Consider the following 54,054-nt stretch of genomic DNA (forward strand, 5'->3'; position numbering starts at 1 on the left):
TCTCGTAGACCGAAGGGGAAACCTGCCCCCACGGCCTGAGCATGAGGCTCGAGACGAGGTCGCCCGCTTCCGTGGTGATGTCCGCTGCTTCGCCGATGCTCACGCCGCGAGATTCCGTTCGATCGGGTGTAGCTGGAGGAAGAGCTTCTCCTTGGGCCGCAAGGTGGCCGCCCCCAGCACGGGCGTCAGCTTCTGCGGGTAGGGCAGCGCCGGCCGGTACCTGGTGAACAGGTTGGCGATCAACAGGGATGCCTCGATGTAGAACAGATGTTGTCCGAGGCAGACGTGCGGGCCCGCGCCGAAGGGGATGAACGAGTAGCGGTGCCGGCTTCCGGTCTTCTCGTTGGCCCAGCGCTCGGGATCGAACTCCGTCGGCCGGGGCCAGAACTCCTCCAGCCGGTGGGTGGCGTATGGGCTGATCAGCACCTGCGAGCCGGCCTTGATCCGGACGCCGCCGATCTCCGTATCCGCCACGGTCTGGCGAGGGACGACCCAGGCGCTCGGGTAGATCCGCACGACCTCCTGCAGGACCATACGGATATACGGCATCTCGGCGACGTGCGACGGTCGCACCGGGCCCCCGCCCACCACACGGTCGACCTCCTCCTGCAGCCGGGCGTTCACCTCCGGGTGGTCGTGTAGCACGGTCCACAGCCACATCAGCGACATCGCCGTGTTCTCCGAAGCGGCGCCGTAGACGTTCACCAGGTCGTCGCGGATCTGCCGCACGTCGGCATCGCCCCCCTGCCCGAGCCTGGCCGTGAGCAGCGCCGAGACGACGTCCTTGCCCCCGGATTTCTCGCGCCGCGCCCGCTCGATGAGGGGGTCGACGATCTCGTGGATCTTCTTCGTGGATCGCAGGAAGGCGCGGTCGCCCGGGACCCTGATCGAGTACGGCGCGGAGGGGAAGAGCATGCGGAAGCCGATCGAGCTGGCGCACGTGGCGAACTCGGGCGCCAGCCGTTCGGCGGTGTCACGGGTGATCCGGCCGCCGAACAGCAGTTGGATGACGGCCTGGTTGACGATCGAGGTCATCTGGTGCTCGACGTCGATCGGGCGGCCCGTCCGCGCGAAGTCGTCGAGCTCGACGATGCGCTCGGCGATGATGTCGGCCATGTCCTCAGCGAGTGCGGCCGTGTAGCGAGCGGTGAAGAGCGGCTGGAGGATCTTCCGGGCGGATGCCCATGCCTCGCCCTCGCCCATGATGCTCTGACCGATCAGACGCTGCAGCGGCTGCCAGAACATGCCCGCGCGCACGAAGTTGGTCCAGTCCGTCTTGAGCACTTGCTGGACGTGGTCCGGATGCGAGATCAGGTAGGGGCGGAAGGGGCCGAGGTCGAGCCGGACGACCTGCCCGGCGGCGTCGGTGGCCATGCGGGCCAGCTCGGTGATCGGGTCTTTCACTAGCCGGGGGATGGCCCGGTAGAAGGGAACGACATGGGGTCTGATCACGGATGTCCCAGTGGCATGTGGCATGGTGGCGGTCCCCGATCGGGATGGCGATGGACGTAGAGTCAGGTGAAGATATCTAGCGACTTATGCTGTTCTCGGACAAAAGTCCGTTTGCGACGGCTATCGCTCATGGGCTTGAGGGTCCCTTCGCGGCAGGAGGAAGGCTCGCCCCGTTCTCTGTTGATCGCCCGCCGCGTCGAGAGCTGCGGGCTGAGGTCTGGGCCGAAGGGTGCCCGCGGTGGCGGCACGAGGACCGTCCGGCGCCGCGTGGTGCGATCCGGCGGTCTGCCCGGCCCGTGTGGACGAAGCCAGACAAGCCAGGAGCGTGGGAGGAACGGACGCGTTCTGATGGGGCGGCGTCGATCGCCACGGGTTATTCCTCCATCGCCTACGGTGTCCATCTCATGGCATGGACATTCCCTGACAAAAGTCAACCGATGAGTGGAGTATCACATGCTTATGCATGTAGGTTCAAGATCGTACCGGGGTAGGAGTACCTGTTGAATCTCAGCCATCCGTTGGGCGGCGGCGCCATGGGCCGCTGCCGGGACTTACTCGAGCCGGCTCTCAGGGAGGCCGTTTCGGTGCTGCATCCGTGGGGCGCCGGCATGGCCGGATTCGCTCTGGGCTGGTCAGACGCGGACGGCAGGCCCGGCAACGGTGAGCGTGGCAAGGCCGTGCGGCCGGCCGTCGCCATGCTCAGCGCCGAGGCCGTAGGAGGCACGGCGGAGTCGGCGCTGCCGGGCGCCGTGGCGGTGGAGCTGGTGCACGCGTTCTCGCTGGTGCACGACGACATCATCGACCACGACGAGCGGCGCAGGCACCGCGAGGCGCTCTGGAAGGCGTACGGCGTGGGGCCCGCCCTGCTCGCCGGCGACGCGCTCCTGGCGCTGGCCGTCGGCCAGCTCGCCGCGCAGTCCGAGGCGATCCCCTACCTGTCGAAGGCGCTGGTCGAGCTCGTCCAGGGGCAGACGGCCGACATGGCCTTCGAGGACCGTCCGTGGCGAGGGCCGGACGAGGTCACGGTCGCCGAGTACGCCGACATGGCCGCGGGCAAGACCGGCGGCCTGCTGGGCGCCGCCGCGGCCACGGGCGTGGCGCTGGGCGGCGCGCCCGAGCTCGCGGACCGCCTGTGGGACATGGGGCGCGACCTCGGGGTGGCGTTCCAGATCGTGGACGACATGCTCGGCATCTGGGGTGACCCTGACGTGACGGGCAAACCCGTGCACAGCGACCTGCGGCGTGCGAAGAAAACGTTTCCGGTGCTGGCCGCCCTGGCCGCCGACGTCCCGGCCGCCCGCGAGTTGTCCGCGCTCCTGTCGGCGGGAGGCATGGACGAAGACTCCCTGCGGCACGCCGCCGACCTCGTGGAGGAGGCGGGCGGCCGCGACGCCGCCCGCTCCCTGGCGGACCGCTACATGTCGTCCGCGCTGGAGGTGGTCGACCGGCACCTGCCGGACGCCGGGGAACTGCGCGCGGTGTGCGACTCCCTGGTCAACCGTGTCCACTGAAGGGCCAGGACCAGGGGTCGCGGCGAGCCGTCTCGGGCGAGTGCGGATAATGACGGGATGAGATCGCTCGGCACTACCGGACTGTCCGTTTTCCCGCTGTCGCTCGGCGCCAACGTGTTCGGCTGGACGGCCGACAAGGAGACCTCGTTCGCGATCCTGGACGCCTACGTCGCGGGCGGCGGGAACTTCATCGACACCGCCGACGTCTACCCGTCCTGGGAGACCGGCGAGTCCACCTCGGAAACGATCATCGGTGAGTGGCTGGCCGCCCGCGGCAACCGCGAGTCCATCGTGCTCGCCACCAAGGTCGGCATGCTGGAAGGCCTGCGCGGGCTCGCCCCCGCCACCATCCGCACGGCGGTCGAGGGCTCGCTGCGGCGGCTCCGTACCGACTACATCGACCTCTACTGGGCGCACGTGGACGACCAGGACACGCCGCTGGCGGAGTCGCTGGCGGCGTTCGACGCCCTGGTCCGGGAGGGCAAGGTGCGCCACGTCGGGGCGTCCAACTACGGGGCGGCCCGGCTCGCCGAGGCGCTCGCGATCTCCGACGCCGAAGGACTGGCCAGGTACGCGGCCCTCCAACAGCAGTACAACCTGGTCGAGCGCGCCTACGAGGGCGAGCTGAGGGACGTGGTGACCAGGGAAGGCCTGGCCACCACACCGTACTTCGGGCTGGCGCGCGGCTTCCTGACCGGCAAGTACGCGCCCGGGGTCCAGGTCGACAGCCCCAGGGCGGGCAAGGCCTCCGCGTACCTGGCGACGGCACACGGGCCGGGGACGCTGGAGGCGCTGGGCAAGGTGGCGGCCGACCGGGACGTCGCGCCGGCCACGGTGGCCCTGGCCTGGGTCGCCGCCCAGCCGACGATCACGGCGACGATCGCGAGCGCGCGCGACGTCGGGCAACTGGAGACGCTGATGGAGGCCGCGTCGCTCACGCTCAGCGCCGGCGAGCTGGCCCTCCTCGACGAGGCCTCCCGCCCCTGACCCCGCAACACGATCCGCACCGGACCGCCCGCTCCTCGCCCGCCCGCCGCCTGGCCGGCCCACGCCGTACGCGCCCGCCGCCTGGACGCTTCGCGTCTCACGCGCCCGCCGGGCGCCCCGCTGCCCGCCGCTCGTCTGGCGTACGGGCGGCGCCCGCGTTCAGGCCAGGCCGTGCCGGCGGCACCACTCCTCGACGCTCTCGCCCCCGCGCTCCACCGCGCGCACCCAGTGGGCGTCGGCCGCGATCGCGTCAAGGACGGTGTCGTGGATCGGGAACACGGCGGTGAGGCCGGTGATCGTGAAGATGCGGACGATCCGGTCAGTGCCCATCACAAGGGCGAGTGACCCCTCGTGGGAGCGCAGCCGCTTGAGCGCGCCCACGAGCACCCCCAGGCCGGTCGAGTCGAGGAACTCCACGCCGCCCAGATCGACCACGAGGTGGACGACCCCCTTGGCCACGAGGTCGAGCACCTGCTCGCGCAGCCGTGGCGCGGTGAAGACGTCGATCTCTCCGACGACCTTGACGGTGGCGCAGTCGCCGGTCGGCCCGAAGACCTCTAACTCGATCTCTCGCATCTGGAACCCCTCAGCTCACTCAGTCGCGTCATTCGTGGTGATGACGGGGGAAACTGTACGTTGACATTATGCGGTGAGCGGCGTCCGCGTCAATAAACAGCTTTCGGCGTCATTGTGCACGATGACAGGAGTGGGGGATGGGATGCGCGTCGAGGAGGCCATCGGGTTGCAGATCGCACACCTGCGGGCAGAGCGGCGGATGTCGCTGACCGAGCTGGGTGAGGCGCTGGGCCGCTACCTGGACAGGCCGTGGAGCCGGCAGGCCGTCCACCAGGCCGAGCGCGGGCAGCGGGCGTTCACGGCCGCCGAGCTGACCGCCCTCGCGCTGGCTCTCGACACTTCCGTCCCGGCGCTGTTCCGCGCCGACGGCGACCGGATCGAGCTGCCGGGTGGGGCGGTCTCTCCCGAGGAATACCGCGGCATCCTGCTGAACAGGGAGCGGAACACGCCCCTGGACGGGGTCGAGGAGCTGATCATCGCGCTGCACGACATCGGGGAGGTGCTCTCCCGTCCCGCCCTGGTCCGCCTGGCGCGCATCGGCGAGGTGGCCGACCAGGTAGCCGGCCCGGAGCCGCGCCGGCCCTGACCCCCACCCCGCCGGCCCGGCAGGCTGTCCGGGGCCGGCGGGGTGATGGCCGTCCGGCCTGCCCGGCAGTTGATCAGGGCCGGCGCGGCCACGTCTCCTCCACGGCGTCCCCGGCGCTGCCCGGGATGTCGTCGGCGAGGCTGAACAGCAGGTCGCGGTGGGCGGGGAAAGGGTCGCGGGTCATCGGGCGGCGTGGCCGGAGACGCGCAGCGCGCGCAGGGCGCCCTCGGCGGCCATGATCGCGCTGTTGATGGAGATCTCGCCGCGCATGCCGGGCGCGGCCACCATGTCGCCCGCCAGGAACACGCCGTGGCCCCGGTCGACCGCCGGACGGTCGCGCCAGGTCTGACCGGGCAGGTCGAGTGCTCCGGTACGGTGCCTGGCCGTCCCGGAGCGCTGCCAGGTGACGCGCTCGCGCCAGCCGGGCACCGCCAGGTCGGCCAGCGCCCGCACCCGCCGGGCCGCCTCGGCCCTGGTCTCCTCGTGCCGGACCGGCATGTCGATCTGGAACAGGGTCTCCCCTCTGGGAGCGGCGGTGGGATCTTGCATGGAATAGCTCTCGTGGAAGCCGCCGCCGTCGAGGTCGAAGCAGATGAAGCGGTCGCCGCGCGCCGAGCGTACGGCGAGGTCGAGCAGCACGACGTTGCCGCTCTGCCAGTGCAGGCCGTCGTCGCCGAGCAGTCTCCGGGCCGAGGACAGTTCCGTCGCCACGATGGTGGGCTCGCCCGGCAGGTCGTGCACGCGGGAGCCGAGCTCGACGTGTACGCCGAGGTCGCGGGCGCGGGCGGCGAGCCGGTCCATCACCGACTGCCAGCCGCCGACCACCCAGCGGACCGTCGGTACGCGGAAGGCGAACACCCGGCGCAGCAGCTCCCACACGAACGCGGCCGACAGACGTCCCGTGTCGGCGTCGTACGTCACCACGCCGATCGCGTTGGCGGCAGCCCTGGCCGTGTCCTCGCCGTACCGGGCGGAGGCCCACGTGTGGAAGTCCACGTCCACCGGCGCCGTGCGGGGGCCCGTCGCCAGCATCCGGAGGAACCCGGCCGGCGGCAGCGACCGCAGCCGGCCGTCGCGTACGAACCCCAACCTGGCATCACGCACCGCCGGCCGGCCCAGCGCCCCGACCAGGCCCCGCTCCCGCAACCACGTCCAGTGCGGGCCGTCGGCGTAGAAGACATGAGGACCCTCATGCGCCAGATAGGGCCCGCCGGTCGCCCGCCCCCGCCCGCCGAGCCGCTGGTGCGCCTCGTGCAGCGTCACCTCCGCGCCCGCCTCCGCGCAGACGATGGCCGCCACCAGGCCGGCCAGCCCGCCGCCGACCACCACGATCTTCTTCGTCACCACTTTCCCCTTCCTTCTCACCCCATAAGAAGGAACGAGGCGCCGCCGATGTGACATCACCCGCTCGGCGTGCTGTCATGCCTCCCCTCCTTCGTGCGCAGCGCGAGATCGTGCGCGGCGGGGGAGCCCACGGGGCGCAGGCGGCCCGGCGTGAACAGCCACACCGCGACGGTGCCGGCCAGCAGCAGAACCGCTCCCGCCCCGCCGGCCGGCACGAGCGACTCGGTGAACGCCGCCCGCGCCTGCTCCGCCAGCGGCCCGCCCTCCGCCCCGAGGCTCCGGGCCACGGCGAGCGCCGCACCCAGCGACTCGCGTACGCCCTCCCCGCCGGGCCCCTCGTACGCCAGCCCGCTCCGGTAGGCCGCGGCCGCGACGCTGCCCAGGACGGCCACGCCGAGCGCCCCGCCGACCTCGTAACTGGTCTCCTCGATGGCCGCCGCGCTGCCCGCCTTGGCCGCCGGCGTGCCCGACATGATGACCGAGGACGCGGTCGCGAGGGCGCCGTTGCCGACGCCGATGAGCACCAGGGCGCCCGCGATCGGCCAGTAGGTCAGCGGCCCGGGGGCGGCGAACAGCAGCAGGAAACCCAGCCCGGTGAGGCCCAGCCCGCCCGCCAGCACCGCCCGCGCGCCGACCAGGGCCGCCACCCGGGGAGCCAGCGGCGAGGCGACGATCGCGGCCAGCGCGGCGGGCAGCAGGCGCACGCCCGTCTCCAGCGGGGAATAACCCTGGACGAGCTGCATCCACTGCGCCAGCAGCAGCAACACCGCCGCCATCGCGATCGACGTGGTCAGCGCCGTCACCACTCCGGCCGAGAACGGGCCGCTGCGGAACAACCTGATCTCCAGCAGCGGATCCGGCCTGCGCAGGCACCGTGCCACGAACCAGCCCAGCGTCACCGCCGCCACCGCGGTCGCCGCCAGGGCGGCGGGGGAGCCCAGGCCGTACTTGCCGAAGTCCTTCACGGCGAACACCAGCGCCACCATGCCCGCCATCGACAGGACCGTGGCGAGCGCGTCCCACCGGCCGGGCGCCGGGTTCCTGGACTCCGGCAGCAGGAACAGCCCGGCCGCGATCGCGACCGCCATGACGGGCACGTTCACCAGGAACGCCGAATGCCAGCTGAAGTGCTCAAGCAACAACCCGGCCAGGATCGGCCCCAGCGCCGCCCCGACCGCGGCCATCGCCGCCCAGACGCCGAGCGCCCTGGCGCGCTCCGCGGGGTCGGTGAACATGCTGCGGATCATCGACAGCGTCGACGGCATGATCATCGCCCCGCCCACCCCGAGCAGCGCCCGTACGGCGATCACCTGCAGCGGGCTGCCCGCGGCCAGCACCGCCAGCGAGGCCAGCCCGAACACCGCGAACCCGGCAAGCAACATGCGCTTGCGCCCCCACCGGTCGCCGAGCGCGCTCACCGTGACCAGCAGCCCCGAGAGCACCAGCGCGTACGCGTCCACCATCCACAGCAGCTCGATCGAGCCCGGCCGCAGGTCCGCGGACATGGCCGGGAGCGCGACGTTGAGCACGGTCATGTCCATGACCACGAGCAGCACGCTGGCGGAGAGCACGGCCAGGCCCAGCCGGCGCCTCGTGGCGGAGACCGGCGACGCGGTCGCCGTCATGGCTCCTCCCGCCGGGCCGCGCCGTCCTCGAACGTGGTGAGCAGCAGCCGGGGCACGTCCCGGCGTGCGACGTCGCCGCGGCGCAGGCTCTCGCGCACGGCCACGAGCAGGCCGTACACCGTGCTGCTGATCCATCGGGCGGGCAGGTCGGCGCGGAGCAGCCCCGCACGCTGCGCCGCGGCGTAGAAGGCGATCTCGCGCTCCTCCAGCTCGTCGGAGCGGCGCTTCAGCTCGGGATCGACCAGCATGGCGTAGTCGGTCAGGCCGAACCCGTAGGCGTCGGCAACCGCGATCAGCCCGCCCAGCATGGCGTCGAGCGCCTTGCCGATCACCTCGCGATCCCCGGAGGCGGTCGCGTCGACCAGGCCGCTGCGCTCCTGCACCTGTTCCCACTGCTCGTGCGCGCGATGGCCGAGGGCGAGCATCAACTCCTCCCGGCTGCTGAACTGCCGGTGCAGCGTGGCCTTGCTGATCCCGGCCGCCTCGGCGAGCTGCGCCATGGAGGCGAGCGGGTTCTCGTTGAGGTGCCGGATCGCCGCACTCATGATCTGCGCCCGGCTCATCGCCATCGCGCACGGCTCCCGTATGAGACATTCATGTCTCATACGATACATCATCGCTTCATTCGGGTCGCTCGTGTCGCCCGCGAGCGGTGGACGAACCTCTTGACCGGACCGCTCGTCCCGGATGGGGAAGGCGCCGCCGTTCAAGGTCGCGGCCGCGGATCGCCTGGCCGCGGGAGGCGCGGGTGATCGGCTGCCCGGGCGGGGACTAGCATGCCCGTATGCGCCTCCATGTCCGAGAGTGTGACGGCCCTGCCGATCGCACGCTCCTGGTGGTTCATGGCGGGCCTGACTGGGACCACAGCTACCTGGTCGAGCCGCTGCGCGAGCTGGCGGGTGATCGGCGCCTGCTCTTTCCCGACCTCCGTGGATGCGGTCGCTCTCCTGCCGCTGAGCCGCTCACCCCTGATGCGATGGTGGCCGATCTCATCGAGCTGATCGGATCGCCGGCTGTGGACGTGCTCGGTTTCTCGTACGGCGGCCTCATCGCCCAGCGCCTGGCCATTCAGGCTCCGCATCTGGTCCGGCGTCTGATCGTCGCCTCAAGCAGTGTCCTGCCCGTGCCCGCCGGCGCCTTCGACGGATGGGAGGAATATGAGCGCCGCGCCGCTGCCCATCCCTCCCTTTGGGAGGATCCGGCCCTGGACGGCGTGGAGCTTGTCAGGGCTGAGGCGTTCCGGAGCGCGCCGCTCAACGTCTGGCGGGAGCAGTCGTTACCCGGCTATCGCAGGCGGCTGGAGCGGGTGATGTTCACCGCCACATATCTGCGGGCCTGGCGGGAGGGCCGCCTTCCTTCCGCTCGTCCTCCTGACGCGGTCGAGCGTCTTTCCGGAATCCCGCTGTTCTTGTTGCATGGACGATATGACATGACCTTTCCCGCCTCTTTGGTGGCACTTACGCCGTGCACGGATGCGATTGTCCTGGACGAGGCTGGCCATATGGCACATATAGACCAGCCGGAGGCATGGCTTGCGGCTGTTTCCCGATTTCTGGGGAATGACGAAAATCCACGCGATCGCGTGATCGGCCAGTAATAATAAATATCGGGCATGCCCGCCCTTTCAGGGGCGATTCGGCGCAGTTAATGCAGCACCTCTATCCGGTGACCACGTCAAGGGGATGGCGGACGACGGCGTCGAAGTGATATCCGAAAGGATGGTGGGGCGTGACGAAGGGCTGGGTGGCGCCGCTCGCGTCGGTGGCGCGCGCCATGAGCACATGAGCTCCCGTGCGCCGGGGAGCCCACGCGATGTGCCACGGCAGCCAGGTGCTGACCAGGTGCCGGCCGTGGTGCTGGGCCTCGCGCCAGCTCGCTCCGCCGTCGAAGCTGACCTCCACCCGGACGATCCGGCCTCGCCCCGACCATGACCGTCCGTGCAGGATGTGCGGCCCGCCGACGGGCAGGCGGGCATTCCAGGCGAGCTCGAAAGCGCTCTTGGCCGGATTTGTCGTGACATCGGCATAGAAGGCCGTGTTCCAGGGCGTCTGAAGCTCGCTCGTCGAAACCTCTATATCGCCGAGCCACTTGATGGACGCCACGCCCACCCATCCCGGCACCACCAGCCGCGCCGGGAATCCATGGTCGGCGGGCAGCGGCACACCGTTCATCTCGTAGGCGACGAGGACGTCGTCCATGGCTTTGTCGATCGGCAGCGGGCGGCGCACGTGCCCGTAGCGCTCGAAGGGGGCGTCGAGGCCGGTGGGCAGCACGTCCACCGCCCCGGGACGCACGCCCACCTCCTTGAGCAGGTCTTTCAGCAGCACGCCCCGCCAGCGCGCGACCCCGATCGCGCCCAACCCCCACTGGGTGCCGGGAGCGGCGTCGTGCTGCTGCGTGCCGTAGAACCGCCGGCCGTTGCCCGCGCACTCGATCGCCACGTCGAACGTCCGCGACCGCATGCCCCGCAGCTCGTCGTAGCCGAACTCGCGCGGACATCGAACCCCCGCGCCATGGACGCGCAGGCGCCAGGTCGCCGCGTCGATGAGCGGCGTGGAGGTGTGGTTGCGCACGAAGAACCGGTCGTTGGGGGTGTGGTAGCCCACCCCGGACATGGCTTCCCATCGCATCTCGGCGCTCTCACCGTGCACCCTGAACAGATGGTCGGGCAGCGGCTTGACGATCGTCGCCGTGGCCTGCTTCATGGACGTCACCTCCGGCACTCGGTATTTCCTACCTGGAAACCATTTAATCTCCTCTCGTGCCCTGACGGTGCTTCTCGCGGCAATCCGTGTCCGACCGGTTAGGAACGTGCTCCACTTGTGCAGCACCGTTACCCCTGCCCCCCACCTGCAGGAGCACATGCCCGGCCACGCTAGCCAGGGAACGGCTCGCCGGCGTTGAGACGCTCGATCAGGGTCGCTAACGCGGCCCGGCCGCCGTGGTCGCGCAACCAGCGGCTCACCTGGCAGGCGGACTTCGCGTACGTGCCGGCGTCGCGGCTCGCGGCGGCCAGCCACTCCTCCAGCGTGACAGGCAGAGCGCCGGTGGGCTCGATCAGGCAGCGGTCCCCGGCGGACGCGGGGGCCAGGTAGCGGGCGTCGTCGGAGACCACCACGGCCAGGCCCTCGTCGAACCACTGCGGCATGTCGGCCCCGGAGGAGAGCCGGGCGTGCAACTCGACGTGGGCCATCTCGTGGGAGGCGATCACCGGGTTCACCCCGCGGGGCGAGAGCATCACCGACCGGTTGAGCACCGCCACCCCGCGCTCCTTGCCCCCGCCGATGCGCGCATAGCAGTCTTCCGTCAGGCAGACGAGCAGGTCGGGGGCGCTGACCGGATCGCCGTAGAAGGCGGTGACCCGCCGGCGTGCCTGCTCGGCCACCTGCTTCACCCGGGCCCGCTCGGCGTCCTCAAGATCGGGCTCCGTGTAGATGCCCTCCTCCGCCTCGGTCAGGCCGTAACAGCCCGGGCACGTCGTCGCGGCCATGGAGGGATAGGCGAGCGCGACACCGGCGACGGCCGCGATGAGCAGCGCGGCGACAGCGGCGAGAACGCGTGCCCCCAGCTTGCGCGCCTTCCTTGTCGGGGAACCCATCGTGTCCTCCTCGGGGTGGCCGGCTCGGCGAGGACACTCTCCCGCACTCCCGGCCGCCGCACATCCACCCGGAGTCGGTCAACCCCTGGTCGGAGACCGGCCGCGGAGGAGGTCAGCGCCCCAGGAAGGACAGGAGGCGGTCGAGGGGCCAGGCGTTGATGACATCGTCGGTGGTCAGCCACGCCCGCTGCGCGATCCCCACCCCGAACCGCTGGTTGGCGAGGTGCGGGATCGCGTGCGAGTCGCTGTCGATCGAGAACTTGACCCCATGGTGCCTGGCCAGCCGCACCAGGTCGGCCGGCAGGTCGGACCGGTCGGGGTAGGAGTCGATCTCCATGGCGGTGCCGGTGCGGGCGGCCGCCCGGAAGACGGCGTCCCAGTCGGCGTCGACGGGCGGGCGCTTGCCGATCTTCCTGGTCGTCGGGTGGCCGATGATGTCGACGTACGGATTCTCGCAGGCGGTGATGAAGCGGCGTGTCATCTCCTCGCGCGGCATCCCGAAGTGGGAGTGCACCGAGGCGACGCACACGTCGAACCCGCGCAGGACCTCCGCCGGCCAGTCGACCGATCCGTCGGGGGCGATGTTGAGCTCGGTGCCGTGCAGCAGCCGCATGCCGGGATGCCGGCGCTGCAGCTCGGCCACCTGGCCCCGCTGCTCCAGCGCCTTGTCCAGGGTCATCCGCTGCATCGCCAGGTCGGGAGCGTGGTCGGTGACCGCGTAGTAGGAGTAGCCGCGGGCGCGGCCGGCCGCCACCATGTCGTCCAGCGAGGCGATGCCGTCGGTCAGGTCGGTGTGGGTGTGCAGGTCGCCCTTGAGGTCGGTGAGCTGGATCAGGGTGGGCAGCTCACCGCGGAGCGCCGCCTTGACCTCGCCGCCGTCCTCCCGCAGCGGCGGTGGCACGAACTGCATGCCGAGCGCGTCGTAGATGTCCTCCTCGGACGCGGCGGCGATCACCCGGTCGCCCTCGAACAGCCCGTATTCGGACAGCTTCCAGCCCTTCTTCACCGCCATCTCCCTGATGGCGACGTTGTGCTCCTTGGAGCCGGTGAAGTATTGCATCGCCGCGCCCCACGATCCGGCCGGCACCACCCGCAGGTCGACCTGGACCCCGGACGTGGTGCGGACCGAGGTCTTCTTGTCGCCCGCCGCGATCACCTCGGCGACGTAGGGCTGGGCGCGGAAGGCGGCCATGACGGACTCGGGCGCGACGGCGAGGATGTCGATGTCGCCGATCGTGTCCTTCATCCGCCGCAGCGAGCCCGCGTAGGCGATGCGCTCGGCCTCCAGCGAGGCCATCACCTGCTCGGCCAGCGACATGGCGACCCCGATGTGCACCCGGCGGCCCGACTGCTCGAGCTGCTCGACGCCCTTGCGGAGATTGGCCAGCGTCTTGGGGCCCAGCCCCTTGACCCCGTCGAGCCGGCCGGCGGTGATGGCCTCGCTCAGCGCCGTGGGCGAGTCGATGCCGAAGTCCTCGAACAGCATGATGGCGGTCTTCGGCCCCAGCGTCGGCACCCGGGTCAGCCTGCGCACGCCCTCGGGCACCCGGCCGCGCAGATCGTCGAGCTGCCGGAAGCTCCCGCGCCGCAGGAACTCCTCCATCTTCTTGGCGATCGCCTCGCCCACCCCGGGAACGGCGCGCACGTCGGTGACCGAGATGTCCTCGGGGAACCCGGCGATCGCCTTGGCCGCCTTCTGGTAACTCCGCACCCGGAAGGCGTCGCCGCCGCAGAGCGCGAACAGCTCCGCGTATTCCTGCAGCGCCGCCGCCGCATCCTCATTCGCCCGCATGGAACCACCCTAGGGTCCGGGGCCGACAATCTCGCCTCTCAGAAGCGCACCTCACGCGGCCGGTACGGGGCCGCGAGGAAGTCGAGCTCGTCGGCCGACAACGTCACCGACACGGCGGCCACCGCGTCGTCGACGTGCCGGTCCTTCGTGGCGCCCACGATCGGGGCGGTCACGGCAGGCTGGTGCAGCAGCCAGGCCAGGGCCACCTGGGCGGGCGGCAGGCCGCGGTCGCTCGCCACCTGCGCCACCCGGTCGATCACGACCTTGTCGTTCTCCGGGTCGTACAGGTGGTCGATGCGCGCGTCGGACCCCGTCCTGGCCGTCGTGGCGTGGGAGCCCGCCCTGGCGAGCACTCCGCGCGCGAGCGGGCTCCACGGGATCACGCCCACGCCCTGGTCGGCGCAGAGCGGCACCATCTCGCGCTCCTCCTCGGTAGAGGAGGTTGTAGTTCTGCATTTCATGCTAGATGTTGTCCATGAGCCCGACAGCATCCCCCATCCCCGTCGTCTCGTACGCTCGCATCTCCGCTGACTGCAAGGGCGACGAACACGGGGTACGCGACCAGCACAAGGTCAATGGCGACACGGCCACGCGGTACGGGTGGACGATCGTCCACGAGTTCACCGACAATGACAAGTCAGCCGCGAAGGCCGAGGTCGTGCGCGATGACTTCGAGGCCCTGCTGAAGGCTTTGAAGGCGGGCAGGCTTCCCGATGGAAGGGCGGTCGCCGGTGTCGTGGTCCTGGCCGATGACCGCCTGGCTCGCCGTCCTGGCGACTATGAGCGTTTCGTGGAGTCGTTCACGGTCCAGGACGGGCGCGTGTTCGCCGACGCGCAGGGCACCAAGGACCTGTACAGCGAGGACGTGGAGAGCATGGGCCTGTTCGGGGCCGTAATCTCCAAGATGGAGGTTCGCAAGATGCAACGCCGCATGCGCCGCTCCCACCGGGCACGTGCGGAGGAGGGCAGGCCGTCTGGCGGGCCGCGTCCCTTCGGCTGGAAGCCCGACCGGCTGACCCTCGACAAGGCGGAGGCTGATCTCCTGTGGCGGGCTGCTGTCGACTTCCTCGCCGGGCGTTCTCTGCACTCGATCGTCAAGGAGTGGCAGGACAAGGACATCAAGACCTCGCTCGGGAACACCTGGAGCGTGCGGTCTCTGAAGACTGCCTTGCTGAGTCCACGTATCTGCGGTTGGCGCGAACTGGACGGGGAACTGGTTCGAGACTCGACAGGCGAGCCTATTCAAGGGCAATGGGCTCCGATCATCTCAGGCGACGAGTGGAACGCGATCCGGGCGGTGTTCGGCGCTCGCAAGGGTCATTTCATCGGAAGGGACGGAAAGATCGGCAGGCGGCACCCCGCCGACTACCGGGACCCGGCTTACCTTCTGTCGGGCATCCTGCGCTGCGGCAACATGCTGCCGGACGGCAACCTCTGCAACACGCCGCTGAGGTCGAACCGGGCCAAGGACGCCGCTCACCACGTGTACACATGCCGGAGCAAGGCCCAGGGCGGCTGCGGGGGCGTCTCCAGGCGCGGTGACCTCGTGGATCTCTTCGTCTCGGAGGCGGTCTTGGCGAAGCTCGAAGAGGGGGAACTACTCGATGCGTCGGACGGTGATGAGTGGACGAAGGAAGAACTGCTCCAGGACTCTGTCAGCCGTCTGGAGGAGTTGACGAAGCGATGGCAGGCGAAGGCGATAGGCAACGAACTGTTCTTCTCGCTCGCGCCCGGCCTGGAGCAGGAAATCGCCGACTATCGCGCGGAGAAGAACAAGCACGAAGCGTTCGTAGAGCTCCAGCAGTCACGGAAGACGACGGACGTCGAGAAGATCCGGAAGCGGTGGTACCTGCCCGAGGACGAGGGAGGCCTGCCGATCTCGACGAAGCGCACGTACATCCGTGAGGCGCTGCACGCCGTGATCATGTATCCGGCTGGCAAGGGGAACAAGAAGTTCGATCCCGACACGCTTGACCCAATCTGGCGGGAAAACTGATCCAGGACGTCCAAGACGTCCTGCGGCTCCACGAGAGGGGCGCCCTTACTTCAAAGGGACGGTCCCCTTCGCGACCGCATCGCAACGGCCCAGCCGGATCGCACGTGAGAGGGCCGCTGATGGGTCTAGGTCTAGAGACGGTGCTCTCTAGACCTAGGTCTTTCTTGAGGCTTACAGAGCCATTGAGCAGGAACCTAGAGGCTAGAGGCTCCATCACATGGCGAGTGGGTATCCAGGAACCACGCTCAAGCGATGGCGGCAACGTGTGGATCTAGGAGGATGACGTTGATCGGAGGCAGAGTGATGGCCTCCGGTAATACACCTCTCTGAGCTGGGCAAACAGTTTATCGTGGAGAAGTTGCGCAACCGGAGAAGGGGAAGGCATATGGCCGGATTTGACTGGAATCCCGAACCGGCGACCACTCCTCACAGCGAACACACGGGCATCCGAATAGCGAGAGCGCGGAACCTCCGTGGATTCACGCAGGAGGGCCTGGCCATGCGGGCGAACGTGTCACGCAGCCTGCTCGCAAAAGTCGAGACAGGAGCGAAACCCGCCACCCCATCCTTGGTCGCCGCTGTCGCGCGAGCATGCGCCGTAGACCCGGCCGAGATCAATGGTCAGCCGTATCGGGGAAACGACAGGAAGAGCGATGCCGTACACGCCACAATTCCGGCAATTCGGATGGCTCTGGCGTATGTGGATATCGCTCCTGAACTCGACGCGCCTCCTCGGACCTTGGACGAGTTGCGCACCGAGATAACCGAACTGCGGAAGCTTCAGAAAGCCGCATCGCACGCCCGTCTCGGCGCTCGCCTGCCTGCGGTGCTGGAGGAACTGACCGTCCACGCCATGGAGACGGACGCCGCGCGGGCGTGGCGCATGCTCAACCGCGCCCAAGCTCTGGCCGGATCGCTGGCACGTCGGCTGGGCTACAACGATCTCGCTCAGGTCATCGTCGAGCGGACCTCCGTCTCCGCACAACGCGCCGAGGACGAGCATCTTCCCTGCCTGGTGTCGCTTGGCAGGGCGAGGTTGCTCATGACGCTCGGCGCGTGGGACGTCTCTCTCAAAATGATCAAGAAGGCGGCCGGCGAGATCGATCAAGCCAACCCGGTCTCCACAGAGGTTTTCGGCTCCCTCCATCTCAGCGCCTCCATCGCCGCCGCGAGAGCCGGTAGGGCACCGGAAGCCTGGGAGCATCATGGCACCGCTTCGGATGCTGCGGCTCGGATCAGCCCGCGAGACCGCCGCGATCCGTACGGACTCCAGATGAACCCCCAGAACGCCGCCATTCACGGTTGCGCGGTCGCCGTCGAGTTGGGGGACGCCGACGAAGCGATCAAGCTGGACCGGGAGCTGGATCTAGGACGGCGAAGCGTCGGCGGTGAACGGCGGGCGCATCACGACCTCGACATGTCCCGTGTCCATCTGTGGGCCAGCGACCACGACAAGTCCCTCAAACGCATCTTGCACGCCGAACGCATCGCTCCGCAGATGACCCGATTCCACCCATCCGCCAGAGAGACCGTCCGTCAGCTCCAGCGCACTTACCGGAAGCCCCCGGAGTCGCTGCGCCTGCTGGGGGAGCGCATGGGCATATAGACCTCTGCCTGTCAAGGGGGCCGGTGTGCACAGGTCGTGCACGCCGGCCCCCTTCCCCGTTTCTATGGTCGCCGTAATGCGAGGGCACGGCCACCTTGGAGGACGGGTGAGACGGAATACGGCGTCAACCAGCGGTGCGAATAGACGCGATCATCTGTTGCCAGGACGACAGGGCTGGGATCCCGACCAGCGGCGCGCCGCCTGGGAACTGGACTGCTCCGAACCCGGGTGGGTCGTGTTCTATGGGCCGTACACCCGGCGCTTCTACGCGATCGCTGCCTGGCCGTCTCCGGCCCCGCTCGTCTTGGACGCCGACGGCACCATGGAACTGCGCAGGCTCATGCGCGAGCGGATGCCACGCCTGGACTCGCTCAAGATCTGAGGACCGCGTGAGTGCCCGGAGCTTGTGGCGACTGTACGGATGTCGCGTCTTGATTTCCACCATGGAGCACAGCCCGATGACGACACGAGCGTTCGGATCGTTAATGACTGGTCACACGGGTGTAGTGATCGCTGTCGTGCGTGACGGCTGTCTCGCCTTCGTCCAACTCGATGGGCCAGAGCGTGATCTACCGAATGGGATACGACGCTGGATGTTCCATTGGGATGACCTTGCCGAGCTTCCCCAGAAAACGGTGGGCCAGGTTGAGGAACGCAGTCCTGAACTTGATCATGCACATCCAGGTGCGCGCTAATCGCAATAGAGGGTTTTCCTTAACGCCTCATACGCTCTCTGTAAAGTAACGTGCGTACCTCTACAGAGACGGCCTTTACTTACCCCCTGCGGTTCCGTCGAAAAAGTGTCGGAGACGCCGCTTAACCTCGCTCCATGGTTTCCGTCCGGCCCCACTTGCGGCGTCTCAGGAGCGGCAAGATCGTTCGGGTTAGAGCCCACGAGCGACGCGGCCCCGCCGCTGCCGCGCCTACGTCCAGCTCCGATACTGGTGGGCTTGGCCCTTTCTGGTTCGTGTTGGCTGCCCTGATCGTCATTGGGCTCCTGTCAGGCGGAGTCGCGACCTTTGCGAACTCTGCACCGGTCGCTTCCGAGACGAACAAGACGTCCCGGTCGGCAGCTCCTCATCCGTCCAGCCTCCCGCCGGGTCCTGAAGGAAGGCTGGCTGCGCAACTGCGTGACGGGCGAAAGAACGCAGGGCTGTCGCAGAAAGAGGTCAGCGTGCGGACCGGAATCGCCCAATCGACGATCAACGATTTTGAGCGCGCCCTGGCCGTTCCAAGCACTGAGAGCATGCCAGCGCTTTCTTCCGTCTATGATCTCTCGTTCGACGAGTGGACCGCGCTCGTTGTCACCCGATCCGAGATTCGCTAGCGGGTCGGCCGGTGGCGCGGCGGGCCAGGGCTGAGGAGGGGCTGAGGAACGAAGTCCTGGACCGTCGATCGCCCCCAGCCCGAAACCGGGATCAGCCTGGCTCTGGCGATCGTGAGACCGATCCGAAGTAGGGCGCTCCCGCCAGTACGCCTGACTGCGGGCGGCTTGGCCGCTCCCGCCTGGACCGGCCCTCAGGCCGCATAGACCTTGGTGGCCAGCACGTAGTCCTCGCGCCGAGGGAGCCCTGCGTCGGCGGCCCTGCGGATCATCGGCTCGGCCTCGGGCTGCGGCAGCGCCCACTTCTGCCGGGCCGGATCGCCGTAGCTCATCATGCCGAGGCAGATCCGCGACACGTTCAGGCCCGTGTTGCCAAGTCGTCTGTAGTCCATGGCCTGATTTTATGACTCCGGCCGGCGCTCAGGGCGCTCCGTGCGGAGCCCTGGGAACGATCATCGTGACGCCCGGCACCGAGCCGATCGAGACCAGCGCCTTGCCGGCGTCGGCCAGCCCGATCGTGCGGGTGATCAGCTGGTCGGGATGGAGGATGCCGGCCCTGATCATCTCCAGCATCGGCGGGTAGGCGTGCGCGGCCATGCCGTGGCTGCCGAGCAGCCGCAGCTCGTGGCCGATCACGCGGTCCATCGGCACCGGCGTCGGCCCTCCGGGCAGCAGCCCCACCTGGACGTGCCTGCCCCGCCTGCGCAGGCTCTCGACGGATGCCAGGCACGTCTGAGGGCTGCCCAGCGCGTCGACGGACAGGTGGGCGCCGCCTCTGGTCAGCTCCCTGACCTGGGCCGCCGCGTCGCCGGCCGAGCCGTTGACGAAGTGCGTCGCACCCGCCTGCTCGGCCAGGTGCAGCGCGTCGGTGCTGATGTCCACGGCCACCACGCGCGCCCCGGCCGCCGTCGCGATCATGACGGCCGACAACCCCACGCCGCCGCAGCCGTGCACCGCCACCCACTCGCCGGGACGCACCTCCCCGACCTGCGAGACGGCGCGGAAGGCGGTGGCGAAGCGGCAGCCCAGCCCCGCGGCGGTGACGTAGGCCATGTCCTCGGGCACCGCGACGAGGTTGACGTCGGCGTGCTCGACCGCCACGAACTCGGCGTACGAACCCCAGTGGGTGAAGCCCGGCTGCGTCTGCCGCTCGCACACCTGCTGGTCGCCGGTGACACAGGACGAGCACGAGCCGCAGGCGCAGACGAACGGCAGGGTCACCCGCGCGCCGGGCAGCCAGCCGCGCACGTCGGAGCCGACCGCCTCCACCACGCCCGCCAGCTCGTGGCCCGGCACGTGGGGAAGGGAGGTGATGTCGGGGTCGTGGCCCTGCCAGCCGTGCCAGTCGGAGCGGCACAACCCCGTCGCCTCGACCCTGATCACCGCCCCGTGCGGGGCGGGCGACGGGTCGGGCAGCTCGCGAACGTCGAGTTCGCCACCGAAGAGGTCAAAGGCAACCGCTCTCATCTCACGAGCTTAGGGTCAACTCCCGCAGCTCGCGCAAGGCCCGGTGTGCGGGCGAGCCCGGTGCGGTCGTGTAGGGGACCAGGCGGAGGTCGTCGCGGTCGGGCACCGGCATGACCTGGCAGATCGCGTCGCCGCCCTGCAACTCCTCGAAGAGCGCCCTCAACCTGATCACCCTCACCTGCGCCAAGGAGCTGATGGAGACGCCGACCAAGGTGAATCTCGCCAACCCGGGTTACTGCGCCACCGACCTCGACGAGCACACCGGTTACCGCACCCCGGCGCAGGGGGCGGTGATCGCCGTACGGCTCGCGACCCTCGGCGCCGACGGCCCTACCGGCTCCTACCAGCAGGACGACGGCTTCCTTCCCCGGTGAGGTGTCAACCATGACGAGGGGGACAGTTAGGGGTGATGGGACGAGATCTGGATAAGGAGCGCTTCACCGAAGCGGAGTACGTCCGTTTCGGCGAACGCCTCCAGGAGCAGGTGGGCGTGCTCCGTGAGCTGCTGGCCACCCCCGGCTTCGGTCAGGGCCCCGCCACGATCGGGGCGGAGCTCGAGCTGTTCCTCATCGACGAGCGGGGCAGGCCGCTGCCGCGCAACAGCCAGGTGCGGGAGGCGCTCGGCGACGAGCGCGTCGTGCTGGAGCTCGGCCGCTTCAACCTCGAGGTGAACCTCACCCCCACGCCGCTCGCGGGCACGCCGTTCGAGACGCTGAGCGCCGAGGTCCAGGAGACGATCAGCAAGGTGGACGGCGCCGTCGAGGGTGGTGGCGCCCTGCCCATCGGCATCCTCCCCACCCTCAGCGCCGACGACTTCACGGTGGGCGCGATGAGCGACCAGAACCGTTACCGCGCGATGAGCAGGGGCTTTCGCCGGCTGCGGCTCGAACCGTTCCTGGTCAAGATCGAGGATCTGGAGCTGTCGGTGGAGGACGTGATCCTCGAGGCCGCCAACACCTCGTGGCAGGTGCACATCCGTACGCCGCCGGAGCGGTTCGCCCGGCTGTTCAACGCCGCCCAGCTCGCCATCGGCCCGGTGCTGGCCGTCTGCGGCAACTCGCCGTTCTTCCTGGGGCGCGAGCTGTGGGAGGAGACCCGCATCGCGCTGATGGAGGAGGCCGCCGACGACCGGGACGTGGCGCGGCTCGGGCGCAGGGACGGGCGGGTCACGTTCGGCTCGGACTGGGTGCATGAGGGCGCGCACGAGCTGTTCGAGCGGTACGTACGCGACTACGAGCCGATCGTGCCCGACCTCACCGAGGATCCGCGCCCGCACGAGGTGCCCGAGCTGCGGCTGCACCAGGGCACGATCTGGCAGTGGAACCGGCCCGTCTACGACCCGGCCGACAGCGGCCACCTGCGGATCGAGATGCGCGCGCTGCCCGCGGGGCCGTCCTGCGCGGACATGGCCGCGAACACGGCCTTCCTCCTGGGGCTGACGTTGTCGCAGGCGGAGCGCGACCTGACCGGCTACCGCTTCGCGCAGGCGTACCAGAACTTCTACCGCGCGGCCATGCACGGGCTGGACGCGAAGCTCTCGTGGCCGGGCAGCGACGCCGAGTTCGAGGCGGGGGAGCTGGTGCTCTCGCTGCTGCCCGAGGCGCGGGAGGGGTTGCTCGCGGCCGGGGTGGCGGCGCACGACGCCGACCGGGCGCTGGGCGTCATCGCGCAGCGGACCCGGCTGCGGCGTACGGGCTCGGTGTGGCAGCGCGAGGCGCTCGCGCGATTCGGCGGTGACCGGGAGCGGCTCGTGCGCAGCTACCGTGAGCTGGCACTTTCGGGATTGCCCGTGCATTTGTGGGATTGAGCGCAACCTCTGCCCTGCCTGCTCCGTCAAATCCAGTCAAGGGACGGGAAAGTGAGGGAGATATGGCGGCAAAGGGGATGGTTCCCACCGATAAGGCCCCCTATGCCTTGTCGCGCGCGACCGGCGACCTGCCCGAGGGGGCGGCCAAGCTGGCGGGAGAGATCGGCGCCACCGCTGTGGAGGCGGTGCTGGCCCAGGCCAACAGGACCGCCGTGCGCAAGGGCGCGGCGGGCGCGCTGGGGTCGATGCAGCCGGAACCGGCCGAGTGGTACGCCTTCGACGACGGCGACCAGCGCACCCCCGACTGGTACCCGCAGGGCCTGACCGGCGGGGCGGACTCCGGCACCATCGGCGTGCCGGTGTTCATCGTGAGCTGGTACTTCCGGCCGGAGGCCGGCGAGCGGGGCATCAGGGTGAGCTTCCTGAGCCCGCAGACGCTGAAGTACCGGCACGCGCTGCTGGTCACGGCCGAGCCCGACGGCTCGTACGCGCCGATCGACATCCACGCGGGCGGCATCGCCTGCCACGGCGACCTGCTCTACGTGGCCGACACCGTCAGGGGCCTGCGGGTCTTCGACCTGCGCAACCTCCTCGACCTGCGCACCGCCCAGAACGACCTGGGCGACCCCGGGCGGGTGGGACGGCACGACGGCAAGTTCCACGCCTTCGGCTACCGCTACGTGATCCCGCAGACCGACCTGTGGCAGGTCGCCGCGGCGGGGCCGCGGTTCTCGTTCGTGTCGGTCGACCGCAGCGGGGCCACCCCACTGCTGATCACGGGCGAGTTCCGGGGGGACGACCCCGGCGGCTGGGTCGCGCGCTGGACCCTGGATCTGGCCGGCGGCGAGCCCCAGGACGCGTTCGTGCTGGGTCACCCCAAGATCCAGGGGGCGCTGTCGTCCGGCGGCACGTGGTACCTGAGCCAGTCGGCCGGCTCGACCGCGAACGGCAAGCTGCTCGTCCACGCCGGCGAGACGACGCGGACCAGACCCTTCCCGATCGGGCCCGAGGACCTGACCGTGCAGGACGGCAGGCTGTGGAGCGTCACCGAGTACACGAACAAGCGGGTGATCTTCGGGGTCGGCCTCTGACATGCCGGTCGGGCTCCCCTGTCAGAGCTCGTCCGCCGGGCGACTCCGGGCCGTCCCGGACCCGGAGTCCCTGGTCAGGGTGTAGCCGCGGGTGACCGCGGTGAGATCGCCGTCCTCCCTGGTGGCCGCGACCAGGTGAGGAGGCCTGGGGACGAAGCCCGGCACCGCGGTCAACCCGTCGGTCTCACCGATGACGGTGAGGCGGATCCGGTCCGCCTCCGGTGTGCGCACGGTGATCTGGACTCCCTGGGCAGGGATGCCGCGGAAGCGGATCTCCGAGGGCCAGGTTCCGGCTCGCGTACCGGTGACGGGCACGCTCGCCGACCCGTACCGGCCGGCTGACGCGGTGGCGTGGGTGATCGGCCGATCGAGCCGCAGCGTCACCGAGCGCGCGCCCTTCCCCGCTCTCACGTGCAGTTTGAGCGTGTCCTCGCTGTGGGCCAGGACGGCGGCTCGCGGGCCTGTGGCGGCGATCGCCGGCGCGCGCCCGGTCCACAGCGTGCCTCGTGCGTATCCGGGGGGCAGCTTGGAGGTGTCGTGGCCGGACACGTACCGCCTGGTCCACCGCGCCGGGTCCGCGTCGGCGCTGACCCAGTGGGCGGTGCGGGTGCCGGCGTCCATGACGTACGCCAGATGCGTGCGCTGGGGCTGGTCGGCGTCGAAATCGTCCACCACGAGCCCGGAGGCGACCAGCGCCGCCGTGAGGAGCAGCGCCGTCATGGGCACGAGGAGCAGGGCGGCCCGTTCGCGCCGGGTGGCGGGATCGGGCAGGAACAGTTCCGCGATCGGCACCAGGACCAGCCCGAACACCGTCAGCACCAGCGCGCTCGCCCCGCCGAGTGCCAGCCCCATCCCGTCGAAGACGTCCCCGGCCAGGGACGGCAGCAACATCGCGGCCGTGATCGGGCCCAGCATCGCCGCGACGGTCCGCGCCCAGGCGGGCGTGCGGAGCAGTACCGCGGCCAGCCAGCCGAGCGCGCCCGCCAGCGCCGGCAGGGCGAACAGGAAGGACGCCCCGGGAGCGACCCACGCGCACAGCACGCCCAGCCCGGCGAGCCAGAACAGCGCCCCGACCGCCGGCGCCGCCGGACCGAACCTGCGCCGCAGCACCAGGTACCAGCCGAGGACCGCCAGGGCGCACAGGACCGCGATCGCCGCCTGGTACGGCCCCGGACGGTGCAGCAGCCCGCCCATCAGGTCGTAGGCGGGCCGCCAGGCCACCAGCAGTTCCCACAGTCCCTGCGCCAAGGCGGCCGACAGCACCAGCGGCACCACGGCCGAGACCGTGGCCGCGATCAGCCGGGGCAGGCTCAGCAGCCGCCTGACGCGGGCCAGCAGCGCCAGGCCCGCCACCGCGGTGAAGGCCAGCGCCGCCAGCGGCCAGACGAGCTCACCTGGATAGGTGATCATGGTGCCGAGCGCGCGGAAATAGGTGACGTCATGGTCGGAGTCCAGCGTCCGCAGGTCCGCGTCGCCGAGGGCGCGCGCCAGCGCCAGCATGTTGGTGCCGTGATGTTGCAGGCTGCCCCGGTTGAGGTTGGCGATGGAGTCGCCCGCGGTGTGATAGAGCGAGGAACGCTGGATGTAGGCGAAGTTCATACCGGCGAAACCGGCCTTGGTCAGCGGGGTGAAGTCGGTGTTGTTGGGCAGCAGCCGATACAGCTCCACCATGGCGGAGTGACCGCGCGGCGCGGGGACCGCACGGACGAAGGTCTCGACCAGGCGGGCGTTGTTCGCCGAGGTCTCGAACATCAGCGAGGGGCCGCTGACACCGCGGGCCTCCCAGTTCAGCAGCACGCCGCCGGCCTTGCCCAGGGGGTGGCCGCGGACAAAGGCGTCGGCGCCGAGCACGCCGTCCTCCTCGCCGTCCGACATGAGCAGCACGATGTCGTTGCGCGGCCGGGGACCGTCGCGCAGCGCCCGGACGGTCTCGATCATCGCGGCCACCGCGGCGCCGTCGTCGGAGGCGCCCGGTCCCATGGCCGCCGAGTCGTAGTGCGCGGCGATGAGCACGGTTCCGGTCGAGCCCGTTCCCGGGAGCCGGCCCACGATGTTGTCGGCCTGGCCGAACGTCGCCAGCCCCGCGGCGGTCCGGGCGCCGACCGAACGCTGGATCTCGACCCGCAACCCTGCCGCGCGCAGTTGCCCGGCCAGGTAGTCCCGGGCGCGGCCGCTCGCCGGGCTGCCGATGGGGCGCGGTTCAGCGGCGAACTTCTTGAGGTGAACCAGCGCTCGCTCGGCGCTGAACCGCTCGCCCGGGGCGGTGGCCGGCAGGGGCTGCATGGTGCTGTCGGCCATGGCGGACACCATGACCACCACCATCAGGGCGAGCAGGGCCGCCGTCCCGGCCGGCAGCCGCCGCGGGATGTCGAACAACTTACTGATCATGGCCAGGAAGGCTAAGCCGGGTCACTCGCCCTGCGGAATGAGGTGCCTGCCCGCGCGCACCTGGGGTTTTCCACAGCTATGAGACGGCGATGCGCCTCATTCCAGGCCTGCCGCACCACTCGTACCCTCTGATGCATGACACGTCGGCCGGCTGAGAGCGCGCCGCGCGAGGAGCGGTCGGCGCGGTGTCCGTCGAACCATCGTGCACGGCGGTGGCCGGACGTCGCCGCCCCAGCGAGAGGCATGAGGAGAACCTAGGTGGAAGACCCTGTGAACAGCCCGGCGGCAGACCAGGCCGGCAGGCCGGGCGGGCCGTCGCTCGTAGGCGCCCTCCGTCTCCCGGACGGCTCCTGGATCCGCGGCCGTGGCCTGCGCCATCCGCTGCCGGAGGGGCCGGTGCCCGATTTCGGCCTCTACCTCGGCTCCGACCGGCTCCGCCGGCGCCACGAGGGCGGGCTGCGGTGGCCGCACGCGTGGGTCCTGTGGCCCGACTTCCTGCTGCCGCGCGACCGCGATCTGGCCGTACAGCAGATCCGCGCGCTGCACGAACGAGCGCGCACGGGCGCCGCGGTGGAGGTCGCCTGCGGAGGCGGCATCGGACGCACCGGTACGGTCATCGCCTGCCTCGCCGTCCTGGCCGGGCTGGACCCCTCCGACGCCGTCGCCTGGACGCGCGAGCACCACCACCACCGGGCCGTCGAAACCCCGTGGCAGCGCCGCTGGGTACTGCGCTTCCCGCCGGCCCGCGACAGCCGTTGACCTCCTTCGGCACACCGCGGATCAGGTCGCCCGCCGACGGCGAGAGGAGGGTGGAGCGATCCGGCCGCGTCGGCGCCCCTCGAGCGGGTCAGCCGCTGAGATGCCGGTTGAGCACCTCTCGGTAGCTGCGGTCGAAGGCGTCGTAACGGACCCGCAGCTCCGCGCCCGGCCAGCCGGGCGGCAGCAGCTCGTCCGGCAGCAGCGGATCGGCCATCAGGTGGCGCAGCACCGCGGCCGACACGACGAACCCCTCGGCCAGGCCGTCCGCGTGGTCCAGCGCGCGCTCCAGCCGGCGGGCCTCGGCCGCCCAGCCGTCCAGGTCCCACAGCAGGGGAGTGGGGTCGTCGTGCGGGCGGCCGTCGATCAGCGTGCACTGCGCGGTGACGATCTCCGGCCACGCCCCGCGCACCAGGTTGGCCGGCCGTAGCCAGGCGCCCTCGCGCAATTCGGCCAGTCGCAGCGCGGTCATCGTGTGCCGCAGGGCGGCCCGGTCGGCGGGCGCGCGCCGCTCGGCGGTGACGACGGCCACCTCCCACGTGCCGTCCCACGGCCTGGTGTGCGGATCGCGGCTCTCGTCCTGCCTGGCCTGGCGCTCGACCAGCCGCTCCGACAGCGTGTAGAAGCCGTCCTCCTGAACCAGGTCACCGGCCGCGACCATGCGCGACAGGGCCACCCGCACGGTGCCCTCGGCGATGCCGAACAGCCCGCCGATGCGCACCAGGTGACGGGCCGGCAGGCGCGGCGGGTGGCTGCCCAGCAGCGCGCTGAGCACGGCCGACCTGGCACTCAGGGTGTTACGCTCTTCCATCGCGTGTCGAGTATATGTAACACTCCGGATATGAGGCGCTATCTCAGCGAGCCGTTCGACGGCAGCGACCGCTACGCCACCGAGCGCTACCAGGGCGCCGCCGGGCGCAACTGGTGGGCCTGCGACCCCACGCTCCGCCTGCTCATGCGGCGGCACCTGGGCGACGGCTACACCTGGGCGGAGCCGCACCTCGACCGGCTCGGGGCGCTGATGGGCGGGCTCGTCGCCGAATGCGCCGAGGAGACCGACCGCAACCCGCCGCGGCTGGAGAAGTACGACAAGTGGGGCAGGGACGTCAGCGAGGTCGTCATGCCGCCGTCGTTCCTGACCGCCAGGCAGGCGCTCATGGAGAACAACTTCACCGCGCCGTCGTTCGCCGAGGAGGCGCGGGCGCATGGAGCCGATCCGTCCGCGCTCGCCGCCGCGTGGACGTACCTGCTCGACCAGGCCGACATCGGGATGGGCTGCGCACTCGGCACGGGCGGCGACATGGTGGTCTCCCTGGCCGAGAAGCACGCGCCCGAGGACGTACGCGAAAAGGTGCGGGAGATCTTCGCCAACGGCTTCTACTCCGGCGAGGCCGCTCAGATGTTCACCGAACGGACGGGCGGCTCCGACCTGGCCGCCCTGGAAACCGCCGCCCTCCCCGACGGCGACGCGTGGAGCCTGTCCGGGCTCAAATGGTTCGCATCCAACGCCAACGGCTCCGCGTTCGTCGTGCTCGCCCGGCTCCCCGACGGTGACGTGGCGCCCTTCCTGGTGTTGTGGGAGCGGCGCGACGGCACGCGCAACGGCGTGCGGATCCGGCGGCTCAAGGACAAGCTCGGCACCAGATCCGTCGCCTCGGCCGAGGTCGAGTTCACCGCGGCGGAGGCGTTCCTGCTGGCCGGATCGGATCCGGGCGCGGGCTCCGGGCTCGGCACCATGATGAAGCTCACCAACGCCTCCAGGCTCGGCGTGGCCATGATGGGCCTCGGCGTGGCCAGGCGGGCGCTGGTCGAGTCGATCTGCTACGCCAGGGCGCGCGAGGCGTTCGGGCGCCCTCTCATCGAGCAGCCGCTGATGCGCCGCAAGCTGGCCGAGCTGATCGTCGAGGTCGAGGCGGCGCAGGCGATGGTGTTCGACGCGCACGTCAGCCCCCGGCTGCGCCTCGCGCCCGCCCTGACCAAGCTGCGCGCCGCCCGGCTCGGCGTCACCGCCGCCGGCGACGCGATCGAGGTGCACGGCGGCAACGGCTACATCGAGCAGTGGCCGGTCGCCAGGCTGCTGCGCGACGCGCAGGTCAACCCGATCTGGGAGGGCGGGGACAACATCCTCTGCCTCGACGTGCGGCGGGCCATGCTCAAGGAGCAGGCGCACCTGCCCTTCCTCGACCGGCTGCGCTCCCTGGCCACCTCCGGCCTGGTCGGGGCCCGCATCGACGACCTGGCCAAGGCCATCGAGACGTGGCACACGCTGGACCGCGAGGTGGCGGAGGAGCGGCTCTACCCGCTCGCGCAGTTCATGGCCGACGTCTACGCCGCCGCGCTGCTGGAGGACCAGGCCCGCTGGGGGCTTGACGACGGCCGCAAGGCGCTCGTGGCCCGCTCGTACGCCGAGGCGCACCTCGTGGATCACGGCCCCCTGCGCGGACTCGACCGCCCCGCTGGGGACCCGCAGCGGTTCGACGACCTGCTGTCGGGGGTGTTCACCGGCTGACCATCCCGCCACCGCCCTCCGTCACGCGCGCAGTACGGTGATGTGGCGGCCGGAGGGTGTGGTCGCCTGCTCGAAGCCGCCTCGATCCTTCCAGGGCGGGGCTTCGGGGCGCCGGTCGAAGATGACCAGCACACCGATGGTGAGGGTGAGCCGGTCCAGATAGCGGTCGAGTTGTGCGAGGCCGTCGGGCTTCGGGTCGTTCTCTCCGGCGCGCCATACCTTGAGTTCCATGGCCTCGCGCTGCATGAGCCGTTCGCCGCCTGGGCCGGCGTAGGGCCAGCGGATCAGTACGTCGAGGCGTTTGGTGCCGGCGGCGTATTCGCGGTCGAGGTGGCCTCCGCCGTTGACCAGGCGGTGCAGGAAGGCCATGAGGATGATCTGGCAGGCGGCTTCGTGGTAGCCCTCCTGCTGGATGAGGACCTCGCCGTGCTCGCGCCAGAACAGGACGAACTCCTGCAACAGGCGCGGCAGGTCGAACCGGCCGTCCGGCAGGACGAAGCTGCGCGGATCGGCCATCACGTACTGTTCCGACGGGGCTCCCAGCACCCGAAGGACGACCTCCCGGTAGATCGGGTTCGCCACCTCCAGCGGAGGATTCTGCTTGATCAGGCCCAGGTCGCGGACGTAGGACAGATCGTCGGAGAAGGTGAAGTCGATGTCGGGCAGGACCCCGGCCACCATGGGCTCCATCACCCGCTTGACCCGTGGCTCGTGCAGCCGGGCCACCAGGGCGTCCAGGTGGGTGGCCCGCTTGCGGATCAGCCGCTCCTTGGCCTCTTCCACCTCCTCGGCGGTGACGGCGCCGGTCGTCCCTCTCTGGAGGATGATGTCGAAGGCGAGGGCGTTGACCAGCCATGGTTGTCCCTGGGTGAGCTCGAAGACCTGGTCGATCGCGTCCTTGGTGAACTCCTGGCCGGTGGCCTGGGTGTGCTGGCCGTAGAGCTCGGCGATTTCGTCGGGGGTGAAGTCGCTCAGGCGCAGAGACTCGGCGACGATGTTGAACGGGCTGGCCGGATTGCTCCTTTCGGGGTCGCCACCTGAGGCGACCTTGTAGTCGCGCAGGTCACGCAGGCCGCACAGTGCCACGGATGCGGGGAACGGGTGGCCCTCATGCCGGGCGTTGTGGCCGTGGCGGAGCTGGCTGAGGATGCTGACCAGGCTGTTGCCCTGCAGGGCGTCGATCTCGTCGAGGAAGAGCACCACCCGGCGTGGGCTGCGGCGGCACCACTCGCTCAGGGCCGAGCCGAACCGGGCGCCCGGCGTGACGTGCGGCCGGGGATCCGGCGGCAGCAGGTTCTCCGGCCATCCCGTCCGCTCGGCGGCCTCGCGGAGGGAATCCAGCAGCAGCGACTCCGCGGCGGCGTAGTCGTCGCCGGCCGCCTTGGCGCGCTCGCAGGAGAACAGCAGGGCCGCGGTGTCGCCCTCGGCGGTCAGCTCGGACGCCAGGGCGCCCAGTGTGGTGGTCTTGCCGGTCTGCCGGGGCGCGTGCAGCACGAAGTAGCGGTCCATGTCGATGAGCTCGCGCGCCTGAGGGAGCCGCTGAGCGGGGGACAGCATGTAGTGGTGCTGTGGGCCGCAGGGACCGGTGGTGTTGAAGTATCTCGCTCGGGGTGGGCGCATGCTCACATTCTGTCATCATGCGCCGTTCTGGTGTGAGGTTCCGCGTCGAGACCGTCGGCGCCTGCCCGGATCACGCCCGTTCGAGCTCAAGGAGCTGGTGTCCCTTTCGCCGGCGGTGTGAGCCTGGCCTGGCCGCACTCGTTCATCGCCGCCCGCGCCTGGGAGATCGACATCGGGGGAACGGGTAGCCCGTGGGCCGCGGTCGAGCGCAGGCCGTCGAGGGTGAGGGCGAGGTGCCGCCGCCAGGCCCCGGGCGCGGTCCCGAACGTGGCCCGCACGGTCGCCGCCACGCCCCAGATCACGAAGGCCATGTCGGCGAGCGTCACGTCACCGCGCAGAGCCCCGGATCCCTGGGCTCGTTCGATGATGCGCACCATCGGCTCGATTCCCTTGCCGTCTCGTGCGGCGAGGTCGTTGTAGCCGAGGTCGGCCGCCTGCAACTCGCAGACGCCGGTGAGGAACGCGGCGAAGCCCTCCCATGGGTCGTCCGCGGTCAGGGCCTGTTCGGCAATCGCGGCGACCGTGGCCGCCCGGTCCTCGAAGACCGCCTCCACGAGGTCCTCCCGGGTGGCGAAGCGGTTGTAGAGCGTTCCGATGCTCACCCCTGCCGTCCGGGCGATCTCTTCGAGCGGCACGTCTAGCCCTCGGTCGGCGAACAGCCGCCGGGCCGCCTCCAGGAGTCGCTCGCGGTTGTGTACGGCGTCCTTGCGCATGCCCGCCAGCCTAGCTAAGTTGAGGCTCTATTCAACTTGAGGAGAGTCTCAACTTATGTCCCGAACGATCCTGATCACGGGTGGAACCCATGGCATCGGCCGGGCCCTCGCCCGCCACTACGACGAGCGCGGCGACCGGGTGATCGCGGTGGGCAGCCGCGACGCCGACCTCAGCTCGCTCGAGCAGACCCGTGACCTGGCCGAACGGGTCAGCGCGGAACACCCGGTGATCGACGCTCTGGTGCTCGGCGCCTTCAGGTACCACCCGAGGAGGATCGAGACCGAGGAGGGTTTCGAGGCGACCTTCGCCCTTTACGTGCTCAGCCGCCGGCTCCTGGCCGTGGCCCTGCGCACCTCGCTGGAACGGGCCGGCAGGCCGGTGATCGTCAACCTGTGCGGGACCGGCCCCGGGCGGATCCACTGGGACGATCTCCAGCTGACCACCAGGTACCGCCCTCTCGCCGCCATCACCCAGGGCGCCCGAGCCAACGCGCTCCTGGGTGCCGCCTACGCCTCGGAACGGACACGGTACGTGCTCTACAACCCGGTCTTCGTGGCGACCGGCCTCCACCGGCCCTTCAAGCAGCCGGTACGAGGCATCGTCCGCGCGGCGTCCGCGCTGTTCGCCCAGCCCCCGGCCGAAGCCGTGCCGCCGATCGCCGCGCTCATCGACGATCCCCCCGCCGGACGGCTCACCGCGTACAAGAAGGGAAAGCCCGTCAGGCTCGACGCCGATCCGGGTGAAGCCCGGCGATTCGAGGAGCTCGTCCGATCGATGACGGATCACGCGCGGCGCTGCGGGTAGCGGCGGGGCGCGGTCTCCGACGCCCGACGGGTGGGCGCGGTCGACCGCAGGACGGCCCCGCGCGTTCGGTGACGTCGATCCGTCTGTCGCAGCGGTTCGGCGCTCCAGGTCAGCGGGACCGGCGGCCCCGGTTGCCGCCCTTGCCGCCCTTGCCGCTCCTTCCGCGAGCGGACGGCGCCGACCTGCGGCCGGATCCGCCCTGGGGCTTGCGAGCCTGTCGCTGCGACGACTGCTGCGCTGACTTCTGCGCTGACTTCTGCGCTGACTTCTGGGCTGACTTCTGGGCCGGCTTCTCCGATGGTGTCGCGGGGGCGCGGCCGCGCGAGCTGTTCGCCGTGCGGCCGCGTACGATGCCGATGAAGTCCTCCACCAGATCGGTCGTCCGGTCGGTGGGCCAGGCCAGCGCCACCTGCGACTGCGGCGCGTCCGTCACCGGCCGGTAGGTGAGGTCCTTACGGTGGTGCAGTCGCGCCAGAGACTGGGGGACCAGGACGAGCCCCGTCCCGGCGGCGACGAGCCGGATCGTGTCCGCCGTCGTGGGCGGGCGTTCGAACGCGGGCAGTCCCGGGCGGGCCGTCCAGTCGAGGACGTCGTCCAGCGGGTGGAACACCTCATCGTCCGCCAGATCGGCGACGGTCACCTCGTCGGCCGCGGTCACCGCGTGGTCTTTCGGCACCACGACAACCGTGGTCTCCACGTACAGGGGAATCACGCTGAGCCCGTCCCGCTCGACCGGCAGCCGGACGAACCCGGCGTCGGCGCCTCCGCCGCGCAGCAGCTCCACCACGTCGGCGGCGGGAACCGAGACCAGGCTGAGCGGCACGCCGGGCATCCGCTCGGCCCAGATGCCGGCCCATTTCGCGGGCGTCACCCCGGGCGCGTACGCCAGCCGGAAGACGTCGCCGCTCTCCTCGTGAGTCACTCCGCCAGGGTAGCGACGTCAGGAGGACCAACGTTCACTGACTACCCTGGACACCATGACCTCGCCCAGACCCAAGACGACCCAGACGATGAAGCCCGCGACCGCGGCCAAGAAGCTGGGCATCCTCCTCTCGGCCACACCCGCCGACTTCCAGGAAGGCGTCGTCTCCAGGAGCGAGCTGAACGCGATGCAGGCGGCCCCGCCCGCCTGGCTGGCCGATCTGCGCCGTAACGGCCCGCACCCCAAGCAGGTCGTCGCCGCGAAGCTCGGGGTCTCCATCTCCGGCCTGGCCAGAGCCGGGATCACCGAGCCGCTCACCACCGCCGAGATCGACGCGATCAAGGCGGAGAACCCCGCGTGGCTGGAGCACGAGCGCTCCGTCCAGGCCGAGGTCCGCAAAGAAGCGCAACGCCTCAAACAGAGCTAGTCATCCACTCGGATCCTGGACAACCGGTCATGCGCGTAGAACGGTGACGTGGCGGCCGGGTGGTGTGATGGCCTGCTCGAACGTGCCTCGTTCCTTCCACGGCGGGGCTTCGGGGCGGCGGTCGAAGATGACCAGCACGCCGGTGGTGAGGGTGAGGCGGTCGAGATACCCGTCGAGTTGGGCGAGGCCGTCGGGCAGCGGGTCGTCCTTGCCTGCGCGCCACACCTTCAGCTCCATGGCCTCCCGTTGCATCCGTCGTTCGCCGTCCGGACCCGGGTAGGGCCAGCGGATCAGCACGTCGAGGCGTTTGGTGCCGGCGGCGTATTCGCGGTCGAGGTGGCCGCCGCCGTTGACCAGGCGATGCAGGAAGGCCATGAGGATGATCTGGCAGGCGGCCTCGTGATAGCCCTCCTGCTGGATGAGGACTTCACCGTGCTCGCGCCAGAACACGACGAACTCCTGCAACAGGCGCGGCAGGTCGAACCGGCCATCAGGCAGGACGAAGCTGTGCGGGTCGGCCTTGACGAACCGCTCCGTGCGGTCACCCAGGACCCGCAGCAGGACCTCCCGGTAGATCGGGTTGGCGATCTCCAGGTCCCTGGTCCCCCGGATGAGGCCGAGATCGTGAACGTAGGAGACGTCATCGTCGAAAGAGGTGTCCGTGCCCGGCCACGTTCCCGCCACGATCGGTTCGATCACCCGTTCCACCCGTGGTTCGTACAGGCGCGCCACGAGAGCGTCCAGGTGGGTGGCTCGCGCTCTGATCAGCCGCTCCTTGGCTTCTTCCACCTGCCCGGCGGTGATGGCGCCGGTCACTCCCATCTTGAAGGTGATCTCGTGGGCGAGGGCGTTGACCAGCCATGGTTGTCCCTGGGTGAGCTCGAAGACCCGGTCGATCGCGTCCTTGGTGAACTCATGGCCGGTGGCCTGGGTGTGCTGGCCGTAGAGCTCGGCGATCTGGTCGGCGGTGAAGTCGCCCAGGCGCAGAGACTCGGCGACGATGTTGAACGGGCTGGCCGGGTTGGACCGGCCGGCCTCGCCACCTGAGGCGACCTTGTAGTCGCGCAGGTCACGCAGGCCGCACAACACCACGGAGGCGGGGAACGCATGCCCCTTGTGCCGCGCGTTGTGGCCGTCGCGGAGCTGGCTGAGGATGCTGACCAGGCTGTTGCCCTGCAGGGCGTCGATCTCGTCGAGGAACAACACCACCCGGCGCGGGCAGCGGCGGCACCACTCGCTCAGCGCCGAGCCGAAGCGGCTGCCCGGCGTGATCTGCGGCCAAGGCTCCGGTGGCAGCAGCTCCTCCGGCCATCCCGTCCGCTCAGCGGCTTGACGGAGGGAATCCAGCAGCAGCGACTCCGCCCAGGCGACGTCGTCGCCGGCCGACTTGGCCCGCTCGCAGGAGAACAGCAGGGCCGCGGTGTCGCCCTCGGCGGTCAGCGCGGACGCCAGGGTATCCAGCGCGGTGGTCTTGCCGGTCTGCCGGGGCGCGTGCAGCACGAAGTACCGGTCCATCTCGATGAGCACCCGCGCCTGGGGGAGCCGCTGCGCGGGAGGCACCATGTAATGGTGCTGCCGATCGCAGGGGCCGGTGGTGTTGAAGTATCTCGCTCGGGGTGTGCGCATAGATACATACTGTCACTACTTGCTGGGTCGGCAGCGATTTCGCGTCCTAAGCCGGACGCCTCCGCGCTGTTCCAGGGGTCCTCGGCGACGTCACCATCACGCTGCCCTTTCCTCCGCCGCACGGGCCATCGCCAATTGGCGCTCCCGCACTGTGCACGCGAGGCGCACGACCATCGAGCGGACGGCTTCGGCGGGACGGTTCGACGGCACGAACAACTGCTTCTTCACCCGGGCGAGGTGCTGATGCCTGACGATGGACGGGCGCAGCCGCGATTCCCAGGCGGTCAGCGCGGCGTCGAGGTCGCCGGGGTTCTCCCGCAACTCCCGGCCGAACTCGGCGCCACCTCGCAGGGCGAAGGTGGCGCCCATCCCCGAGTAGAGGTTCAGGCACCACGCCGCATCGCCCACGAGCACGACCTTTCCTCTGCTCCACCGGGGCATCTTCACCTGGTGCACCGAGTCGAACAGGAAATCCGGCGTCTCTTCCAGGGAGTTCAGGGCGTGCCGCACCACGGGGTCGTCCATGTCGGAGAACGCGGTGCGCAGCCGCTCGATCCTGGATCCGGTGAACTCTCCTTCGACGTCCTCGGTCCGGTAGGTCAGCAGGGCGGTCGGGGGCCGGTCGGCGAACCCGAACACCCACGCCCCACGGCCCGCGCGGGCGCTGATGATGCTGTCCGCCTCCTTGAACGACGGCACTTGTTCCTTGAGCTGGAACGCGCAGATCACCGCGTTCCACCCGGTCATGTAGTCCTCGTGCGGGCCGAAGACCATGCGGCGCACGCTCGATCGCATGCCGTCGGCGCCCACGACCAGGTCGAAGCTCTCGCGGTGCCACTGGCCGGTGCCGGTGTCTTCGAGCAGCACGCGCACGTCGGCACCGGTGTCGTCGATCTCGACGGGTTCCGTGGCGAACCGCACGGTGATGGGCTCGCCCGTCCCGTCCCCGCGGAGGCCCTCCCAGAGCGCGGCTTCGATGTCCCCGCGGACCATCGCCGCGGGGTTGCCCGGCTGGTGCAGGAATCCCAGGCCCGGCTCAAGGCTCCCCCGCCGGGTCAGCGACCACGCCTTCCCGCCGCCGGGCGGGTTGCGGGTGTGCAGGTGGTCGCGGATGCCGAGGTCGGCGGCGGCCTGCCTGCCCTCCGGCATGAGGCCGACGAAGTAGCCGCCTCTTCGGCGTTCCTGGGCCCGTTCGACGATGACCGGCTGCCATCCGGCCCGCCGTAGCCCGATCGCCGCGGACATGCCGGCGATCCCGAGCCCGACGACCAATGCGCGTTTCCGCATGATGTCGTTCTCCCTTCGTCTTCGGCGTGGTCAGTCGGGGACGATGACGGCGCGGGTGCGACCTTGGTGCGCCCAGGCCTCGCCGACGCGGCTGAGCGGGTAGGTGGTGTACGGCGCGTCGAAGGTGCCGTCGGCGAACCGAGCGATCATCTCGGGGAACTCGGTGATCATTTCGGTCTTGGAGACCGAGCCCATTCCGCTGCCGGTGATCCGGATCCGCCGGCTGCGCAGGAGCGCCGCGGGCAGCACCGCCTCGGTTCCCGCGAGCGAGCCGATCTGCACGTAGGAGGTCGCCTCGATGCCGTCGTCAGGGCGGGTCCTGCCCAGTGCGGCGAAGGCGGCCTCGGCCACGGGGCCCCACACGAAGTCGAGGATGAGTCCGGGCTGCGCCTCGGCGACGGCGGTGGCGAGGGCGCTCGCCCCGGCCTCGGGTGCCGGGTCCGCGAGCGGGACGGTGACGGCACCGAAGTCGCGCAGCCGTTCCAGCGCCTCGCGATCGCGTCCGGCCGCGATGACCTGCTTCGCGCCGAGAGCCAGCGCCGCCCGCGCGGCCAGGCCGCCCGACATGCCGGTCGCCCCGAGCACCAGCACGGTGCCGAGTTCGCCCGCCTCCTTGCGGTGGGCGACCAGCGGCATCCAGCCCGCCGAAGCGGGGTTCATGCCGGCGGCGACGGCGAGCGGATCGGCTCCGGCGGGCAGGTCCACCTCGAACGGGGTGACCATCAATTCGGCCATCGTTCCCCAGGGCGACCGGGCGAGGCCCGTGTAGACCCGTCGCCCGTCCTCGGTCCTGGCCACGGCGTCCACGCCCGGAACCAGGGGGAACGCCTTGCCGCCGCGGTAGTGGCGGCCGGAGGCCATCCCGCGGACGACGTGGTGCAGACCCGCGCCCACGAGTCTCAGCGGCGCCCGGCCCGGCTGTGGTTGCGGGTCGGGGAAGTCCGCGCAGACGGGTGTCGATTCTGGGGTGTTCACGACTACGGCACGCATGACACGCTCCTGAACAAAGTTCAATTCTGGCGTCACCCACCGTGCCTGAACTTTGTTAAGCTGTCAACCGTGGCGAAGGGCATCACGCGAGAGCGGATCGTGGCGGCGGCACTCGAACTGCTCAACGACAAGGGCATGGACGCTCTCACCGTCCGTGCCCTCGCGTCCCGGCTCGGTGTGGGAGCCCCCGCGCTGTACTGGCACGTCCGCAACAAGCAGGAACTGCTCGACGAGATGAGCACGTTCGTCATGCGCCGCGTGATCCATGCCCTGTCGGAGATCGATCCGGGCGCCGACTGGCGTGACGCCATGGCCGCCTACGCGCGCGTCCTGTGCTCGGAATACCTGAAGCACCGGGACGGAGCGCGCATCTTCAGCGGCACCCGCTTCTCCGAGCCCGAGGTGGTGAAGGAGAAGGAGCCCTGGCTCGGGCGCTTGACCGCGGCCGGGTTCTCACTGGCCGAGGCGGACGACGCCCTCGACCTGATCACCGCGTTCGTGGTCGGCTTCGTGATCGAGGAGCAGGAGCGCAACCGGCCCGCCGGCGACGATCCGGACCGCTACTCACTCGCCGAGCGCGACGCGTGGCTGGGTGAATGCGCCGATCTGGTCAAGGCCGCCGGACATCTGCGCGACGACGGGGATCAGAGGTTCGAGCGGCAGCTCGGTGTCGTTCTCGACGGGCTGGCGGCCCGGTTGCGCTGACGGCCCGTCGTCGTGGCCGCCGGGTGTACCAAACGTCGGTGCTCCGGGCGCGGGAAGCACCGACGTGGACGTGGACGGTCGGCCGCTACTTCGGCAGCCAGTCGGCTATTTCGAGGGAATGCGGGACCTTGAGTTCGAGGGTGTCACCGACCACGCTGTCGAGCGCGTCAACCATTCCCTTGGCGTCCTTGCCGGAGGCCGTCTGCGCCAGTCGCAGGGCGAGGGCCTGCTTGACGGCCGTTCCCGAGCCGCGGTAGATGCCGTGGCGGGTATTTCTGTCGGCGAACACCTTGCTCGCGTCGGCGGTGCTGTTCGCGGTGTTCAATCCGCCAAGCAGGTCGCCTGAGACCCAGCATTCGTCGATTTCATCGATATTCCATTCGCCGTACCACGCGCAGTCGCCGAGCCATTTGCGGTGGGGGACCTCGCCGTCGATCGAAATGATGTAGAAGGTGAAGCCGATGTTGCCGACCTTCTTCCAGTCCGCGAGATTAGTGTGCTGCAGGGCTATTCCCTTGCTGACGAGGCTGAAAGCGGAGAGTGTGGTGGTGAAGTCGGGCTTGTCGCCGGGCCTGTTCTTCGGGGCCGGGGCGTAGTGGCGAATGGTCCATGGCAACGCGAGGATGGGGCCCAGACCCCTTTTGCGAACGGCCGGTACGCCGTCGAACTCTTTGGCGGCGTCCGGGATCCGGTTGAGGATGTCGAGTCCGGGGAACTGCGTTTCCGTGAGTGCTGCCATGATCTCCCAGGCATCGGTCTTCCCGGCTCTGGCGAGCGCTTCGACGAGTTCGGTCTCGCTGGCGGCGTCCTGGATAAGCTTTTCGAAGGGCATGGACATCGCACTTCACCGTCCCATCCTTGAGAAGGAATTCGACCGTCAAATTAACATTCGAGCCTTCGCTGGGCAAGTGCTCAATTGATTTGGCTATAAGAGATGCCATCTCCATATAGCCTGATTAATCACCTTCTGTACATATAAATCATGTAAGGGGGTGGGTGATAGGTCGGCAGGCGGACGATCTGGCGCGGGAGATCGTCCGGTTTTCGCGAGCGTGTCCGCGTGGCGGGTGGCAGCTTTGGTCCGAGGCCGCGGTGTGGGCGTACGCTCGGCGCGTTCGGCGAAGGAGGCTCGTATGACGGTGCGCGTGGAGCGTGAGGGACCGGTCACCACCGTGGTGCTCAGCAGGCCGCAGGCGCGTAACGCGGTCGACCGTGAGACGGCCGGCGCGCTGGCCGGCGCGTTCCGTGATTTCGAGGAGTCCGACGCGGCGGTGGCGGTGTTGTGGGGGGAGGGCGGCACGTTCTGCGCCGGGGCGGATCTCAAGGCGTTGGACAACCGGGTGGGCGAGGAGGGCGACGGGCCGATGGGGCCGACGCGGATGCGGCTGACGAAGCCGGTCATCGCCGCCGTCGCGGGGCACGCGGTTGCGGGCGGGCTGGAGCTGGCTCTCTGGTGCGACCTGCGGGTGGTGGAGGAGGGGGCGGTGTTCGGGGTGTTCTGCCGCCGGTGGGGCGTGCCGCTGGTCGACGGCGGCACGGTGCGGTTGCCGCGGCTCGTCGGGGCGTCCCGGGCGATGGACATGATTCTCACCGGGCGGCCGGTCGGGGCGCGGGAGGCGTACGCGTGGGGGCTGGCCAACCGGCTCGTGCCGGAGGGCGCCGCTCGGCGGCACGCGGAGGAGCTGGCCCGTGAGATCTCCCGGTTCCCGCAGGCGTGCCTGCGCGGCGACCGGTTGTCGGCTCTGGAGCAGGAAGGGCTGGGGGAGGAGGAGGCGATGCGGAACGAGATGCGGCACGGGCTGGTCTCGCTGCCGGACGCTGCTGCGGGCGCGGCCCGCTTCGCCGCCGGCGCGGGACGGCACGGCGCCTTCGGCGAACCCTGAGCCGCCCGCACCCGGCAAGCGATCACCGACTTCGGCTGCCCGCCAGGTGGGTCAGGAGCATGTCCAGCGGCCGGGGAACGCGACCGAGGTCGAGGGCCTCGACGAGGAGGCCGGAATAGCGGATCTTGCGGCCGCTGCCCGACCCCATGAAGCGGCGCAACTGGTCATGGGTGCTGCCGCCGCGCCACGCGGGCTGCTTCTGCAAGGTGCGGAACGAGCCGAGCTCGCCCTCGGCGTCGACGACCTGCTCGACGGCTGCGGTGCCGAGGGTGCGGATCAGCTCGTCCTCCAGGTCGGCGACGCACACGAAGAATCCGAGCGCCTCCAGGTCGTTCCTGCTGGAGCCGGAGACGAGGCCGGCGCGCTCAAGGCCCCTCCGGTAGTCGCCTTCCTCTCCGGCGTCGCACAAACCGGCCAGCCGGAGGTTGCTCCCGGAAGGGCCGAACCTGCCGGCGTACGTCCGGATGTTCGTGGCGCCGCCCATCGCCACGAGGGAGATGCCTTCGGCCGCCAGATCCAGGCCACGGCGCTCGGCCAGCGTTTCGACGGCCGACTTGTCGCTGAGGCCCTCGACCAGGACCACCGTCTGCATGTCGCTCACGAGCCCAGCCTGGCACCGGACAAGGGGAGGTTCGACCCCTTTATTGCGAATCTACAATGTAAAGGACGTCACCCGGCCGGGCGCTCGGGCACCACCGCCACGGCCTCCACCTCGACCACGATGTCAGGCGCGGCGAGCGCGGCGGCCACGATCAACGAGTTGGCGGGCCAGTCCCCGTCCGGGAACCAGGCGGCGTACACCTCGTCGAGCGTCGAGCGGAAGCCCGCCAGGTGCTCCGTGCCCGCCACCATGGTGAACAGGCGGAGGAGGTGCTGCGGCCCTGACCCGGCGGAGGCGAGCAGCGCCTCGATGTTGGCGAAGATCTGGCGGGTCTGGGTCGCCGCGTCGCTCCCCACGAGGGTCCCGGTCGCGTCCGTGCCGACCTGGCCGGCGATGAAGAGCAGCTCCGAGTCCGCGGGTGCCGCGGCCAGATGGTGGTATTTCGCCAGCGGCGCCCCGACCTCGGGCGGGCTCCAGCGCCGAACCATGACATCGTCCTTCCGTCCCGTTCGCATACGTTCGCCCACGTTAGCGCGTTGCGCGCTGGCCCCGGACTCGGCAGGCGCTCGCCGGCGAGGGCGATTTTCGCTTGACTCATCACTCAATTGAATATAGAGATGAGTCCATGGGAAATGGGAGCAGGCGCCCGTACCGCATGGGTTCCCGTACCGCGGCCATGGAGGTCACGCGTACGCGCGTGCTGGAGGCGGCGGCCGCGCTGTGGATGCAGCGGTGGTACGACGACGTCACGCTGCAGGACATCGCCGACGAGGCGGGCGTGTCGGTGCAGACGATCGTCAACCGCTTCGGCGGCAAGGAAGGGCTCGCCGACGTCCTCGCCGATCAGATGGCCTCCCGAACCGAGCTGACCCGTCAGGCGCCGGTCGGTGACGTCGAGGCGATCGTGGCCGTGCTCTTCGCCGACTACGAATGCCACGGCGACGCCAACGTGCTGTGGACCGCTCAAGTCGACCGTGTCCCGGCCGTCGCCCGGGCCGCCGCCCATGCCCGCCGCCAGCACCGGGCCTGGCTGGAACGGGTCTTCGCCGATCGTTTGCCCTCCTGCGGACCCGACCGTGAGCATGCGGTGAACCTGCACCATGCCGCCACGGACGTCTACCTGTGGAAGCTGTGGCGGCGCGATCTCGGCCTGTCGCGCGACGACGCCGAACGCTCCATGCGTGACCTGCTGACCTCGATCGACCCACGAAAGAGACACGATGCGTAAGAACTTCCTGTTCGCCACCTGGTCCGGAGGCGGAGCCGTGCCGCCCGTCCTGTCGGTCGCCCGCGCGGTGCAAGATCGCGGTCACCATGTCCGGGTGCTGGCGGACAGCTCGCTGCACGAGGAGATCGCCGCCGGCGGCCTGGAGCCGATCGCCTGGACCACGGCGCCCCAAGGTGACGCCACCGATCCGGCCAAGGACGTCATCAAGGACTTCGAGGCCCGCACCCCGGTGGGCGCGTTCGCGCGGTTGAGAGATCGCATCGTCTGCGGCCCCGCAGCCGACTACGGTCGGGACACGCTGGCCGAGTTGCGTGCCCGACCGACCGATGTGCTGGTCGCCGAGCACATGCTGCTCGGCGCGTTCATCGCCGGCGAAGCGGCCGGCCTGCCCGTGGCCTCGCTGGTGACGACCCTGTACACGTTTCCCACTCCGGGGGCGCCGCCGCCCGGCCTGGGGCTCTCTCCCGCCACGGGCGCACTGGGACGCCTGCGCGATCGGGTGCTGACCCGGTTGGTCCTCCGACCGTGGGCGAAGGGACTTCCGGCGCTCAACGCCGCTCGCGCCGCGCACGGCCTGCCGCCGGTGAACTCGGTGATCGACGCGTTCGACCGGGTCGACCGGCTGCTCGTGCTGTCCCCGCGTACGCTGGACTTCCCTGGGAGGCGCTTCCCCGCCCACATCCGGCACGTCGGCCCACGGCTCGACGACCCGGCCTGGGCCGGGGAACTGGAGCTGCCTGACGGTGACGCGCCGCTGGTCCTGGCCAGCCTGAGCTCATCGTTCATGGACCAGCGCACGCAACTCGAGCGGATCGCCGAAGCCCTCGGCACGCTGCCGGTGCGCGGTCTGCTGACCACCGGCCCGGCCATGGACCCGGCGACGGTCCGCGCGCCCGGCAACGTCCTGGTCACCGCGTCGGCACCGCACAACGTCGCGCTGCGCCACGCCTCGGTGACGATCACGCACGCCGGGCACGGTACGGCCGTCAAGTCCCTGGCGGCCGCCGTGCCCATGGTCTGCATCCCGCAAGGACGCGACCAGCCGGAGGTGGCCCGGCACGTCGCACGCGCCGGCGCCGGGGTCACCGTGAGCAAGAACGCCTCCCCTCGTACGATCGCCCGCGCGATCGACCGCGTCCTGCGCGACCCGTCCTACCGCCGCGAAGCGGGGCGACTGGCGGCCGAGATCGCCGCCGAGACGGCCACCGACCGGGCGGTCGCCGAGCTCGAAGCCCTCGCCGAACGAGCGACCGGCCGGGACGAGGGCGCCCCCCAGGCACGACACGGCTGAGCCGTCCGGGCCGTCACGGACGTCGCCGAGACGGCTCCGGGGCACCGGCGACCGCATCCCGCCAGGCCCATCGGCATGCGCCGCGCCTCCACGCGGCGCTGGAACGTCGGGGGCGGCACGTATCGTGACCGTATGCCTGACATCGAGGTCGCCGGGCGCGACGTGCGCGTCACCAGCCCCGGCAAGGTGGTCTTCCCGCAGTCCGGCCTCACCAAGCTCGATCTGATCCGCTACTACCAGGCGGTGGGCGAGGGGGCGCTGCGGGGCGTGCACGGGCGGCCGATGGTGCTCAAGCGGTTCGTGCGCGGCATCGAGGAGGAGGCGTTCTTCCAGAAGCGCGCCCCGGCGAAGCGGCCGGACTGGATCGAGGTGGCGGAGCTGAGATACCGCTCGGGCCTAAGCGCGGAAGAAGTCGTGTGCACCGACCTGGCCCAGCTGGTGTGGGTGGTCAATCTCGGGTGCGTCGACCTCAACCCGCATCCGGTGCGTTCCGACGACCTGTCCAGGCCCGACGAGCTGCGCATCGACCTCGATCCCGTGCCGGGGGTGGAGTGGGCCGACGTGCTGGCGACCGCGCAGGTGGCGCGCGAGGTGCTGGCCGATCACGGGCTGGCGGCATGGCCCAAGACGTCCGGGTCGCGGGGCTTCCACGTGTACGCGCGGATCGAGCGGCGCTGGCCGTTCGCCCAGGTGCGCAAGGCGGCGGAGACGGTCGCCCGCGAGGTGGAGCGGCGGGCCCCCGACCTGGCCACCAGCCGGTGGTGGAAGGAGGAGCGGCACGGGGTGTTCGTCGACTTCAACCAGAACGCCTACGACCGCACCGTGGCCTCCGCCTACTCCGTGCGCGCCGTGCCCGACGCCCGCGTGTCCACGCCGCTGACGTGGGACGAGGTGCCCGGCTGCCGTCCCGAGGCGTTCACCGTCGAGACCGTGCCGCGGCGGCTGGCCGAGCGGGGTGATCCGTGGGAGGACATGGATCTGCACGCGGGCTCGCTCGACGGGCTGCTGGAGCTGGCCGAGGAGCTCGGGCCCGCGCCCAAGCCGCCCAAGGGCAGCGGGCGCCGGCGGCAGACGAAGCCGGTCATCGAGATCGCGAGGGCCGAGCACAAGGACGAGGCACTGGCGGGCCTGGAGCGGTGGAAGTCCCGCCATCCGCGGGTCGCGGCCCGGCTGGAGCCCGCCGACGTGCTGGTCGACGGCATGCGGGGGCGCAGCAGCGTGTGGTATCGCATCCGGGTCAACCTGCAGCACGTGCCGGAGAGCGAGCGGCCCGGGCAGGAGCCGCTCGAGGTCGACTACGACCCGTGGCGCGCGGCCCCGGGGTGACCGGAGCGAGGGTGGGGAGGTTCAGCGGCCGGAGATGAGGTTGGCGAGGCGGGCATAGACCGAGGTGGTGGTGCCGCGCTCGTTCTCGCGGCGGTCGGCGGCGCGGAAGAGGGCGTAGATGAGCTGCACGCCGGCCCACCGCAGCGGCTCCGGCTCCCACTGCCGCACCTGGCGTCCCACCCACGGCAGCCCCGTCAGCTCCGTCTCCCGCCGCAGCACCAGGTCGCGCAGGGTGCGGCCGGCCAGGTTGGTCGTGGTGACGCCGCTGCCCACGTAGCCGCCCGCCCAGCCGAGCCCGCTGGCGTGGTCCAGGTGCACCGTCGAGCACCAGTCGCGCGGCACGCCGAGCACCCCGCACCAGGCGTGCTGGACCCGCGCGTCGGCGGCCGCGGGGAAGAGTTTGATCAGCATGCGCCACAGCAGCGCGACGGTCTGCGGCTGGGTGGCGCCCCGGGCGTCGGTACGCGACCCGAACCTGTAGGGGACGCCCCGGCCGCCGATGGCGATGCGGTCGTCGGCGGTCCGCTGGGCGTAGATGTAGGCGTGGGCCTCGTCCCCGACGAGCTCGTTGCCCGCCCAGCCGAGGTGCTTCCACACCTCGGCGGGCAGCGGCTCGGTGACGATCATGGAGCTGTTCATCGGCAGCCACTGCCGGCGCTGGCCGGCCAGCCCGGCGGTGAAGCCCTCGGTGGCCCGGATGACATAGTCGGCGGTGACGGCGCCGCGCGTGGTGACGGCCGTGGCCTTCCCGCCGCCGTGCCGGGGCCGCAGCTCGGTCACGGTGGTGTCCTCGTAGAGGTCCACGCCGAGCCGGGCGACCGCGGCGGCCAGGCCGACGGCCAGCTTGGCGGGCTGGATGCGGGCGCAGTGCGGGGAGTACGCGGCCTCCAGCGTGCCCGCGGCCTGCAGCCGCTCGGTCTGCTCGTCCCGGCCGAGCAGGCGCATGTCGGCCTCGCCGTACCCCCATCCGCGCAGCTCGGCCAGCTCGGCGCGGAGCCGGCGCCGCTGGGCGGGGTTGGTCGCGACGTGGAGCAGCCCGCCCTTGTGGATGTCGGCGTCGATGCCCTCCTCGCGGGCCACCGCGATGACCTCGTCGACGGAGCGGAACATGGCGCGCTGCAGGTCGATCATCGCCTGCCGGCCGCGCGCCTTGGCGTGCCGCTTCCTGGATCCGGCGAACTCGGCCGACAACCACCCGCCGTTGCGTCCCGACGCGCCGAATCCGGCGAACTCCTTCTCCAGGATCGCGATGCGCAGGCCGGGGTCGGCCTGTTTCAGGTAGTACGCGGTCCACAGGCCGGTGTATCCACCGCCCACGATCGCGACGTCGTAGTCGCGGGGCCCCGGCAGCGCCGGCCGCCGTGCGGGCAGGCCGATCTGCCGGTACCAGAAGGAGACGCCGCCGTTGGCGAAGTCTTCGGTCAGCGGGATGCCGGTCATCACCGAACACATTGTCTATTACCGGCATATGCGGAGCAAGTGGACGATGTGTAACAGAACGGGGCAATGGGCTAGCTTCGTGTCGGCCGCTCGTAGCCCTCGTCGCCGCCGTATACGTGCAGGTCAGGGTCGTTCTCCGGCTGGTTCGCCGGGCTGGTGGGGGAGGCGGTGTGCTCGGTGGCGAAGTCGTCCGACAGCGCGGGAGGTGCGGGGTGGAGAAAGTCGTGCCAGGTGATGACGCCCCGGGAGTCGCCGTCCGTGACGAGCTCGCCGTCCCGCTGGGCCGCGTACAGCCTGCCCGGGTAGTGCACGGGCAGGCACGGGCGGTGCACGTTCCTGGCCTGCAGCCAGGTGCGCACCAGTTCCTCGGTGTCCATCACCTGCGGTCCGCCGAACTCGAACTCCCTGCCCTCGGGCCCGCCCGCCAGCAGCGCCACCGCCAGCGCGGCGACCTCGCCCGTGTGCACCGGCTGCCAGGGCAGCGAGCGGTCCACGAGCATCACGGGAAACGACGAGTACGCCCGCAGCCGCTGGTCGAGGGACTGCTGGTACCGCGTGGCGCGCAGGACGGTCCAGCCGATCCCGCTCTCCCCGATCAGGCGCTCGGCCTCCAGCTTGCGACCGAGGAAGCCGATGGCGGCACGGTCCACCCCGACGACCGAGGTGTAAAGCAGGTGCTGCACCCCCGCCTCGCGGGCGGCGAGGAGCAGCCGCCGGGTGCCGGGGACGTCCACGGCTCCTCGGCCCTTGGGCCCGCTGGTGGCGAGGTGCGCGATCGCGTCCACGCCGTGCACGGCGTCCGCGACGCCCTTGCCGGAGACCAGGTCGCCCCAGAACCACTCGACGCGCCCGGAGCTCTCCCGCTCCTTCCGGCTCAGCGCCCGCACCCGGTGCCCCGCCCTGACCAGCGCGGGTAGCATCGCGCCGCCCAGCGTTCCCGTGGCTCCCGTGACCAGAATGCGCATGTCGCTCCACTACCCGCGAACGCCTGGAAATGACAACGAACTACGTAAAGGCGTCTGTGTCCGGCAGTGCGGGGTAGTGCCGGACGCATGGCTCAAATCGCAGCGGAATCCCTGATCGAACGGCTCGCGGAGTGGGGCGTCGACACCGTCTTCGGCCTGCCCGGCGACGGCATCAACGGCATCATGGAAGGGCTGCGGCGCCACCGCGACAGGGTGCGCTTCGTCCTCGTCCACCACGAGGAGGCCGCCGCCTTCATGGCCACCGGCTACGCCAAGGCCACCGGGCGGATCGGCGTCTGCCTGGCCACGTCGGGGCCCGGCGGCATCCACCTGCTCAACGGCCTCTACGACGCCAAGCTCGACCACGTGCCCGTGCTGGCCATCACGGGCATGCAGGAGACCTCCGTCCTGGGCACCGGCTACCAGCAGGAGGTCCACCTGGACAAGCTGTTCGAGGACGTGGCCGAGTACAACATGTTGATCTCCAACCCGGCGCAGCTGCCCTCGCTGGTGGACCTCGCGATCCGGACGTCGTACGCCCGGCGCGGGGTCTCCCACCTCACGCTGCCCAACGACATCCAGGTGGCGGAGGCGGGGGCGGACCCGTACGAGCAGCTCGGGCCGGCCAGGACGCCGCAGACCTCGCCCGTCTACCTGCAGCCGCCCGGCATCCCGCGGCAGGAGGACGTCGAGTGGGCCGCCGAGGTGCTCAACAGGGCCGAGCGGCCCGCCATCCTCGTCGGGCAGGGCGCGCTGCACGCCCGGCACGAGGTGCTGGCCGTGGCCGAGGCCCTGGGCGCTCCCGTGGTCAAGACCCTGCCCGGCAAGGCGGTGATCCCCGACGACTCGCCGTACACGACGGGCGGGATCGGGCTGCTCGGCACCCGGCCGAGCGAGGAGCTGATGGACGAGGCCGACGTGCTGTTCATGGTGGGCACGAACTTCCCCTACTCGAAGTTCCTGCCGGAACCGGGGAAGACCAGGGTGGTGCAGTTCGAGGCGGAACCGACCAGGGCGGGGGCGCGGATCGCGACCGACGTGCCGGTGGTGTGCGACGCGAAGGAGGGGCTGGCGGCGCTGCTGCCGCTGCTGTCCCGCCGGGACGGCAACGCCCATCTGGCGAAATATCAGAAGAAGATGGCGAAGTGGCGGGCCGACATGGACGCCCTGCAGAGCCCCGACCGCGACCCCATCGCCCCGCAGTACGCGATGTCCGTCGTCGACCGGCTCGCGGCCGACGACGCCATCCTGACCTGCGACAGCGGCACCATCGCCACCTGGGCGGCCCGGCACTGGACGATCCGCGGCGAGCGCGAGTTCTACCTGTCGGGCACGCTGGCCACCATGGCGCCGGGGCTCCCGTACGCCATCGCCATGCAGCACGCGTTCCCGGACCGGCAGGTCATCGCGTACGTCGGCGACGGGGGTTTCTCGATGCTCATGGCCGAGTTCCTGACGGCGGTCCAGCAGCGGCTGCCGGTCAAGGTCGTCATCAACAACAACAACTCGCTCGGCCAGATCCTGTGGGAGCAGATGGTGCTCGGCTACCCGGAGCACGGCGTGCGCTACGACCAGCCGGAGGCCGACTTCGCGGCCTGGGCCAGGGCGTGCGGCGGATTCGGGGCCAAGGTCACCAAGCCGGGGGACGTGGAGCCGGCCGTCAGCCAGGCGCTGGCCCACGACGGGCCGGCCCTGGTGGACGTGGACGTCGACCAGAACGAGCCGCCGATGCCCGGCAAGGTCTCCTACGACCAGGCCAAGAGCTTCGCGCAGGCGTTCCTGAAGGGCCAGCCGCACAAGGCCGCCATCGCCACGACCCTGTTCAAGGACCGCATCCAGAAGCTGATGGACTAGACGCTGGCCGCGCAGGCCCTGGTGATCCCGGCGGCGGCGCTCAGCAGCGGCTCGACCAGCCGGGGCAGCTCGCGCACGCGCCGGTGGGAGATCACGATGCCGAGCGCCGCGACCGGCCGCCCGTCCACCAGGATCGGCGCCGCCGCCGAGCACGAGCCCCGCGTCATCTCCTCGTACGTCAGCGCGTACCCCTGGGAGCGCACGGTCGCCAGCTCCCTGGCCAGCCGCCCGGCCTCGGTGATCGTGTGCGGGGTCGGCCGTTCGAGCTTGCGCGCCAGGTACGCCTTGACGAACCACTCCGGCTCGTACGCCAGCAGCGCCTTGCCGACGCCCGTCGGATGCATGGGCAGCCGGGCGCCGGTCCTGGACACGATGGGCACCGCCCGCCTGCCGTGCACCTTGTCGACGTAGAGCACCTCGAGCCCGTCGCGGACGGCCAGGTGCACGTTCTCGCCGGTGCCGGCGAACAACTCCTGCAGCCACGGATGCGCCAGGTCCTGCAGCCGGGCGGGCGCGAGCTGGCCCAGCTCCCACAACCGCAGCCCCACCCGCAGCCGGCCGTCGGGCGCGCGGCTCAGCGCCTGCCACTCCTCCAGCTCCGCGACCAGGCGGTGGGCCGTGCTCAGCGGCACCCCGCTCCGCCTGGCCAGCTCGGTCAGGGTGAGCTGGGGGTGAGCCGGATCGAACGCGCCGAGGATCGCGAGCACCTTGGACGTCACCGAACGCCCGGGAACGCGAGATCCACCTGCCATGGACCAATCCTGCCTACTTCTTCCACCCAGTGGAAGGGCTGGTTCGGCTGATCGCCCCTGGAGGCAGGATGCTCCATATATGCGAACTCAGGTCGGGATCATCGGGGCCGGGCCCGCCGGCCTGCTCCTGTCCCACTTGCTCCACCTGCGCGGCATCTCCTCCGTGGTGCTGGAGAAGCGCAGCCGCGACCACGTCGAGCGGCGGGTCCGAGCCGGGGTGCTGGAGCAGGGCACGGTGGACACGCTGGTCGAGGCCGGCGTCGGCGAGCGCCTCCTGCGCGAGGGGCTGCCGCACCACGGGATCGAGCTCAGGTACGACGGCGCGGGCCACCGCATCCCGTTCGAGAAGCTGGTGCCCGGCCGGCGCATCACCGTGTACGGCCAGCAGGAGGTGGTCAAGGACCTCATCGCGGCCCGGCTCGCGGCGGGCGGCGACGTGCGGTTCGAGGTGGAGGACGTGGCCCCGCACGGCCTGGAGACGGAGCGGCCGTACCTGACGTTCGGCGGCGAGCGGCTCGACTGCGACGTGATCGCCGGCTGCGACGGCTTCCACGGCGTGTCGAGGCCGTCGATCCCGGAGGGCGTTCTGAGCGTTTACGAGCGCGAATATCCCTTCGCCTGGCTGGGCATCCTGGCCAGGGTGGCGCCGTCGTCCGAGGAGCTGATCTACACCAGGACCGAGCGCGGCTTCGCCCTGCACAGCATGCGCACGCCCGAGGTCAGCCGCTTCTACCTGCAGGTCCCCGCCGGCGAGCGGGTGGAGGAGTGGCCGGACGAGCGGATCTGGGCCGAGCTGAAGGCCCGGCTGGAGAGCGTGCCCGGCTTCGCGCTGGCCACCGGCGAGATCATGGAGAAGGGCGTCACGCCCATGCGGGCGTTCGTCGCCGAGCCCATGCAGTACGGCCGCCTCTACCTGGCCGGCGACGCCGCCCACATCGTGCCGCCCACCGGCGCCAAGGGGCTCAACCTGGCCGTGGCCGACGTCCGCGTCCTCACCCGCGCCCTGGCCGCCTACTTCGAGCACGGCTCGGCCGGACTGCTCGACGGCTACTCGCGGGCGTGCCTGCAGCGGGTGTGGCGGGCGCAGCACTTCTCGTGGTGGATGACCACCCTGCTGCACACGTTCGAGGACGACGACGCGTACGCGCGCCGGCTGCAGCTGTCCTACCTGGACTACGTGACCTCGTCCGAGGCCGCGGCGACGACCCTGGCGGAGAACTACGTGGGAATGCCATGAAGATCGTTGGTACGGCGGCCGAGGCGGTCGCGGGAATCGGGGACGGGGCGTCCCTCGCAGTCGGCGGCTTCGGCCTGGCCGGGGTGCCCGCCGTGCTCATCAAGGCGCTGCTCGGGCAGGGCACGTCCGGCCTGCACGTCGTGTCGAACAACTGCGGCACCGACGGGCGTGGTCTGGGCGAGTTGCTCGCGGCCGGGCGGATCTCCCGCGTCACCGGCTCGTACGTGGGGGACAACAAGGAGTTCGCCCGGCAGTACCTGGCCGGCGAGCTGGAGGTGGAGCTGATCCCGCAGGGCACGCTGGCCGAGCGGCTGCGGGCCGGCGGCTCCGGCATCCCCGCGTTCTACACGAGGGCGGGCGTGGGGACGCTGGTCGAGGAGGGCGGGCTGCCGTGGCGCCACCGCTCCGACGGGTCGGTGGCGGTGGCGTCGCCGCCGAAGGAGGTCAGGGAGTTCGACGGCGTCCCGCACATCCTGGAGCACGGCATCCGTACGGACTTCGCGCTCGTACGGGCCGCGCGTGGCGACATCTACGGAAACCTGGTGTTCGCCAAGGCCGCACGCAACTTCAACCCGCCGGCCGCCATGGCGGGGCGGGTCACCATCGCCGAGGTCGAGGAGCTGTGCGAGCTCGACCCCGAGGACGTGCACCTGCCCGGCGTCTTCGTGCAGAGGGTGCTGGTGCTGGATCCCGGGCAGGCGGCGGACAAACCCATCGAGCGGCGGACGGTGCGTTCCTGATGGCCTGGACCCGGCAGCAGATGGCGGCCCGCGCGGCGGACGAGCTGCCCGACGGCTCGTACGTCAACCTCGGCATCGGCCTGCCCACGCTCATCCCCGCCCACCTCGGCGGACGCACCGTCGTGATCCACTCGGAGAACGGCATCCTCGGCGTGGGGCCGTACCCGCTGCCTGACGAGGTGGATGCCGACCTGATCAACGCGGGCAAGGAGACGGTCACCGTCGACCCCGGGGCGTCGTACTTCGACTCGGCGCTGTCGTTCGGCATGATCCGCGGCGGCCACGTGGACGTGGCGGTGCTCGGCGCCATGCAGGTGTCGCAGGCCGGCGACCTGGCCAACTGGGCGGTCCCCGGCAAGATGATCAAAGGGATGGGCGGCGCCATGGACCTCGTGCACGGCGCCCGCCGGGTCATCGTGGTCATGGAGCACACGACGCGCGACGGCGACCCCAAGATCCTGCCCGCCTGCACGCTGCCCCTCACCGGCCGGTCCTGCGTCGACCGCGTGATCACCGACCTGGCCGTCATCGACGTCGTCCCCGGCGGTCTGAAGCTCGTGGAGACCGCCCCCGGCGTCACCGCCGGCGAGGTGCGCGCCAGGACGGCGGCCGACCTCACAGAAGGAGCCACATGAGCCATCCTCCCAACCTGAGCCCCGGCTACCGCAGCACGGTCGCGCGCGCCCCCGCCCGCCCGCCCGTCGCCTTCAAGCTCGACCCCGACGCGATCGAGCTGACCAGCCCCGTCTTCGGCCACGAGGAGGTCGGCGCGCTCGACGCCGACCTCACCAGGCAGCACGCGGGCGAGCCCATCGGCGAGCGCATCATCGTCGAGGGGCGAGTGCTCGACGACGACGGCCGCCCCCTGCGCGGCACGCTGGTCGAGCTCTGGCAGGCCAACGCGGCCGGCCGCTACGCCCACGACGGCGACCAGCACCCCGCCCCCCTCGACCCGAACTTCACCGGAGCCGGCCGCTGCCTCACCGACGAGGACGGCCGCTACCGGTTCGTCACGATCAAGCCCGGCGCCTACCCGTGGCGCAACCACGACAACGCCTGGCGCCCCGCCCACCTGCACTTCTCCGTCTTCGGACAGGCCTTCACCCAGCGGCTGGTCACCCAGATGTACTTCCCCGGAGACCCGCTCATGCCCTTCGACCCGATCATGCAGTCGATCCCGGACGAGGCGGCCAGGCGGCGCCTCGTCGCGTCGTTCGAGCTGGACCTCACCGAGCCCGAGTGGGCCCTCGGCTACGCGTTCGACATCGTGCTCGGCCGCACCCCGACGGAGACGCCATGACCACGCCCTCGCAGACGGTCGGACCGTTCTTCAGCCACGCGCTGCCGTACGAGCGGGACTGGGAGCTCGTGCCAGAAGGGCATCCCGGCGCGATCACGCTCACCGGCCGGGTGCTGGACGGCGCCGGGGAGCCGGTGCCCGACGCCCTGCTCGAACTCTGGCTCGGCTTCACCGGGGACCGCGGCGCGCTGAGCAGGCAGGGCGGGCAGGTGTCCGGGTTCGGCCGCTGCGCCACCGCGCCGGACGGCACCTACCGTTTCCGTACGGCCCCGCCGCCGGGGCCGTACCTGTCGCTGCAGGTCTTCGCCCGCGGCCTGCTGCGCTCCGTGCTCACCCGCGTCTACCTGGAGGACGTGCCCGACCCGCTGCTCGACGTCCTCGAACCCGGGCGCAGGGCCACGCTGATCGCCGCCGGTTCTGGCGACTCCTACCGCTTCGATGTGAGACTGCAGGGAGCGGAGGAGACGGTGTTCATTGACTTCTGACGAGCCATCGACGTCCAGGGGGCCGGGCGGCGACGGCGGGCTGCTCGCGCCCGTCCGGGCGGGCACCAAGGCGGAGGCGATCACCTCGGACACGGCGTGGCTGCGGGCCATGCTGGAGGCCGAGGCGGCGCTCGCCCGCGCCCAGGGCCGCCTGGGGCTCATCCCGGCGGAGGCGGCGGCCGCCATCGACAGGGCCGCCGCCACGCTCGTGCCCGACCCGGCCGGCGTGGCCGCGCGGTCCAGGCAGTCGGCCACCCCCGTCGTCCCGCTGGTGGCCGACCTGCGGCGGGCCGTGCCCGGCGCGGCCGGCCACGTGCACAGGGGCGCCACCAGCCAGGACATCGTGGACACCGCCGCCATGCTGGTGGCCGCCCGCACGGTCCGAGCCGTCGTCGCCGACCTGGGCGCCGTCATGGACGACCTGTGCGAGCTGGCCGGTCGCCACAGGGACACGGTGATGGCCGCGCGCACGCTGGGACAGCACGCGGTGCCGACGACGTTCGGGCTGAAGGCCGCGCAGTGGCTGGCGGGCCTGATGCGCGCCCACGCCCGGCTGCGGGAGCTGCGCCTGCCCGCCCAGCTCGGCGGCGCGGCCGGCACCCTCGCAGCCTTCGCCGAGCAGGACCCGTCCACCGCGCTTCCCCTGGTCGAGGTGTTCGCCGAGGAGATCGGGCTGGCCGCGCCCGCGGCGCCGTGGCACGCGGAGCGCTCCGCCGTCACCGACCTGGGCGCGGCGCTCGCCGGCACCGCCCGGGCGCTGGGCAAACCGGCCACCGACATCATCCTCATGGCCCAGACCGAGGTCGGGGAGGTGGCCGAGTCGTCGTCCGGCGGCTCCTCGGCCATGCCGCAGAAGCGTAACCCCGCGCTGTCCGTACTGGTCAGGTCGGCCGCGCTCCAGGTGCCCGCGTACGCGCAGGTGCTCGGCCAGGTCGGCGAGCACGAGCGGGCCGCCGGGGCCTGGCAGGCGGAGTGGCTGCCGCTGCGCGAGGCGCTCCGCCTGACCGGGGGCGCGTCCGAGACCGCCGCCGAGCTGGTGCGCGGGCTCCAGGTCTTCCCCGAACGCATGCGCGCCAACGCCGGCCTGACCGGCGGGCGCCTCGTCGCCGAACGCCTGGCCGCCCACCTCGGCCGCGACAGGCTTGCCGCGATCATGCCTGGGCGCGGGCCGCTCGAACTCGGTGACGCGCTGGCCGAGGCGGGCCTGACCCGGGACCCGGACGAGCTGCTCGACCCGTCCGCGTACGTGGGCGCGGCTCCGGAGCTCGTCGACCGCATTCTCACCACCTACCGGGAGCAGCCGTGAAACTCCACCACCGCGTGGACGGCCCGTCAGGCGCGCCGCTGCTGGTGCTCGGGCCCTCGCTCGGCACCACGACAGAGGTCTGGCGCCCCCAGCTCGCCGAGCTCACCGCGTCCTGGCGGGTGCTCAGGTACGACCT

53 protein-coding genes and 1 pseudogene (2 of these 54 only partly in view) are annotated in these 54,054 nt (G+C 70.7%); 28 read left to right on the forward strand and 26 right to left on the reverse strand.

Features of this window, described 5'->3' with window-relative positions:
- Positions 1–103, reverse strand: the 5' portion of a protein-coding gene (locus tag ACZ6SA_RS11780) for a prenyltransferase/squalene oxidase repeat-containing protein (RefSeq protein ID WP_465827724.1). 1,436 nt of this gene lie to the left of the window's left edge; 103 of the gene's 1,539 nt are visible here — the first part of the coding sequence; its start codon is at positions 101–103; its stop codon lies beyond the left edge, outside the window.
- Positions 100–1,452, reverse strand: coding sequence for a cytochrome P450 (locus ACZ6SA_RS11785; RefSeq protein ID WP_347644071.1), 1,353 nt, complete (start codon positions 1,450–1,452; stop codon positions 100–102). The genes ACZ6SA_RS11780 and ACZ6SA_RS11785 overlap by 4 nt, the downstream gene beginning before the upstream one ends.
- A gap of 584 nt (positions 1,453–2,036) precedes the next feature.
- Between ACZ6SA_RS11785 and ACZ6SA_RS11790 the strand changes: the two genes are divergently transcribed.
- Both ACZ6SA_RS11790 and ACZ6SA_RS11795 read left to right on the forward strand, forming a co-directional pair.
- Positions 2,037–2,963, forward strand: coding sequence for a polyprenyl synthetase family protein (locus ACZ6SA_RS11790; protein WP_465827727.1), 927 nt, complete (start codon positions 2,037–2,039; stop codon positions 2,961–2,963).
- A 57-nt stretch (positions 2,964–3,020) separates the two neighbouring features.
- Entirely contained in the window at positions 3,021–3,950 is a 930-nt protein-coding gene (locus ACZ6SA_RS11795; protein ID WP_465827728.1) for an aldo/keto reductase, read from the forward strand.
- A gap of 243 nt (positions 3,951–4,193) precedes the next feature.
- Here ACZ6SA_RS11795 and ACZ6SA_RS11800 read toward each other — a convergent pair.
- Positions 4,194–4,526, reverse strand: a pseudogene (locus ACZ6SA_RS11800) (STAS domain-containing protein); the annotation flags it as partial.
- Positions 4,527–4,668: 142 nt separating this feature from the next.
- Between ACZ6SA_RS11800 and ACZ6SA_RS11805 the strand changes: the two are divergent.
- Complete coding sequence (locus ACZ6SA_RS11805) at positions 4,669–5,112, forward strand: helix-turn-helix domain-containing protein (protein WP_347644068.1); 444 nt, start codon at positions 4,669–4,671, stop codon at positions 5,110–5,112.
- Between the two features lie 180 nt (positions 5,113–5,292).
- Here the strand turns inward: ACZ6SA_RS11805 and ACZ6SA_RS11810 are convergent, their stop codons facing one another.
- Genes ACZ6SA_RS11810 through ACZ6SA_RS11820 form a run of 3 tightly spaced genes read right to left on the reverse strand, consistent with a single transcriptional unit; the run spans position 5,293 to position 8,626 of the window.
- Positions 5,293–6,456: an FAD-dependent oxidoreductase gene (locus ACZ6SA_RS11810; RefSeq protein ID WP_465827729.1), complete on the reverse strand. Its 1,164-nt coding sequence runs from the start codon at positions 6,454–6,456 to the stop codon at positions 5,293–5,295.
- A gap of 56 nt (positions 6,457–6,512) precedes the next feature.
- On the reverse strand, positions 6,513–8,081 hold the full coding sequence (locus ACZ6SA_RS11815) for an MFS transporter (protein WP_465827731.1): 1,569 nt from the start codon (positions 8,079–8,081) through the stop codon (positions 6,513–6,515).
- Entirely contained in the window at positions 8,078–8,626 is a 549-nt protein-coding gene (locus tag ACZ6SA_RS11820; RefSeq protein ID WP_465827732.1) for a TetR/AcrR family transcriptional regulator, read from the reverse strand. The genes ACZ6SA_RS11815 and ACZ6SA_RS11820 overlap by 4 nt, the downstream gene beginning before the upstream one ends.
- A gap of 239 nt (positions 8,627–8,865) precedes the next feature.
- Between ACZ6SA_RS11820 and ACZ6SA_RS11825 the strand changes: the two genes are divergently transcribed.
- Positions 8,866–9,678: an alpha/beta fold hydrolase gene (locus tag ACZ6SA_RS11825; protein ID WP_465827733.1), complete on the forward strand. Its 813-nt coding sequence runs from the start codon at positions 8,866–8,868 to the stop codon at positions 9,676–9,678.
- Between the two features lie 61 nt (positions 9,679–9,739).
- On the opposite strand, the gene ACZ6SA_RS11830 is transcribed toward ACZ6SA_RS11825, so the two are convergent.
- From ACZ6SA_RS11830 to ACZ6SA_RS11845, 4 genes are all read right to left on the reverse strand, one after another.
- Positions 9,740–10,786, reverse strand: coding sequence for a sulfite oxidase (locus ACZ6SA_RS11830; protein ID WP_465827735.1), 1,047 nt, complete (start codon positions 10,784–10,786; stop codon positions 9,740–9,742).
- Between the two features lie 170 nt (positions 10,787–10,956).
- Positions 10,957–11,679 (reverse strand): hypothetical protein, encoded by a 723-nt coding sequence (locus tag ACZ6SA_RS11835; protein WP_465827737.1) that lies wholly within the window; start codon positions 11,677–11,679, stop codon positions 10,957–10,959.
- 112 nt (positions 11,680–11,791) lie between these two features.
- Complete coding sequence (gene polX, locus ACZ6SA_RS11840) at positions 11,792–13,471, reverse strand: DNA polymerase/3'-5' exonuclease PolX (RefSeq protein ID WP_465827739.1); 1,680 nt, start codon at positions 13,469–13,471, stop codon at positions 11,792–11,794.
- 38 nt (positions 13,472–13,509) lie between these two features.
- On the reverse strand, positions 13,510–13,887 hold the full coding sequence (locus tag ACZ6SA_RS11845; RefSeq protein WP_465827740.1) for an aldo/keto reductase: 378 nt from the start codon (positions 13,885–13,887) through the stop codon (positions 13,510–13,512).
- A gap of 59 nt (positions 13,888–13,946) precedes the next feature.
- On the opposite strand from ACZ6SA_RS11845, the gene ACZ6SA_RS11850 reads away from it, so the two are divergent.
- The 4 genes from ACZ6SA_RS11850 (at position 13,947) to ACZ6SA_RS11865 (ending at position 18,400) form a co-directional block, all read left to right on the forward strand.
- A complete protein-coding gene (locus ACZ6SA_RS11850; protein ID WP_465827742.1) occupies positions 13,947–15,467 on the forward strand; it encodes a recombinase family protein in 1,521 nt (506 codons plus the stop codon).
- Between the two features lie 385 nt (positions 15,468–15,852).
- On the forward strand, positions 15,853–17,073 hold the full coding sequence (locus tag ACZ6SA_RS11855) for a helix-turn-helix domain-containing protein (RefSeq protein WP_465827743.1): 1,221 nt from the start codon (positions 15,853–15,855) through the stop codon (positions 17,071–17,073).
- 157 nt (positions 17,074–17,230) lie between these two features.
- Positions 17,231–17,455, forward strand: a complete 225-nt coding sequence (locus tag ACZ6SA_RS11860; RefSeq protein WP_465827744.1) for a hypothetical protein — start codon at positions 17,231–17,233, stop codon at positions 17,453–17,455.
- A gap of 585 nt (positions 17,456–18,040) precedes the next feature.
- On the forward strand, positions 18,041–18,400 hold the full coding sequence (locus ACZ6SA_RS11865) for a helix-turn-helix domain-containing protein (RefSeq protein ID WP_465827746.1): 360 nt from the start codon (positions 18,041–18,043) through the stop codon (positions 18,398–18,400).
- Between the two features lie 191 nt (positions 18,401–18,591).
- On the opposite strand, the gene ACZ6SA_RS11870 is transcribed toward ACZ6SA_RS11865, so the two are convergent.
- Entirely contained in the window at positions 18,592–18,789 is a 198-nt protein-coding gene (locus ACZ6SA_RS11870; RefSeq protein ID WP_465827747.1) for a hypothetical protein, read from the reverse strand.
- A 28-nt stretch (positions 18,790–18,817) separates the two neighbouring features.
- Positions 18,818–19,864 (reverse strand): zinc-dependent alcohol dehydrogenase family protein, encoded by a 1,047-nt coding sequence (locus tag ACZ6SA_RS11875; RefSeq protein ID WP_347644059.1) that lies wholly within the window; start codon positions 19,862–19,864, stop codon positions 18,818–18,820.
- Positions 19,865–19,974: 110 nt separating this feature from the next.
- Between ACZ6SA_RS11875 and ACZ6SA_RS11880 the strand changes: the two genes are divergently transcribed.
- The 3 genes from ACZ6SA_RS11880 to ACZ6SA_RS11890 all read left to right on the forward strand — a co-directional run bounded on the left by ACZ6SA_RS11880 (position 19,975) and on the right by ACZ6SA_RS11890 (position 22,762).
- Complete coding sequence (locus ACZ6SA_RS11880; protein WP_465827748.1) at positions 19,975–20,238, forward strand: Rossmann-fold NAD(P)-binding domain-containing protein; 264 nt, start codon at positions 19,975–19,977, stop codon at positions 20,236–20,238.
- Positions 20,239–20,273: 35 nt separating this feature from the next.
- Positions 20,274–21,671, forward strand: a complete 1,398-nt coding sequence (locus ACZ6SA_RS11885; RefSeq protein WP_347644058.1) for a glutamate-cysteine ligase family protein — start codon at positions 20,274–20,276, stop codon at positions 21,669–21,671.
- A 77-nt stretch (positions 21,672–21,748) separates the two neighbouring features.
- Positions 21,749–22,762, forward strand: a complete 1,014-nt coding sequence (locus ACZ6SA_RS11890; protein ID WP_347644057.1) for a hypothetical protein — start codon at positions 21,749–21,751, stop codon at positions 22,760–22,762.
- Positions 22,763–22,783: 21 nt separating this feature from the next.
- On the opposite strand, the gene ACZ6SA_RS11895 is transcribed toward ACZ6SA_RS11890, so the two are convergent.
- Positions 22,784–25,150 carry a M20/M25/M40 family metallo-hydrolase gene (locus ACZ6SA_RS11895; RefSeq protein ID WP_465827751.1) on the reverse strand — a complete coding sequence of 789 codons (2,367 nt, stop codon included), beginning with the start codon at positions 25,148–25,150 and terminating at the stop codon, positions 22,784–22,786.
- A 258-nt stretch (positions 25,151–25,408) separates the two neighbouring features.
- Between ACZ6SA_RS11895 and ACZ6SA_RS11900 the strand changes: the two genes are divergently transcribed.
- Positions 25,409–25,909 carry a protein-tyrosine phosphatase family protein gene (locus ACZ6SA_RS11900; RefSeq protein ID WP_465827753.1) on the forward strand — a complete coding sequence of 167 codons (501 nt, stop codon included), beginning with the start codon at positions 25,409–25,411 and terminating at the stop codon, positions 25,907–25,909.
- An 88-nt stretch (positions 25,910–25,997) separates the two neighbouring features.
- Here the strand turns inward: ACZ6SA_RS11900 and ACZ6SA_RS11905 are convergent, their stop codons facing one another.
- Positions 25,998–26,717 (reverse strand): PaaX family transcriptional regulator C-terminal domain-containing protein, encoded by a 720-nt coding sequence (locus ACZ6SA_RS11905; RefSeq protein ID WP_347644054.1) that lies wholly within the window; start codon positions 26,715–26,717, stop codon positions 25,998–26,000.
- Between the two features lie 30 nt (positions 26,718–26,747).
- Between ACZ6SA_RS11905 and ACZ6SA_RS11910 the strand changes: the two genes are divergently transcribed.
- Complete coding sequence (locus tag ACZ6SA_RS11910) at positions 26,748–28,415, forward strand: acyl-CoA dehydrogenase family protein (RefSeq protein ID WP_465827755.1); 1,668 nt, start codon at positions 26,748–26,750, stop codon at positions 28,413–28,415.
- A 21-nt stretch (positions 28,416–28,436) separates the two neighbouring features.
- Here ACZ6SA_RS11910 and ACZ6SA_RS11915 read toward each other — a convergent pair whose 3' ends face one another.
- Both ACZ6SA_RS11915 and ACZ6SA_RS11920 read right to left on the reverse strand, forming a co-directional pair.
- Entirely contained in the window at positions 28,437–30,035 is a 1,599-nt protein-coding gene (locus ACZ6SA_RS11915; protein WP_465827757.1) for an AAA family ATPase, read from the reverse strand.
- An 86-nt stretch (positions 30,036–30,121) separates the two neighbouring features.
- The gene (locus ACZ6SA_RS11920) at positions 30,122–30,748 is read right to left on the reverse strand and encodes a TetR/AcrR family transcriptional regulator (protein WP_465827759.1); all 627 of its coding nucleotides are present in this window, start codon (positions 30,746–30,748) and stop codon (positions 30,122–30,124) included.
- Positions 30,749–30,803: 55 nt separating this feature from the next.
- On the opposite strand from ACZ6SA_RS11920, the gene ACZ6SA_RS11925 reads away from it, so the two are divergent.
- A complete protein-coding gene (locus tag ACZ6SA_RS11925) occupies positions 30,804–31,553 on the forward strand; it encodes an SDR family NAD(P)-dependent oxidoreductase (protein WP_347644050.1) in 750 nt (249 codons plus the stop codon).
- Between the two features lie 109 nt (positions 31,554–31,662).
- Here the strand turns inward: ACZ6SA_RS11925 and ACZ6SA_RS11930 are convergent, their stop codons facing one another.
- Complete coding sequence (locus tag ACZ6SA_RS11930) at positions 31,663–32,475, reverse strand: LysR family substrate-binding domain-containing protein (protein ID WP_465827762.1); 813 nt, start codon at positions 32,473–32,475, stop codon at positions 31,663–31,665.
- 55 nt (positions 32,476–32,530) lie between these two features.
- Between ACZ6SA_RS11930 and ACZ6SA_RS11935 the strand changes: the two genes are divergently transcribed.
- On the forward strand, positions 32,531–32,902 hold the full coding sequence (locus ACZ6SA_RS11935; RefSeq protein WP_347644048.1) for a DUF5997 family protein: 372 nt from the start codon (positions 32,531–32,533) through the stop codon (positions 32,900–32,902).
- Positions 32,903–32,929: 27 nt separating this feature from the next.
- Here the strand turns inward: ACZ6SA_RS11935 and ACZ6SA_RS11940 are convergent, their stop codons facing one another.
- The 3 genes from ACZ6SA_RS11940 to ACZ6SA_RS11950 form a co-directional block, all read right to left on the reverse strand.
- The gene (locus tag ACZ6SA_RS11940; protein ID WP_465827764.1) at positions 32,930–34,528 is read right to left on the reverse strand and encodes an AAA family ATPase; all 1,599 of its coding nucleotides are present in this window, start codon (positions 34,526–34,528) and stop codon (positions 32,930–32,932) included.
- A gap of 96 nt (positions 34,529–34,624) precedes the next feature.
- Positions 34,625–35,815, reverse strand: coding sequence for an FAD-dependent monooxygenase (locus tag ACZ6SA_RS11945; protein ID WP_465827766.1), 1,191 nt, complete (start codon positions 35,813–35,815; stop codon positions 34,625–34,627).
- 30 nt (positions 35,816–35,845) lie between these two features.
- A complete protein-coding gene (locus ACZ6SA_RS11950; RefSeq protein ID WP_465827768.1) occupies positions 35,846–36,805 on the reverse strand; it encodes a hypothetical protein in 960 nt (319 codons plus the stop codon).
- A 69-nt stretch (positions 36,806–36,874) separates the two neighbouring features.
- Between ACZ6SA_RS11950 and ACZ6SA_RS11955 the strand changes: the two genes are divergently transcribed.
- Positions 36,875–37,510, forward strand: coding sequence for a TetR/AcrR family transcriptional regulator C-terminal domain-containing protein (locus ACZ6SA_RS11955; protein ID WP_465827770.1), 636 nt, complete (start codon positions 36,875–36,877; stop codon positions 37,508–37,510).
- Positions 37,511–37,595: 85 nt separating this feature from the next.
- On the opposite strand, the gene ACZ6SA_RS11960 is transcribed toward ACZ6SA_RS11955, so the two are convergent.
- Positions 37,596–38,348, reverse strand: coding sequence for a hypothetical protein (locus tag ACZ6SA_RS11960; protein WP_465827772.1), 753 nt, complete (start codon positions 38,346–38,348; stop codon positions 37,596–37,598).
- A 295-nt stretch (positions 38,349–38,643) separates the two neighbouring features.
- On the opposite strand from ACZ6SA_RS11960, the gene ACZ6SA_RS11965 reads away from it, so the two are divergent.
- Positions 38,644–39,393 carry a crotonase/enoyl-CoA hydratase family protein gene (locus tag ACZ6SA_RS11965; RefSeq protein ID WP_465827773.1) on the forward strand — a complete coding sequence of 250 codons (750 nt, stop codon included), beginning with the start codon at positions 38,644–38,646 and terminating at the stop codon, positions 39,391–39,393.
- A gap of 22 nt (positions 39,394–39,415) precedes the next feature.
- Here the strand turns inward: ACZ6SA_RS11965 and ACZ6SA_RS11970 are convergent, their stop codons facing one another.
- A complete protein-coding gene (locus tag ACZ6SA_RS11970) occupies positions 39,416–39,985 on the reverse strand; it encodes a TOPRIM nucleotidyl transferase/hydrolase domain-containing protein (RefSeq protein ID WP_465827817.1) in 570 nt (189 codons plus the stop codon).
- A gap of 77 nt (positions 39,986–40,062) precedes the next feature.
- Positions 40,063–40,482: a RidA family protein gene (locus ACZ6SA_RS11975; protein ID WP_465827775.1), complete on the reverse strand. Its 420-nt coding sequence runs from the start codon at positions 40,480–40,482 to the stop codon at positions 40,063–40,065.
- A 209-nt stretch (positions 40,483–40,691) separates the two neighbouring features.
- On the opposite strand from ACZ6SA_RS11975, the gene ACZ6SA_RS11980 reads away from it, so the two are divergent.
- The 3 genes from ACZ6SA_RS11980 (at position 40,692) to ligD (ending at position 43,839) form a co-directional block, all read left to right on the forward strand.
- Positions 40,692–41,222, forward strand: coding sequence for a TetR/AcrR family transcriptional regulator (locus ACZ6SA_RS11980; protein WP_465827777.1), 531 nt, complete (start codon positions 40,692–40,694; stop codon positions 41,220–41,222).
- The gene (locus ACZ6SA_RS11985; protein ID WP_347644020.1) at positions 41,215–42,513 is read left to right on the forward strand and encodes a glycosyltransferase; all 1,299 of its coding nucleotides are present in this window, start codon (positions 41,215–41,217) and stop codon (positions 42,511–42,513) included. Before ACZ6SA_RS11980 ends, ACZ6SA_RS11985 begins: the two co-directional genes overlap by 8 nt.
- Positions 42,514–42,645: 132 nt before the next feature.
- On the forward strand, positions 42,646–43,839 hold the full coding sequence (gene ligD / locus ACZ6SA_RS11990) for a non-homologous end-joining DNA ligase (protein WP_465827779.1): 1,194 nt from the start codon (positions 42,646–42,648) through the stop codon (positions 43,837–43,839).
- A gap of 21 nt (positions 43,840–43,860) precedes the next feature.
- Here ligD and ACZ6SA_RS11995 read toward each other — a convergent pair whose 3' ends face one another.
- Together ACZ6SA_RS11995 and ACZ6SA_RS12000 are read right to left on the reverse strand one after the other, a co-directional pair.
- The gene (locus ACZ6SA_RS11995) at positions 43,861–45,279 is read right to left on the reverse strand and encodes an NAD(P)/FAD-dependent oxidoreductase (protein WP_465827819.1); all 1,419 of its coding nucleotides are present in this window, start codon (positions 45,277–45,279) and stop codon (positions 43,861–43,863) included.
- 71 nt (positions 45,280–45,350) lie between these two features.
- Complete coding sequence (locus ACZ6SA_RS12000) at positions 45,351–46,244, reverse strand: SDR family oxidoreductase (protein ID WP_465827781.1); 894 nt, start codon at positions 46,242–46,244, stop codon at positions 45,351–45,353.
- A gap of 87 nt (positions 46,245–46,331) precedes the next feature.
- On the opposite strand from ACZ6SA_RS12000, the gene ACZ6SA_RS12005 reads away from it, so the two are divergent.
- On the forward strand, positions 46,332–48,098 hold the full coding sequence (locus ACZ6SA_RS12005) for a thiamine pyrophosphate-dependent enzyme (protein ID WP_465827783.1): 1,767 nt from the start codon (positions 46,332–46,334) through the stop codon (positions 48,096–48,098).
- Here ACZ6SA_RS12005 and ACZ6SA_RS12010 read toward each other — a convergent pair.
- The gene (locus ACZ6SA_RS12010) at positions 48,095–48,850 is read right to left on the reverse strand and encodes an IclR family transcriptional regulator (protein ID WP_465827785.1); all 756 of its coding nucleotides are present in this window, start codon (positions 48,848–48,850) and stop codon (positions 48,095–48,097) included. The genes ACZ6SA_RS12005 and ACZ6SA_RS12010 overlap by 4 nt on opposite strands.
- 79 nt (positions 48,851–48,929) lie before the next feature.
- Here ACZ6SA_RS12010 and ACZ6SA_RS12015 point away from each other — a divergent pair, with 79 nt between their 5' ends.
- The 7 genes in view from ACZ6SA_RS12015 to pcaDC are tightly spaced (each overlapping or abutting the next) and all read left to right on the forward strand, a layout consistent with a single transcriptional unit that may run on beyond the window.
- The gene (locus tag ACZ6SA_RS12015; RefSeq protein ID WP_465827787.1) at positions 48,930–50,087 is read left to right on the forward strand and encodes a 4-hydroxybenzoate 3-monooxygenase; all 1,158 of its coding nucleotides are present in this window, start codon (positions 48,930–48,932) and stop codon (positions 50,085–50,087) included.
- Positions 50,084–50,827 (forward strand): CoA transferase subunit A, encoded by a 744-nt coding sequence (locus tag ACZ6SA_RS12020; protein WP_465827789.1) that lies wholly within the window; start codon positions 50,084–50,086, stop codon positions 50,825–50,827. Before ACZ6SA_RS12015 ends, ACZ6SA_RS12020 begins: the two co-directional genes overlap by 4 nt.
- Positions 50,827–51,462 (forward strand): CoA transferase subunit B, encoded by a 636-nt coding sequence (locus tag ACZ6SA_RS12025; protein WP_443153962.1) that lies wholly within the window; start codon positions 50,827–50,829, stop codon positions 51,460–51,462. The genes ACZ6SA_RS12020 and ACZ6SA_RS12025 overlap by 1 nt, the downstream gene beginning before the upstream one ends.
- Positions 51,459–52,127: a protocatechuate 3,4-dioxygenase subunit beta gene (gene pcaH, locus ACZ6SA_RS12030; RefSeq protein ID WP_465827791.1), complete on the forward strand. Its 669-nt coding sequence runs from the start codon at positions 51,459–51,461 to the stop codon at positions 52,125–52,127. The genes ACZ6SA_RS12025 and pcaH overlap by 4 nt, the downstream gene beginning before the upstream one ends.
- Entirely contained in the window at positions 52,124–52,612 is a 489-nt protein-coding gene (locus tag ACZ6SA_RS12035; protein WP_347644012.1) for a dioxygenase family protein, read from the forward strand. Before pcaH ends, ACZ6SA_RS12035 begins: the two co-directional genes overlap by 4 nt.
- On the forward strand, positions 52,602–53,918 hold the full coding sequence (locus tag ACZ6SA_RS12040) for a lyase family protein (protein ID WP_465827793.1): 1,317 nt from the start codon (positions 52,602–52,604) through the stop codon (positions 53,916–53,918). Before ACZ6SA_RS12035 ends, ACZ6SA_RS12040 begins: the two co-directional genes overlap by 11 nt.
- Positions 53,915–54,054 carry the 5' end (the start) of a bifunctional 3-oxoadipate enol-lactonase/4-carboxymuconolactone decarboxylase PcaDC gene (gene pcaDC / locus ACZ6SA_RS12045; protein ID WP_347644010.1) on the forward strand. The gene runs 964 nt beyond the window's last position, so 140 of the gene's 1,104 nt are visible here — the first part of the coding sequence; the start codon lies at positions 53,915–53,917; its stop codon lies off the right edge, out of view. The genes ACZ6SA_RS12040 and pcaDC overlap by 4 nt, the downstream gene beginning before the upstream one ends.

Source organism: Nonomuraea sp. NPDC049378, from assembly GCF_055586745.1.

Coding starts and splice junctions, on each gene's coding strand:
- ACZ6SA_RS11940 (WP_465827764.1), bottom strand. CDS start 34,528: ATGCGCACACCCCGAGCGAGATACTTCAACACCACCGGCCCCTGCGAT.
- ACZ6SA_RS11795 (WP_465827728.1), top strand. CDS start 3,021: ATGAGATCGCTCGGCACTACCGGACTGTCCGTTTTCCCGCTGTCGCTC.
- ACZ6SA_RS11845 (WP_465827740.1), bottom strand. CDS start 13,887: ATGGTGCCGCTCTGCGCCGACCAGGGCGTGGGCGTGATCCCGTGGAGC.
- ACZ6SA_RS11875 (WP_347644059.1), bottom strand. CDS start 19,864: ATGAGAGCGGTTGCCTTTGACCTCTTCGGTGGCGAACTCGACGTTCGC.
- ACZ6SA_RS11805 (WP_347644068.1), top strand. CDS start 4,669: ATGCGCGTCGAGGAGGCCATCGGGTTGCAGATCGCACACCTGCGGGCA.
- ACZ6SA_RS12025 (WP_443153962.1), top strand. CDS start 50,827: ATGGCCTGGACCCGGCAGCAGATGGCGGCCCGCGCGGCGGACGAGCTG.
- ACZ6SA_RS12035 (WP_347644012.1), top strand. CDS start 52,124: ATGACCACGCCCTCGCAGACGGTCGGACCGTTCTTCAGCCACGCGCTG.
- ACZ6SA_RS11830 (WP_465827735.1), bottom strand. CDS start 10,786: ATGAAGCAGGCCACGGCGACGATCGTCAAGCCGCTGCCCGACCATCTG.
- ACZ6SA_RS11975 (WP_465827775.1), bottom strand. CDS start 40,482: ATGGTTCGGCGCTGGAGCCCGCCCGAGGTCGGGGCGCCGCTGGCGAAA.
- ACZ6SA_RS11815 (WP_465827731.1), bottom strand. CDS start 8,081: ATGACGGCGACCGCGTCGCCGGTCTCCGCCACGAGGCGCCGGCTGGGC.
- ACZ6SA_RS11895 (WP_465827751.1), bottom strand. CDS start 25,150: ATGATCAGTAAGTTGTTCGACATCCCGCGGCGGCTGCCGGCCGGGACG.
- ACZ6SA_RS11890 (WP_347644057.1), top strand. CDS start 21,749: ATGGTTCCCACCGATAAGGCCCCCTATGCCTTGTCGCGCGCGACCGGC.
- ACZ6SA_RS12005 (WP_465827783.1), top strand. CDS start 46,332: ATGGCTCAAATCGCAGCGGAATCCCTGATCGAACGGCTCGCGGAGTGG.
- ACZ6SA_RS11885 (WP_347644058.1), top strand. CDS start 20,274: ATGGGACGAGATCTGGATAAGGAGCGCTTCACCGAAGCGGAGTACGTC.
- ACZ6SA_RS12010 (WP_465827785.1), bottom strand. CDS start 48,850: ATGGCAGGTGGATCTCGCGTTCCCGGGCGTTCGGTGACGTCCAAGGTG.
- ACZ6SA_RS11945 (WP_465827766.1), bottom strand. CDS start 35,815: ATGCGGAAACGCGCATTGGTCGTCGGGCTCGGGATCGCCGGCATGTCC.
- ACZ6SA_RS11905 (WP_347644054.1), bottom strand. CDS start 26,717: ATGGAAGAGCGTAACACCCTGAGTGCCAGGTCGGCCGTGCTCAGCGCG.
- ACZ6SA_RS11950 (WP_465827768.1), bottom strand. CDS start 36,805: ATGCGTGCCGTAGTCGTGAACACCCCAGAATCGACACCCGTCTGCGCG.
- ACZ6SA_RS11935 (WP_347644048.1), top strand. CDS start 32,531: ATGACCTCGCCCAGACCCAAGACGACCCAGACGATGAAGCCCGCGACC.
- ACZ6SA_RS11870 (WP_465827747.1), bottom strand. CDS start 18,789: ATGGACTACAGACGACTTGGCAACACGGGCCTGAACGTGTCGCGGATC.
- ACZ6SA_RS11920 (WP_465827759.1), bottom strand. CDS start 30,748: ATGCGCAAGGACGCCGTACACAACCGCGAGCGACTCCTGGAGGCGGCC.
- ACZ6SA_RS11970 (WP_465827817.1), bottom strand. CDS start 39,985: ATGCAGACGGTGGTCCTGGTCGAGGGCCTCAGCGACAAGTCGGCCGTC.
- pcaH (WP_465827791.1), top strand. CDS start 51,459: ATGAGCCATCCTCCCAACCTGAGCCCCGGCTACCGCAGCACGGTCGCG.
- ACZ6SA_RS12000 (WP_465827781.1), bottom strand. CDS start 46,244: ATGCGCATTCTGGTCACGGGAGCCACGGGAACGCTGGGCGGCGCGATG.
- ligD (WP_465827779.1), top strand. CDS start 42,646: ATGCCTGACATCGAGGTCGCCGGGCGCGACGTGCGCGTCACCAGCCCC.
- ACZ6SA_RS11880 (WP_465827748.1), top strand. CDS start 19,975: ATGACCTGGCAGATCGCGTCGCCGCCCTGCAACTCCTCGAAGAGCGCC.
- ACZ6SA_RS11985 (WP_347644020.1), top strand. CDS start 41,215: ATGCGTAAGAACTTCCTGTTCGCCACCTGGTCCGGAGGCGGAGCCGTG.
- ACZ6SA_RS11965 (WP_465827773.1), top strand. CDS start 38,644: ATGACGGTGCGCGTGGAGCGTGAGGGACCGGTCACCACCGTGGTGCTC.
- ACZ6SA_RS12020 (WP_465827789.1), top strand. CDS start 50,084: ATGAAGATCGTTGGTACGGCGGCCGAGGCGGTCGCGGGAATCGGGGAC.
- ACZ6SA_RS11995 (WP_465827819.1), bottom strand. CDS start 45,279: ATGACCGGCATCCCGCTGACCGAAGACTTCGCCAACGGCGGCGTCTCC.
- ACZ6SA_RS11825 (WP_465827733.1), top strand. CDS start 8,866: ATGCGCCTCCATGTCCGAGAGTGTGACGGCCCTGCCGATCGCACGCTC.
- ACZ6SA_RS11915 (WP_465827757.1), bottom strand. CDS start 30,035: ATGCGCCCACCCCGAGCGAGATACTTCAACACCACCGGTCCCTGCGGC.
- ACZ6SA_RS11820 (WP_465827732.1), bottom strand. CDS start 8,626: ATGAGTGCGGCGATCCGGCACCTCAACGAGAACCCGCTCGCCTCCATG.
- ACZ6SA_RS11850 (WP_465827742.1), top strand. CDS start 13,947: ATGAGCCCGACAGCATCCCCCATCCCCGTCGTCTCGTACGCTCGCATC.
- ACZ6SA_RS11925 (WP_347644050.1), top strand. CDS start 30,804: ATGTCCCGAACGATCCTGATCACGGGTGGAACCCATGGCATCGGCCGG.
- ACZ6SA_RS11960 (WP_465827772.1), bottom strand. CDS start 38,348: ATGTCCATGCCCTTCGAAAAGCTTATCCAGGACGCCGCCAGCGAGACC.
- ACZ6SA_RS11855 (WP_465827743.1), top strand. CDS start 15,853: ATGGCCGGATTTGACTGGAATCCCGAACCGGCGACCACTCCTCACAGC.
- ACZ6SA_RS11910 (WP_465827755.1), top strand. CDS start 26,748: ATGAGGCGCTATCTCAGCGAGCCGTTCGACGGCAGCGACCGCTACGCC.
- ACZ6SA_RS12015 (WP_465827787.1), top strand. CDS start 48,930: ATGCGAACTCAGGTCGGGATCATCGGGGCCGGGCCCGCCGGCCTGCTC.
- ACZ6SA_RS11835 (WP_465827737.1), bottom strand. CDS start 11,679: ATGGGTTCCCCGACAAGGAAGGCGCGCAAGCTGGGGGCACGCGTTCTC.
- polX (WP_465827739.1), bottom strand. CDS start 13,471: ATGCGGGCGAATGAGGATGCGGCGGCGGCGCTGCAGGAATACGCGGAG.